Raw genomic sequence first — 53,031 nt, forward strand, 5'->3', positions numbered from 1 at the left:
GCCCAGGCGCGCCGCTATGTCGTGGTCGGCGGGCCGGCCGGCTTCAAGGCGTGGGCCGGGCACGGTGAAACGTCCATCACCATGTCGGCCACGCGCATGTACGCGCAGGTCCTGCACCAGGAAGCGCAGGCGCTGGGCGTGCGTGCGCAGATGCTCGAAGTGAGCAACCCGGTGTGCACCCCCAGCAATGCCGCCAATGCCTGCATCGAATGGCCGAGTGCGCTGCTGGTCGGCCGCCGCCTGGTCTCGCTGCTCGACACCTGCACCGACAACCGCGCCATCGTCCGTTGCGACACCCGCGATGCCGAACTGCCGCGCGGCCTGTTGAACCAGGAATGGCCGCCGCCGTTTTCGCGGAACACGGCCGGCACCGCTTGACCTCTACCAAGGTTGAGGTCCCACGCTACGCCACCGCTTCGCCTCGCTGCCCCCGATTTCGTCTTCCCCCCCTTCTGTACGGATGCATGCCATGACCACCCACACCTCTCCCTCTACCCGCATCACCCGACGGCTGGCCATGGCCGGCGTGTCCCTCCTCGCCGCTGCCGTGCTGGCCGCCTGCAGTGGCGGCCACGCCGAAGAAGCCGGGGCACCGCCGCCGCCGCAGGTCAGTGCCGCGCCAGTGCTGGTCAAGCCGGTCAGCCAGTGGGATGACTTCAGCGGCCGCGTCGAAGCGGTGCAGAACGTCGAACTGCGCCCGCGCGTCTCCGGCTACATCGACAAGGTCAACTATGTCGAAGGCGAGGAAGTGAACAAGGGCGACGTGCTGTTCACCATCGACGCCCGCAGCTACCAGGCAGAGTACGACCGCGCCCGTGCCGAACTGGCACGTGCACGCACCCAGGCGACGCTGGCACGCAGCGAGTCCGACCGCGCGAAGAAGCTGTCCGACCAGCAGGCCATCTCCACCGAGACCTGGGAACAGCGGCGTGCTGCCGCCGACCAGGCCGGTGCCAACGTGCAGGCGGCGCAGGCCGCGCTTGATGCGGCGGCACTGAACCTGGAGTTCACCAAGGTGCGTGCACCGATCAGCGGCCGTGCCGGCCGCGCGCTGGTCACCGCCGGCAATCTGGTCACCGCCGGCGACAGCGCCAGCGTGCTGACCACGCTGGTATCGCTGGACACCGTGTTCGTTTACTTCGACGCCGACGAGGGCACCTTCCTGCGTTACGCGCAGATGGCACGCAAGGGCGAACGCCCGAGCGAGCGCGACAGCGACCTGCCGGTCAAGGTCGGTCTGTCGGGCGAAGAGGGCTTCCCGCACCAAGGCAAGGTCGATTTCCTGGACAACCAGGTGACCCGCAGCACCGGCACCATCCGCGTGCGCGCGCTGCTGGACAATGCCGACCGCGCCTTCACCCCGGGCCTGTTCGCGCGCGTGCAGCTGCTCGGCAGCGGCCAGTTCCAGGCCATGCTGATCGACGACAAGGCCGTGCTCACCGACCAGGACCGCAAGTACGTGTACGTGGTCGACAAGGACGGCAAGGCACAGCGCCGTGACATCACGCTGGGGCGTACCGCCGAAGGCCTGCGCATCGTGCAGAAGGGCCTGAACGCCGGCGACCGCGTGATCATCGACGGTGTGCAGAAGGTCTTCATGCCCGGCATGCCGGTGCAGGCCAAGGCGGTGGCGATGCAGCCTGCCGCAGCGGCGTCCCAGGTTGCATTGAAGTAAAAAAGCAGCCGACCGACGGTCGGCTCTACATGGAAATGCCTCGTGCGCATCCCATCCGCTGTCGGCTTCGACAGCGGCCGGGGTGCTGCACGCCGGCGTTGCTGAAAACACCAGGAATCCACCCATGGACTTTTCCCGTTTCTTCATCGACAGGCCGATTTTCGCGGCGGTGCTGTCGATCGTGATCTTCGCCGCCGGCCTGATCTCCATCCCCATCCTGCCGATCGGCGAGTACCCCGAAGTGGTGCCGCCGTCGGTGGTGGTGCGCACCGTGTATCCGGGTGCGAACCCGAAGGTGATCGCGGAAACCGTGGCCACCCCGCTGGAAGAGGCGATCAACGGCGTCGAGGGCATGATGTACCTCAAGTCGGTGGCCGGCTCGGACGGCGTGCTGCAGATGACCGTCACCTTCCGCCCGGGCACCGACCCGGACGACGCGGCGGTGAAGGTGCAGAACCGCGTGGCCCAGGCGCAGGCGCGCCTGCCCGAAGACGTACGCCGCCAGGGCGTGACCACGCAGAAACAGTCGCCCACCTTCCTGATGGTGGTGCACCTGACCTCGCCCAACGGCAAGTACGACACCCTGTACCTGCGCAACTACGCCCGCCTGCACGTCAAGGACGCGCTGGCCCGCATTCCCGGCGTGGGCGACGCGCAGATCTTCGGTGGCGGTGACTACGCCATGCGTGCCTGGCTGGACCCGGACAAGGTCGCCGCGCGCGGCCTGACCGCCAGCGACGTGGTCCGCGCCATGCGCGAACAGAACGTGCAGGTCTCGGCTGGCCAGCTCGGCGCCGAACCCATGCCCGACAGCCAGTTCCTGACCCTGATCAATGCCCAGGGCCGCCTGCGCAGCGAGCAGGAATTCGGCGACATCGTGCTCAAGGCCGGTACCGACGGCGAAGTGGTGCGGCTGTCCGACGTGGCCCGGGTTGAACTGGGTGCGGGCGACTACACCCTGCGTTCGCAGCTGGACGGCAAGAACGCAGTGGGCATCGGTATCTTCCAAGCCCCCGGCGCCAACGCGCTGGAGATCCGTGATGCGGTGATCGGCACCATGGACGAGATGCAGAAGGGCTTCCCGGCCGACGTCAAGTACGAAGCGGTGTACGACACCACCATCTTCGTGCGCGACTCGATCAAGGCCGTGGTCTCCACCCTGCTCGAAGCCATCGCGCTGGTGGTGCTGGTGGTGATTCTGTTCCTGCAGACCTGGCGCGCCTCGATCATTCCGCTGATCGCCGTGCCGGTCTCCATCGTCGGTACCTTCGCCGCACTGTACGTGCTGGGCTTCTCGATCAACACGCTGAGCCTGTTCGGGCTGGTGCTGGCGATCGGCATCGTGGTCGACGACGCGATCGTGGTGGTGGAGAACGTCGAGCGCAACATCGAAGAAGGGCTGTCGCCGACCGCGGCGGCGCACCAGGCCATGAAGGAAGTGTCCGGCCCGATCGTCGCGATCGCGCTGGTGCTGTGCGCGGTGTTCGTGCCGATGGCCTTCCTGTCCGGCGTGACCGGCCAGTTCTACAAGCAGTTCGCGGTCACCATCGCAATCTCGACGGTGATCTCGGCGATCAATTCGCTGACCCTGTCGCCGGCCCTTGCCGCGCGCCTGCTCAAGCCGCATGACGCGGCCAAGGATGCGCCGACCCGGATCATCGACCGCCTGTTCGGCTGGATCTTCCGTCCGTTCAACCGTTTCTTCAAGTCCAGCTCGGAGAAGTACGAGCGTGGCGTGTCGAAGATCCTCGGTCGTCGCGGCGCGGTATTCGTGGTGTATGCGGTGCTGCTGGTGGGCACCGGCTTCATCTTCAAGCTGGTGCCGCCGGGCTTCATCCCGACCCAGGACAAGCTGTACCTGATCGCGGGCGTGAAGCTGCCGGAAGGCTCGTCGATCGCACGGACGGATGAAATGCTGCGCAAGGTCGCGAAGATCGCCCAGGAAACCGACGGCGTGGCGCACACCATTTCGTTCCCGGGCCTGAACGCGCTGCAGTTCACCAATACGCCCAACACCGGCGTGGCCTTCATTCCGCTCAAGCCGTTTAACGAGCGCAATGGCCGCACCGCCGCGGAGATCAACGCCGAGATCAACCAGAAGATCGCCGGTCTGCAGGAGGGCTTCGCGTTCGCCCTGATGCCGCCGCCGATCCTGGGCCTGGGCAACGGCAACGGCTACCAGATGTTCATCGAAGACCGAGGCAACCTGGGCTATGGCGCATTGCAGACGGCGGTCAGCCAGATGCAGGGCGCCGTGGCGCAGACCCCGGGCATGGCCTTCCCGATCACCAGCTACCAGGCCAACGTGCCGCAGCTGGACGCTGAAGTGGATCGGGTCAAGGCCAAGGCCCAGGGCGTGCAGCTGACCGAGCTGTTCGACACCCTGCAGACCTACCTGGGTTCCTCCTACGTCAATGACTTCAACGAGTTCGGGCGTACCTGGCAGGTGATCGCCCAGGCCGACGGCCAGTTCCGCAACAGCGTCGAAGACATCGGCAAGCTGCGGACCCGCAACGACCGTGGCGAGATGGTGCCGATCGGTTCGATGGTGACGGTGAAGGAAACCTACGGCCCGGACCCGGTGCTGCGCTTCAACGGTTACCCGGCCGCCGACCTGGCCGGTGAAGCCGACCCGCGCATGCTGTCCTCGGCGCAGGCCATGGACAACCTGACCCAGATCGCCGCCAAGGTGCTGCCGGTGGGCATGACCACCGAATGGACCGACCTGAGCTACCAGCAGGCCACCCAGGGCAAGGCCGCCTTCATCGTGTTCCCGGTGGCGATCCTGCTGGCGTTCCTGGTGCTGGCCGCCCTGTACGAAAGCTGGTCGCTGCCGCTGGCGGTGATCCTGATCGTGCCGATGACGCTGCTGTCGGCCCTGTTCGGCGTATGGTTGACCGGCGGTGACAACAACGTGTTCGTGCAGGTGGGCCTGGTGGTGCTGATGGGCCTGGCGTGCAAGAACGCGATCCTGATCGTCGAATTCGCCCGCGAGCTGGAAATGGGCGGCAAGGGGATCGTGGAAGCCGCGCTGGAAGCGTGCCGCCTGCGTCTGCGTCCGATCGTGATGACCTCCATCGCGTTCATCGCCGGCACCGTCCCGCTGGTGCTGTCGCACGGCGCGGGTGCGGAAGTGCGCTCGGTGACCGGCATCACCGTGTTTGCCGGCATGCTCGGCGTGACCCTGTTCGGCCTGTTCCTGACCCCGGTGTTCTACGTGGCGCTGCGCACGTTCGTCAGCCGCAACGGCGGCGGCAAGCTGGTCGCCCACGGCGAATCCACCCTGCATCACTGATCCCGACCCCTACGAGGAATCACCCATGAATACCGCTACTTCCAAGATCGCCCTGGTTACCGGTGCCACCCGTGGCATCGGCCTGGAAACCGTCCGCCAGCTGGCCCAGGCCGGCGTGCACACGCTGCTGGCCGGGCGCAAGCGCGACGCTGCCGTGGCCGAGGCGCTCAAGCTGCAGGCCGAAGGCCTGCCGGTGGAGGCGATCCAGCTGGACGTCGGTGATGCCGCCAGCATCGCCGCCGCCGTGCAGGAAATCACCGACCGCCATGGCCGGCTCGACATCCTGGTCAACAACGCCGGCATCCTGCTCGACGACCCCGCGCTGCTGCCGTCGGCACAGACCCTGCAGACCTGGCGCGACACCTTCGATACCAACGTGTTCGCGGTGATCGCAGTGACCCAGGCCTTCCTGCCGCTTATCAAGGCATCGCCGGCCGGGCGCATCGTCAACGTGTCCAGCATCCTCGGCTCGCTGACCCTGCACAGCCAGCCGGGTTCGCCGATCTACGGCTTCGCGGTGCCGGCTTACAACGCGTCGAAGAGCGCGGTGAATGCCTGGACCGTGCAGCTGGCTTACGAGCTGCGCGACAGCGCCACCAAGGTCAACACCGTGCACCCGGGCTACGTGAAGACCGACATGAACCGTGGCGAAGGCGAGATCGAAATCGCCGATGGCGCCCGCTCCAGCGTCGGCATGGCGCTGATCGGGGCCGATGGCCCCAACGGCAGCTTCACCTACCTGGGCGAGGTGCTGCCATGGTGATCCGTGTGTTGACCGCCGCCGTTGCCAGCGCGCTGCTGGCCGGCTGCGTCAGCGTCGGCCCCAACTACCAGGCACCGCCGGCGCAGCCGGTGGTCCTGCAGGGCGCGGCCGCGCCGGTGTTCAGCACCACCTCGCCGGTGGCCAGCTGGTGGGCGCAGTTCGATGATCCGGTGCTGGAACAACTGGTGCACGACGCGCTGGGCGAGAACCTGGACCTGCGCATCGCCATGGCGCGGGTACGCGAGGCCCGCGCGGTGTTCGTCGAACAGCGCCTGGACCAGCTGCCGCACGTCACCGCCGGGGGCGCCTACGACCGAAGCAAGCAGCCGGACCTGACCGCCGGCGGCGAGCGCATTTTCAGCGAAACCTACCAGCTCGGTTTCGACGCGGGCTGGGAACTGGACCTGTTCGGACGCCAGCGCCGCGCCGCCGAAGCGGCGCGTGCCGACCTCGGTGCCGAGCAGGACAACCTCGCCGATGCGCAGGTCACGGTGGCTGCCGAAGTGGCGCGCAACTACTTCGAGCTGCGCGGTACGCAGAAGCGGATCGTCGTGGCCGAACGCACCCTGGTCAACCTGCGCGACACCCAGAAGCTCACCGAAGCGCGCTGGAACCTGGGCGCGGGCAGCGAGCTGGACGTGCAGAGCAGCCGCGCACGGCTGAAGGCGATCGAAGCGGACATTCCGCTGCTGGAAGTGGCCGAAGTGCAGTCGCGGCATCGCCTGGCGGTGCTGCTGGGGCAGCGCCCGGATGCGCTGGACGCGCTGCTGGCACCGCGCGAGGTGGCGCCGTACGCCAAGGCGTTGCCCTTGGGCGACACCACCGACCTGCTGCGCCAGCGTGCCGACGTGCGCGTGGCCGAGCGTCGCCTGGCTGCCGCCACGGCGCGGGTGGGCGTGGCCACGGCCGACCTGTTCCCACGCATCAGCCTGAGCGGTTTCGTCGGGTTCCTGTCCGGCGATGCCAGCGGGTTGGTCAATGGCAACAACAAGGCGTGGTCGGTGACCCCCTCGATCAGCTGGGCCGCGTTCGACTTCGGTACGGTCAAGGCACGGCTGCGTGCCAGCAAGGCGCAGGCCGATGGCGCCGCCGCCGAGTATGAAAAGGCGGTGCTGCTGGCGCTGGAAGACACCGAGAACGCGTTGACCCGCTACGCCAAGCAGCAGGCGCGGCTGGCCATCGTCGCCGAGCAGGCGCAGGCCGCGCGGCGCGCCGAGCAGCTGGCGCAGATCCGCTATCGGGAGGGGTCGGAAGACTTCCTGACCCTGCTCGATGCGCAGCGCACCCAGCTGGCCGCCGACGATGCACTGGCCGCGGCCGAGTCCACGGTCAACGTCAGCGTGGTCGGCGTGTACAAGGCGTTGGGCGGGTGGGGGCAGCAGCAGGACACGACGCCGCCGGCCCTGGCCGGCACGATGCGGTAACCCCGGCAGGGGGCAGCACGGGTCGCCCCCTGCACGCTTTGTAGCGGTAGGCCGTGATGGCGTGCCGGGAAACCCCGCGCTGACGGCTTTGCCTCTGCCGGGTCGGGCCGGGGCGGTGCTAAAAACACCGCCTGTCCGGGAGATGAGCAATGCAACGGAAGTGCTGGAAGCCGCCGCGTGCGGCCAAGGAAGAGCGTGCCGCGACGAACGCGGGCCTGTCGGCCAGCGTGATCGTGCTGCTGGTGGTGGCCGCGTTGACGGTCAGCCTGGGCTTCGCCCGGCTGCCCGACGGGTTGCTCGGCATCGGCGTGGTCGCGGTGGGCGTGTTCCTGGCCATCAGCGCCCGGATCTGCCAGGCGCGCGAACAGCACCAGGCCCTGTGCCAGGCGCTGGATGGCCTGCGCCGGTCGCCGCGCGGTTGAATGCGGCGGGCCTGCGCAGGCAGGGCACGCCTGTCAGCGGGCCGGGAAGGTCAGTTCAGCCTGTACCGGGTAGTGGTCCGACGGCACCACGCCGCCCGGCTTCTGGTCCAGGGTCTGGAACCGGTCCACGCCGAAGCCGCGCACCAGGATCCAGTCGATCTCGGCAGTGGGCGTATCACTGAAGTTCTGGAAGGTCAGGCGCGGGCCGTCGACCTTCTTCGCCAGCTTGCGTGCATCGCCCAGCGCCTGGGTGAAGGCGGCATAGGTGCCGCTGCCCGGTTCGCTGTTGAAATCACCGGTGACCACCACCGGGATGTCCCTGGGAAGCGCGGCCAGCCGCTTGGCGATCAGCTTGGCGCCGAGGACGCGGCGCGGCTCGTCTTCATCGCGGTAGGGCAGGTGGGTGTTGTACAGGTAGAACTGCCTGCCGTCGGCCTGGCGCTGGAACAGCGCCCAGGTGACCATGCGCGGCATCAGGTTGCCCCAGGTGATGCTGCCGGCGACCTCGGGGGTGTCGGACAGCCAGAAGTTGCCGGATTCGACCACCTTCAACGCGGCGTTGTCGTAGAACACGCCCATGTGCTCCTCATTGTCGCCGGGGCCCCGCGGCTCACCGAACCAGCGGTAACCCGGCAGGTGCTCCACCAGGTAGTCGGCCTGGTTGGTCTTGAGTTCCTGGGTGCCGAACACCACCGGGTGCTGCTCGCGCAGCAGCGCCACCATCGCATCGCGACGGTCCTCCCAGCGCTTGTTGGGTTCGGTATCCACCGGGGTGCGGACGTTGAACGACATCACCCGCAACGGCTCAGGCGCCTTGGCCAGGGCCGGGCCGAGCGGCAGCGCCAGCGCGATCAGGGCCAGCAGGGCCGGACGACGGAAAGCAGACAGCATGGGAATCCCTCCATTCCATGAAAACGTTTGCAGAGGGTGCCATGGAATGCCCGGGCCCGACTATGCGGACGTTGGCGGCAGCGGCTCAGCTGCCCAGCAGCACGATCCCCACCGTCAGGTTGATCGCCGTCCCAAGCGCGAACACCCACAGCGCCGACAGCGCCGAGTTCAGCCAGGAGCGCTGCAGCGCGACCTTCAGCCAACCGGTCTGTACCACCAGGTACCATGCGGCCGACAGCAGGCCGGTCGCGATCCCGATAGTGGTGGACAGCTCCCCGGGCAGGCGCACGAACACCATGCTGGTGGACAGCGCCACCGCGAACGGGGCGGTGAGGTAGCACTGCATGAAGAACGGGCGGCGCAGCGATTCGCGGGTCATCGGCACCCGCTTGCGGCGCAGCAGGTGCACGGTGGCCACCAGCGGCCAGATCGCGAAGGTGATCGAGCGGTACAGCAGTAGGCTCTCCTCGTTGCCCATGACCGTGCGCGACAGCTCGTTGGTGCCGACCACGGTCTGGTGCATCAGCAGCTCCACCCCATGCGCCACCAGCACCGCCAGCATCAGGAACATCGGCGGGCTGATCGCATCGTCGAACTGGCGCTCCAGCTTCTGGGTCAGCTCCGTGTTCACGTACTGCGCCATGCGCCGGGGGTGGACGATCACCCGGTACAGCGTGCGCGGGAAGAACAGGAACCAGGTGCAGAGCTCGTAGAGGAACTCTTCGAGCGAACGCAGCAGCTTGAGGAAATCCATGCAGACCTCGGGGTGGGCACTGGCACGCAGGGCGCCGTGGCCCAAGCATGTCGCAACGCCGCCGTGCCGTACAGGGCGGCGTTGCCTTCACGACAGGCCGCGATCCTGCCGCCACTGTCGGAAGAAGTTAAGCAGTTGCGTGGACGGTACGGCGTGGACCGCCCCGGGAAGTGCGGGCTCGATGGATGCCGGGATGGACGTCCCGTATTCCTCCAGGTAGCGGACGGAGAAGGTCTGCGCGTCCGGGAACATCTCACGCATCTGCGGGATGACCACGCCACCGCAGGACGGGCAGGCGCCCAGCATCGTGCTTAGTCTGAAGCTGACCACGTTGCGGTGCGTGCCCATGCAGCTGGCAATCAATCGCTCGGAATCCACGCTGCGGTCGAACACCAGCGTACGGGTGTCATCGGCATGGCGCAGCACCGGCAGGCTTGTGATTCGGGGCAGTGGCGCCACGCCCTGCATTGCCGCGCGGGCATCGACGAAGCGGGTGCCGTCGGGCAGGCTCGGGTTTGCGCGCAGGTGGATGTTGCGTGCGCGTTTTCCGCCGGACAGGGCGTAATAGATCGTGCGGGTCCCGTCCGATTCCACTACCTCTGCAAACGCCAGGTTCGCGCCTTTGAGATGATCCAGGATCGGCCGCCCCGCCTCGGGCAGGGCCAGCGCCGCCGCATCGATGCCCGACCAGGCGCCTTTGCCCCCGGTGGCCGGCAGCAGTGCGTTGAGGATCTCGGCCACCGACGCCCGTTCCTCTTCGCTGGCGCTGCCCAACGCGTTCCAGTCGGGAATGCGTCGGCGGGCCAGGCGCAGGAATGTGCGCTGCTCGCTTTGACCGGTGAGCACCTTGTCCGCATAGCGGCCGAGCACATCGGGACGTCCGCGGGCGGCGAACCACGACACATACGCTTCGTAGGTCGGGAAACGTTCGGCGAGTTCGGGGCTCAACGTGGGCTGGATGTAGCCGAAGACCAGCCGCGCGATGTTCTCCCGGTCCTGCTCGAGATAGGGGCGCAGCAGCTGCACACGATAGGTTTCCGAAGCGCGCAGGTACTCGTTGATTTCGGTGTCGTCACGGCCCGGTTCGAGGCGGGTGAAGTGCAGGAGGGTCCCCGCGTCTTCGCTTGCCGGCAGCGCGGCGTGGTAGAACACGCCGTCGTCCGGTTCGATGCACAGGGCGCGCTGGAACGGCGACTCGATACGGATCGCGCGCAGCCGGCGCGCATCGTCGATTCCCTCCACCAGTGCGCCCACATCCACCACGGGCAGGCGCTGCTGCAGGCGGTCGATGTCCGCGTCCGCAAGTGATCCGGGCAGGCCGAACGTGCGCGCGTCCGCCAGCGTGCCCCGAAGGGTGGCGGGATACATCACGCTGGCGGGCAGGCCCAGCGCTTCGCGCTCCGCGGCCGGCACTGGAACCAGTTGAGGCGTTTTCGGACCCGGTGTATACGAACAGACCTCGCCCTTGTGCACCATCAGGCGCAGCGGACCTTCGCCTTCCGGTGCCGTATGGGCCAGGTCCAGGGTGAATTCCCGCGAGGCGGCGGCGATGCCCTGCAGGCGCCCAGGCCGCAGCGCGTCGGTCTGCAGGTCCTTGGCTGCATCCGGTACGAAGCGCAGCCGCGATTGCAGCACGCAGGGCACCGCCTCCAGCGATCGGCGCGGGCGGCAGCGTGCCGGCACCTCGCGCCATTGTCCTGTACGCCCGCGGTCCTCCGGCGTGGCGACTCGTGAGAATGCATCGCCGGTGGGATTGAGCCGGTAGTGCTGGCCGCGGATCACCACTTCCCAGTCGTCGTGGCCGTGATCGAGGAACTGCGCGGGGGTATCGCCGATGGCGATCTGCAGTCCGTTGTCGCCGCGCGTGACCGGAAGCGATGGCGGCAGGTCATGTTCCAGCGTGAACGCCTCCAGCGCGGGCCCGTAGGGCTGTCCGCTGTAAACGTCGTAACGGTGCCACGCGCTGCCACGGGCCATCGCCAGCACCGTGCTCCCATCGGACAGTCGTGCCTCGGCCAACGAGGGCGTCAGCACGCGTCGTTCCTGCAAGGCCGCCGCCGGCACGCCGCCGCTGGCCAGCGCGTGCTCCAGCGCCAACGCCGAGCGTTCCACCGCCGGACGGCTGCGCAGCACCTGTTTCAACCACCCTGCGCCCTGCAGCGCGCTGTTCCAGGCATGGCTGCCGGCCCACAGACCGCCCTTGGCCATGTCGCGCAGGGTGCCCGCACCGCCGGCCATCACCAGCGATGTGCCGAGTGCCTGCAGCGCGCCCCCGGCTTCGGCGGCAATCGACTGGATGCTGCGTTCGCCGGCAGTGGTTACGACATCCACGGTGCTGGCCAGGAAGCCGATGGGTGGCGCGCCGACGGACGCGGCATCCATCCCGCAGCGGAGGAAGGTGCCCAGCGACCGTTCACCCGCCTCAAGGTCCTCGATGCATTCGTACAGGGGGACCAGGAATTCGGCGACGGTGTTGAGCTGATGCAGTTCGCGCTGGTGCAGCTGTTCCAGCCCGGTCAGGTGGGCCAGCTCGTCAGCACGCGCCTGCTCGAACCGTGCCTGCCATAGATCCGCCGCCGCAGCCTTGGCAAGCCGCGCGACCGTCTGGTCGCCATGACCGGACACCGTCCCGCTGCAAGGCGTCACGATGAGCCCGGACAGTGGCGCGAGCTGATTGCCATCGCGGTGTCGCTGTACCGCACCGCTGACCAGGCCTTCGAAGTCGACAAGATCGCCCAGGGCGCGGTCCTTCCACACCCGCCGCGCCACCCCGGCCTGCGGAACGATCTCGAAGTACACGTCCTGCGCGCCGGCGGCTGTCGGCGTGCAGCGCAGCAGGAAGCCCTGAACGGCGGAGCGGTCATCGCACCGCACGCGCAGGGAGGTGCAGCCGGCGGTTTCGATCAGCCGCCGGTCGACAGCCGGCAGGCCATCGAGTGCCGTGCCGATCAGACCCGCCAGTCCGTCTTCCACCGTCTGCTTCCAGACCTCGTAGGCGCTCTCGAAACGACGCGCGGTGGTGGGCCCACGGGTCGACACCCAGGCGTCGGCCACCACCAGCGCCTGCAGGGTATCGTCGTTGGTGATCAAGGCGCGCTGGCGCGGGTCGTCGGCCTCGCCAGCGCCGACCGCATCTGGTTTGGCCAGGGCATACAGGTGCCGCTCGAAGGCGATCAGGCGCGAAGGCACGATGCCGTGGCGCGCCAGACAGGGCTCGCCGATGTCGGCCGGTCGCTGCGACCACAGCGCCACGTCCACGCCGGCCTCGCGCAGGGTCTGACCGGCGATGTTTATGCGCCGTGGCGACGGGCTGGCCAGTTGCCGCACGTGCTGCGCGTGCGCATCCTGGTCGGCCTTCACCAGGTCCAGCGCATCGGCCAGCTGCTGTCCGTTCGCCGCATCGAACCAGGTCAGGTTGCCCACGCCACCGTGCGCGGTGGCATACGCCAGCGCTGCCGGCACCAGCGCACGCGCCCACGCCGCATGCAGGTCGTCGTTGCCGCCGGGCGTGGGTGCGGGCTGCGCCAACTGCGCGGGCAGCGCACAGACCGCATCGAATCCCACGCGGCTGCAGGCACCGGGCTGCATGGCGTCCAGCAGGGTCGCGCCGTGTCGCAGCGCGACGCTCTGCAATGAGCGGCCATACGTGAGCCAGTCGGGCACGCCCTCCACCTGCAATGCCGGCTGGTCCAGCTCGCTGGTCAGCAGCCAGTACATCAGCTCGAGTGCTGCCGGCGAGGCGTCGCCGTTGGTGTCGAGGATGCTGGCGCGCAGTTCGTGCGCCAGCTGGATGATCGGCACGTCCACCGCCCCGGGCGAGGCGAAGCGTTCGCGCAGTGCGTCGATCCGCTCGATGCCGACGTAGCGCTCCAGCATCCGCTGCGCGAGCAGCGTCTGCGCGCCCCGAATCGAGACCTCCGGTTCACCGTTGCCGCCCAGCCAGCCCGCCTCGGCCAGCAGCGGCCGGCACACCTCCGCGAACTGGCGCGTGCGCGACATCAGCGCCCAGGCATCGGGGGCAGCCAGCGGCCCGGCATCGCTGCCGTCGTGCTTATCGGGGTGCAGCAGGGAGAGACCAAACTGCTCGAGCAGGTCATCCAGTGGCGGCAGTTCTACGACATGCGACCCGGCGGCCTGCGGGCGATCCGGAACCGCTCGCAGCGCGAATTCGGGCAGAGCCGCATCCTCAGGGTTGTGCGCCCCTGCATCTGATGCGATGCGCTGGGGTAGCACGGGGAACGTAAGCGGTGCACGCCACGCCGGCGCGGCGCGTAACGCAGGCGGCAGCAACGCTGCACCGAACGCCAGGGCTTCATCGACGGTCAGCGCGGGATGGCGCGCGCGCAGCTCGATCGCCAGCGACAACACGGGTGCACCGTCGACCGCCGGATCGCTCGGCACGTCCCAGCCTGCGCCGGGAACCGCCAGCTGCGCTTCGGCCGACGCGCCGAGCAGGGCGGCGCAGGTGCTGGCCGACAATGGCGCCTCGCGGTCCAGGCGTGATCCCGCGCTGCGCCCGGCCACCGAGCCGAGCAGGCGCTGCCAGACGAGCTGCTGCGCATCGTCACTGGCGCACCACAGGTCCAGCGCCTGCGGCGCGTCCATGATCCGGGTCCACAGCGTGGGCATCGGCACGGAGGGCCGCGCGTCCGCGGTGATGTCGATGGCATGCTTTACCGCGTGGACCACGCCCTCGCGATTGCTGCGCATGCCCGGCGCGCGCCACAGCGCCGCCAGCGCGCTGTCCGGCAGCAGGGTGAGCCATTCGTCCGGCGTCAGCTGCCAGATCGATCCGCGCTGGAAGCGGTCGCGCCAGGCGCCCAGCGCGTCCGCCCCTGGCGCCGCTGCCAGCTGCCGGAAGAAGCCGTGGACCAGCTCGGGGGTGACATCGTCCACCGCGATCTCCACGGCCTGCGCCACCAGCTGAAGGCTCTCGCGCCCGCGTTGCAGGCGCAGCAGGTCGCGCGCCTGCTGCTGCGGGTCGTCCGCGATCCGGTCGCGACCGAGCAGGTGCTGCAGCACGGCAGCCGGCAAGGGCAGGGTCACGGTCATCGGTCGCAGCAGGGGGCGGAGTCGTTCGGGTGTGTGTGCCAGGTCCAGCGCCTCCAGGCGCGCCAGGGCGCCGGACGCGCGGGCGCCGCCGGTCCAGGCGAAGAACCCGGAGAACGCCGGGTAGGCCCGTCGATACCAGGGATCGGCCTGTGCCATCGGCAGGTCAACGCCCGCATACAGATGCAGCACCGGTGCGATCAGTGCGCCGGTAAGCACGCGCAGGTCGTTGCGGCGGGGATCGATCAGCGACTGCGGCGCTGGCTCCAGGTCTTCATAACGGGCCAACGAGGCCGCGATGCGATGGAACAGCGCGCCCAGTTCCGTGACCCAGTGCGTGCCTGCCACGGCGGCCTTTCGTTCCAGGTGATCGCGCCAGTCGGCTGCGGTCGGTGCCTTCCCGCGCCAGTCCCAACCTGCGCCGAAACGCAGCGGATCCAGGTCCCGGCGCAGCGAAACCAACAGGTCGGCCAGCAGCGTGTCGGCGCTGTCGAGCCGGTCGAATCCACTGGCATCCAGCAGCGCGGGGTGCGCTTCCACCAGCCAGGCGCGCATCTCGCCGACGCTGGCGCCATGCGGCAGCGGCCTGCCGTAGGCCCGATGCATGTGCGCACGGTGGGCCTCCAGCTGCGCCTCGGTCATGGGCGTTGCCAGGCGGCCGCTGACGGTATCGGTGTCCCACGCCAACACGTCGAAATGCGCGTGCGCCGCGGCAGCGGCGGTGGCGTCCTGCGCCTGCACGTACGCCGTTGCCGCGCGGCCGATGCGGGCCAGGCCATGCATCGGGCGGCGCTCGCCCGTGGCATGCGGGACATGGGTCAACAACTCCAGCATGCGCGCGAACGCGTAAGCGCGTGCCGTATCGCCACCGTCGGCCAGGCTGCGCCGCGCACCTTCGGGCAGCATCGGCAGGCGCTGCAGCGTGGCGTACCACGCCTGCAGCGGTGCGGACTCGAAGAAGGCCGCCAACGCGTCGGGATCGGGCGCGCGGTGTTGCAGATCGAGTCCAGCCTGCGCGAAGGCGTCGGTGATCGCCGTGTACAGACCGGTGAGGGTGCGCGGCACCTGCCAGTCCAGCGTTTCCCACCAATCGCCGGGTGCCAGGCGATCCACAAGCGGTGCCAGTACTGCCAATGGCAGCCGACCCTGCACTGGGATCATGTCCTGCGCGGCGGCACCGGTGAACAGCGCAGGCGGGGTGGAGTCACTGCGGTCGCGCATGCCGAAGTCGGTAAGCGCGCCGGCGTCCGCGCGTGGCAGCGCCGGAGGGTGCGTCCACGTTGCGCCTGCGGGCAGCGGCGGGGTGTTGTCGGGCATGAACGTGCGGAGGGCATTATCCGTGGTGGCGCCGTCCGGCCCGGGAACCTGGCTCGCCAGGAATGCGCCCATCGCCGCCGCACGTTCGCGCAGCATGCCGGGCACCACGCGCCGCTCCTCCCAGCACTGACCCGGCACGGCCACCGCGTTGCCCGGGCGCTGGCGGCCAAGCAGGGCATCGTTGTTTGCCTCCAGCGGGGGCTCGCCGACGACCGGCGTACAGGCCAGTGCCTCGACAGCACCCATCCACGCATCGCCCATGGCATGGGGTTGCGCGACATTGGCCACCGCTTCGGGGCGCGGCAGGGCCTTGCTGCCCAGCAGCGCGGCGCCGTTTGCAGCGGCGAATCCGATATCGAAACCGGTCTTCACCAGCTGCGGCACCTGCCACGGAACGCTGAGCAGCGTGACCAGGGCGCGCGCGGCGCTGTCGTAACGGCCCAGTGGGTGCACCGTCGTCGAGGTGTCCACGCTGGCCTGGTGGGCGACCTCCAGCAGCGCGGTGGCCAGCGGGGAAGGTGCTGTGATGCGGTGAGGCGCGCATGCCGACACTTCGAGCTGCGGCTCGGCCACGCCACGCTGCAGTGCGGCGAGCTGCTGGTAGGCAGCGCGTATCGAGCCCGCATCCTGCGCCCCGGAAAACACGACCGGCAGGCCGGCGCGTACCTCCAGCAGGCCGGCATCGCGTTGCTCGTGCTGGCGGATGCATCGCTGCGCGCGTTGCAGGGTCTGCGCGGACGCACCGGGCGCCAACTGCGCCAGCTGCGAGGCGACCGACGCATGGCGCGCCTGCATGTCCTGGCCGGCGACGTGCGCGTCCTGATGCCGGCGCGCCAGTTGCCGCGCATCCACCCCGACCCGCTGCGCGCGCTCCATCTCCAGGCGCTGCTTCCACGCAGCAGAAGGGACATCGACCGGACGGTAAAGCGCGTCGCGCAGGCCGCGCAGCAGCGGATCGCGTTCGGTGGTCGCCGCGCGCAGGCGTGGGCGTTCGGCAAGGCACTCCACTTCCCACTGTGCCTGCGGCAGTCGCAACGCGTAGTGCAGCACGCTCCGCCACGCCGTGGCCTCGTCGTCGCTGCAGGCGGGCAGGGCACACTGCGCGGCAAGCCACTCCGACAGTGCGTCGCTCAATCCCGTTCCGGTCCACCCGCCGTCCAGCAGCGCCTGCAGCAGCGCGGTGTCGATCGGCCCGTTCATAAGGGCATCGGCCAGTTCCCGCAGCCGTGCGCGCGGCACGCCGATCAGCGGCACGTACAGCGTTGGGAGCGCCTGCGCGCGGTTGTGGACCTGGTCTGGCATCGATCCCGCGGGTGCGGTCAACGGGGCGGCGCCGGGCACAGGCAGCGGGGAGGTCGTGGCGGTGGGCAGGGCGTGGCAGCGGGACATCATCGGCACAGGCAAGGCATCACAGCAGGCGCAGGGGGCGCGGAAGGGCGCCGATCCTACGGATGGGCTCCGCTGCTGCAATCGACTACGCCAATGGAACCTGACTGAAACAGTGACTTTGCACATCAAAGTCGTTGCGGCATGGGCGCTTCGGACAGGCCATCGCCAGGCGTCGCCGCGCACCGCGGGCTGTCGGTATCGGAAGTGTTGTATTCCGGTGCCAACCCCGTGAAGCCGGGCTGGTAGGCCACGAACCGGGTACTCTGGTCGATTCCACGCGCAGCGCAGGCCCCCCATGGACTACCAGCTTGTCATCAAATTCTGGCGGAAGTCGCTCGACGACGAGGCCTTCCTGCCGACGCTGGAGGCCGAGCTCGCCGCGGCGCTGGGCACCGCTGCCCGGCTGGACGGCTATGACGTCAGTGCCAAGGAGATCAACCTGTTCATGGACACCGCCGACCCGCGCCCCACGTTCCGCAAGGCCAAGGACGTGCTGGAACGGCTGGGCGTGCTGCACAGCGTATCGGCCGCCTATCGGCTGGTCGGCGGGGCGCAGTTCACCTCGCTATGGCCGACGCGGATGGCGCGCAAGTTCACGTTGCCCTGAACCGGCGCGCGCCTTCTACGCAGCGGTCAATCCCAGGATGCAGGCCAGCAGCGCATCGGTCTGCTGCGGCGCGCGCTGCGCCTCGGGGTCGGTGAGCATCTGCAGCCAGAAGCCATCCGCGGCAAGTCGGGCGGCCCGAAGCCTGGGGTCGTCGCGTTCTGAAGGTACCTGCTGCAGCCGCTGCGCGAGCCAGGTGCGCCAGAGATGAGCGAATGCCGGCTCGACAAGGGCGGTCAGCGAGAACTTCGCCCATTGGCGCTCGTCTGCTTTCATCGAGTTGAAGGTAGCGGTGACATAGGCGCGCGTGAACCGTCCAGCTTCGACATCGTCGCGGGCGACGCAGGCGTCCAGATCGCGGTCGAAATGCAGCAGGCATTCCGCGTAGGCCGCTTCCAGCAGCGCCTGTCGGGTGGGGAAGTGATGGAACAGTGCGCCCTTGCTTACCCCGGCGCGTGCCGCCACGCCCAGCACGGTCACGCCGGCCAGGCCACCGGCGATCGCTTCCTGGACCACCGCGTCCAGCAAGGCGGCGCGCACCACGGCCGGCTGCCGGCGTCGCTTGAGGTCGGCGTTCAATGCGCGGCCGCCTTGGAGAACGCGTTGATCATGACCACGCCGCCGACGATCATCGCCACGCCCGTGACCGCCTGCCAGTCCAGGGACTGCTTGAATACCGTAACGCTGATGATGAGTGTCAGCACGATGCCCAAGCCGCCCCAGATCGCGTAGGCAATGCCCAGCGGCAGTGTTTTCAGCGCGTGGCTGAGCAGATAGAACGAGAGTCCGTACAGCAGCGCCATGCTGACGGTGGGGGCGAGCCGGGTGAACTGCTCGGTCTTCTGCAGCAGCATCGTGGCGGTTACTTCGGAGACGATGGCACCGGCAAGGAACAGATAGGCAGTCAACAATGGGGACATGGATCAAGCTCGCGTTAGATACCGACCGGACGGTATGTTACAGGCCTCCGCGGTGAACAGGCGCTGAAATTTATCATTGCGGCATGCCGTAACGACAGCACACCGAGCGCAATTGTAATGTTATGAAATAACGTTACACTCAGTCCCGTCGGTTCCGGCTTACGGGGGAGGGCACGTGCAGCGCCCGCCGACAGCACGCTGCACGCTCTGCCAAGTGACCGCACCATGATCAAACCGACCCTTATGACGGCCCGGGCCCTGCCGCGTGCCTGTCGTTTCCACTCGCTGCCCGCCCGCACCCTGCTCGCCAGTGCGCTGCTGGTCGCGACCCACGCCTCGGCTGCGGAACGCAGTCCTCCGTCGACGGCGCAGACCGTCGCCGAGCTCGACACCATCCGGGTCCAGGCGCAACGACTCGGGACCACGGAAGGCACCGGGTCGTACACCTCGCCGGTCGTGACCTGGGGCGGCAAGGCCCCGGTAAGGCTGCTGGAGGTTCCGAGCTCGGTCAGCGTGATCACCCGCCAGCGCATCGAGGATCAGAACCTGGTGACTGTCGAAAGCGCGCTGAAGGAAGTAACCGGCGTCACGGTTTCGCCGTGGGACGGGGCAACCAGCCAGATCCGTTCGCGCGGTTACACCCTGGAGTCTTCCTACGATGGCATTCCCGCCTATGGGGCGCTGTCGGCTTTCCAGCAGTTCGACCTGGCCATCTATGACCGCGTCGAAGTACTGCGTGGACCCGGTGGCATCTTCCAGGGCTCGAGCCAACCTGGCGGCGTCGCCAACTTCGTCCGCAAACGCGGCAGGGACGTGTTCGGGGGCGCGGTGGCGCTGTCGGCAGGGTCATGGTCGAACCACCGCGCGGAGCTCGATATGGGCGGCCCGCTCAATGCCGCCGCCACGCTGCGAAGCCGCGTAGTGGCCACCGCGCAGGACCGTGAATTCTTCTATGACGTGGCGGATTCCAGCCACCGTCTGGTACACGGCGTGCTGGACTGGGATGTGGCGCCGTCGACGACCCTTTCGCTGTCCGCCACGCGGCAGTCGGACGACGTCATGCCTTACCCGGGCCAGCCTGCGTATACGGACCAGCGCTTCCTCGACGCACCGCGATCCCTGTATCCGTATCCGGACTGGGTGATCCAGCGTTGGGACAAGGAAGCAGTGACGCTGGATCTGGAGCATGCCCTGGACAACGGCTGGCTCGTGAAGGCGAGGGCCAGCCGTCAGCGGCTGGACTGGTACTACAAAGACAGTTATCCCACCGGTGGCGTGAACCGGGCGACCGGGACGGTGGCCAGCTACGCGCGTCGCCGCAGCGACAGCGACGAGATCCGCGAAGGCGTCGATGTGTTTGCCGCGGGCGCGTTCGCGCTATGGGGGCGGCAGCATCACGCCACCATCGGTGCCAACATCGAGGAATACGAGAGCCTCACCCGCTTCGGCCAAGGTCCCGTCGTCCCGGGCGTGCCGGTCATGGAACCTGGCGTCGTGCCGGATGTGCCCATCGCCTACGCCTCGGGCTACCACGCAGTGACCCGACAGAGCGGCCTGTACGGTCAGCTGCGGCTGGCCCTGACCGACCGCCTGACCGGTGTCGCCGGCGGTCGCTGGAGCCGGTTCGACGTGCAGTCCCGCACCGTATCGCCGCAGCCGCTCAGCGCGTGGAAGGACGGTGCCCAGGCGAACGGGGAGTTCACCCCCTATGCCGGCATGGTGGTCCACATCACCGACGCGATGACCGCGTATGCCAGTTACGCCGATACCTTCATTCCGCAGACGCAGCGCATGGTGTCGGGTGAGACCATCGACCCACGCGTGGGCAGGCAGCTGGAAGTCGGTGCAAAGGCCAGCCTGCGCGGCGGGGCACTCAACCTCGCAGCGTCGGCGTTCCGCACGCGCGACGTCAATCGTTCCTACCCCGACCTGGACAACCCGGGATTCTTCCTGCAGGCCGGCGAAGTGGAGGTCAAAGGCTGGGAGCTGGAGGCAACTGGCAGTCCGCTGCCCAACCTCGACCTGACCGCCGGATACACCCGGCTGCTGACCCGCTATGTCAGCCACCAGACGCTGCCGACCGGGTCGCCGTTCACCCTGTTCGAGCCCGATCACACCGTGAAGCTGTTCGCCACCTACCGGCTGGAAAGCGGCGTGTTGCGCGGGTTCTCCCTCGGTGGTGGGTTGCATGTTTCCAGCGGACTGCTTGGCACGGGCGTGGCCGGCATCCGCGAGCAGGCCGGCTACGCCGTGGCCAGCGCACATCTTGGCTACCGCTTTACAGAGGGGCTGCGGATGAGCGTGGCGGTCAACAACCTGTTCGATCGCCACTACTACGAGCGCGTCGGCGGCCTCAACAGTTACAACACGCCGGGCGAACCGCGCAATGTGATGCTCACCGTTCGTTCGCAGTTCTGACCCTGCCCGATCCGGTGCCATGAAACTTTCCGCCAAGGATGCATGGCACCTGGTCCGGCCGTACTGGGTATCTGAAGACCGGTGGCGCGCCTTCGGCCTGCTTGCGACCATCATCGTGCTGGACGTTTTCCTCACCTACGTCGGCGTGCGCCAGACCCATTGGCAGAAGCATTTCTTCGATGCGCTGGTGGAGCGGGACCTCGCCGCATTCTGGCGACAGATGTGGGAACTGGGCTTGATCATCACCGGTATCGTGGTGGCCGGCACGGCGAGGGTGTGGTTCGAGCAGGCGCTCGCCATGCGCTGGCGCACCTGGCTGACCGGACGCCATCTCGACCGATGGCTGCGCGACGGTGCCTATTGGCGCGTTGCCGAGTCCGGCACGGTGGACAACCCCGACCAGCGGATTGCAGACGACCTGCGCTTGATGGCGACCGATACGCTCCGGCTGTCGGTCGGCGCGTTGAACTACCTGGTCGATTTCTTCACCTTCGCCACCATGCTTTGGGGGCTTTCCGGTGCGGTTTCCTTTGTGTTCGGCGGGGCAACGCGGGAGGTGCCGGGGTACATGCTGTGGGCGGCGGTCGCGTATGCGCTGGCAGGCTCGTTGCTGATCGAATGGATAGGGCGGGGATTGGTCGCGGTCGACTACCAGCAGCAACGGCGCGAAGCCGATTTCCGCTTCCTGCTGGTGCGCCTGCGAGAAAACGCCGCGGGGATAGCGCTGTGGCGCGGGGAAACGGCCGAGCGGGTCGGTCTGGCCGGTGCGTTCGACGCGATTCGTGACAACTGGCGCGAGGTCATGCATTACACCAAGCGGATCACGGCAATGAATGCACTGTATGTCCAGGGTTCGATGCTGTTGCCGTTCCTGTTTACCGGTCCGCGTTACTTCTCCGGCGCCATCACCGTAGGCACCGTGATGCAGCTCAACAGCCTGTTCAACAGGGTGCGTGGAGCGCTGTCGTGGTTCGTTTACCGCTACAAGGATCTCGCCCTGCTGCGCTCGGTGTTCCATCGCCTGCACGAGTTTGACGCAGCACTGCAGCGCCCCGCTGGGAATGGCATCCGCTTCAATCGGCAGGGCAGTGACCTTGTGCTCAGTGGGGTGCGTATCGCACGTCCGGATGGCCGCGCGCTCGGCGGGATTGACCATCTGCGGCTCGAGCCGGGGGAGCGCCTGTTGATCCAGGGCGCATCGGGTACGGGCAAATCGCTGCTGCTGACCGCCCTGGCCGGACTGTGGCCCGTGGCCGAAGGCGGGGTGACGGTGCCCGCGGGGAGGGTGCTGTTCGTCCCGCAGCGCAACTACCTTCCCCAGGGTTCCCTGCGTGCCTGCGTGGCGTATCCCTCTCCGACCCATGAACTGGACGAGGCCGCGCTTCGTGCCGCGCTTATCGATGTTGGCCTGCACCGGCTGGTAACGGAACTGGACGTGGAGCAGGACTGGATGCGACGGCTGTCTCCCGGGGAGCAACAGCGGCTGGCATTCGCGCGTGTGCTGTTACAGCATCCGGCCGTCGTGTTCCTGGACGAGTCCACGTCGGCGCTGGATGCCGATGCGGAGGCACTGGTTTACGCATTGGTGATGCAACGCCTTCCGCAATGCATCGTCGTCAGCGTGGGCCACCGGGAGAGCCTGGCTCAATGGCATGGGCGCAGCTTGCGCTGGGGGGACGCTGGAGGTTGATGTCGGCCCCGGACCCAATGCCGTAGGTGTACCCTTGGTGTGCGGGTCTCGGCCTATCAGGATGAAAACATGTCAAAAGGATTGATCTGGCTTTGTTTTGTTGCGGGTGGTCTGGTAGTCGCTGATCCAGCAGCCGCCAAGGTGGTTCGCTGCGATGTCTGTACGGCCGACGTCGATTTCAGACGGGAAGCAGAACTCGCCGGCGCAGGTACACACCTGGTCTACAACCTCCACGACAACGTTCTTCAGCAGTGGTACGTGCCTGTCGTTTCCGGCGTGGAGCCACCGCTCATCGTCGTGCCCGTTGCCCAGCTGGGACTGAACCCCAGCGTTGTCGACAAGACGGCATACGACTTCGTTCTCGACTACAACATGCGGGCGATGGTGGAATCAGCTGCGGGTTCCACGAACGTGATTTCGTCTGCCACGGGCACCGATGTCGTGTCGGAGATGGCAGACCCAACGTCAGTCGGCACGGGTCATCTTGGGCTCCAGGAGCAGGCGCGTCCGCCGTTCAAGGTCGTGTTCAAGGACGGATCAAGCGTGGTCATCCGTGTCGATAGGGATCATGCCAATGGCCGGTATGAGAGTGGCAGCGCCCGTACGGCGGCCGGTCAACTGATACCCGCTGACGTTCAACAGGCCGTGGGCGTGTGGACGGACTACGGTGGCGACGACCTGGATCGCATGGCTGCTCAGCTGCGTCGACTGGGAAAGGCCGTGAAGATGGCGGCTTCAGCGCACGGGGTCATCCGCATGATCAGCTGCACGTCGGATGGCTGTATTGCCAGCGACCGCAAATAAAAAGGCCGGGAGCCTTGTGTTGCAAGGTGGTCCCGGCCTTTCATGGTCCTTGCGGACCGTCTTATGGTGGAGGTGGGCTCTACTGGATGCCCCGAGACGACCCTTATGCAGCAAGGGGTAGCGGCGGGGACGCGCCCACGGTACCCCCAGCGATACCCCCGTTCCTGGCCTGCTGGTCACTGGCATCGACCTGCAACTGAATCCATTCCTCCACCTCCGATTCCAGCCATCGAACTGAGGCCCCGAGCGGGATCTGTCTCGGGAAGGTTCCGGCCGAAATGCGCGAATACAAGGCCGACTTCGGCAGGCCGGTCCGGTCTAGGACCTGCTTCAGGCGCAGGAGCCGGCGGGGTGCCGGGGTGATTCGGTGGTGCTGGTCATAGGATCTCCTTCGCCGCTTCACGCTGCTGATTGGGGTTCTGTTTTCGGGTGCGCGGGTAGCTGCCCCGGGCGGCTGCCATGACCTTCAACGCTTCATCCATGTCGCCGGCGGCGAGGTGATGGAGGGCTAGGCCCCGGGCCTGCCATAGCCGGACGGTGGCAGGCACTGCCTTGACCAGCTCTACGCCGGCCATGCTGGCCAGGTAGTGGGCGTACGCTCCACGGTGTCGGCGAAGCTGAGCTGCAGATGGTCAGCCGTGGGCTGCCCCCATGGCACAATGCCGCCGCACCCATATGGAGATGGTCAGATGATCGCGGCCGAAGTCATGATTCCTTGCGCGTCCCCGGTAGCCAGCTGCCGGCTCGACTGGGCGGCCATCGCTGCAATCGGCGGGTGGGTCGCTGCGATAGTGACGTTCTTGGCTGTGATTCTCCCGATGAAGAGGCGTAAGTCGGAGGACCGCGCGGTCGCCAAGGCGGCGATGGTGGATTTCGCCGAGGTTCTGATTGCCCTTCGTGACAGTATGGGAATTGCCGGTTTCTTGGTGAATTCTGTGAAGCCAGGCGGGGACGCCAGCAAGAAAAACTCGCTTGTGCGCGGATTGTCCAGGCAGGTGTCGGTACCCACCCTTGCGGCTACGCCTGAAATGCTCCCCCTTGTTCAGGCACTGAATCGCCTCAGACGCGCCGTAATTCGGTGGAATGAAACTGTTGCAACGTTCGACGTCAGCTACGATCCCGAACTCGGTGGCGCATTTGAGGACCACCTGATAGACGGGCTGAAGAGGGATCACGATAGGTTGATGGATGAGATTCGAGCTGTTGCAAGAATGATCAGACCCATGGTGAAGGGCTTCGAGCAGGACCTCGATTTGATCATCACGTCTGGCAATGGATTTCTCCCTATACCCCGCCCGCCTGACGAGCTGTAGGTGATTATTCACGGGCCACCTCCTGCGGCAGCAGCTTCTGCTGCTGGGCATACTCGATCACCGTCTGGCCGCTGGGCAGAAGGATGTGGGAAAGGAACGCTGCCTCGAAGGTCAGCATGCCGATCTCGATCGCGGTGACTTGGCCCTTCACCCAGTCACGCAGGATCGAGTAGACGGCCACGCCGCCAATTTTCAGTGCTTTGGCCTCATGGTCGGCGCGGGTAGCGCGGACGCGCGGGCCGTAGGGATGCTCCCGCAGCCAGGCGGCGGCGTAGCCACGTGCGCTGGCCTTGAGCTGGACCTGCCGGCCGCGGCGCTCGAACTGGATGAACAGCTCGCCGGTCTCGTAGTCCTCGCCCGTGGCGAAGCGCTGGCAGCCGAACGACCGCAGCATCTTCTGGATGTCGTTGATCGCGTTGTTGCCGCTGGTGGAGTTCTCGTAGGGCAGGCTCACGAGTGTTGCTCCGGATGTGCGCGGCGGTGGCCGTTGATCAGGTCCTGCACCTGAGCCTGCAGCCCGGCGGCCAGGTCGCGGAAGTTCAGGTACCACGGTGGTGGCCATGACGTGCAGCTGGTTGCGGATGTCCAGCAGGTCCACCACGGGGAATGGGGCTTGGCCGGCGCGGATGGCTTCCACCACCGCGACCTGCAGCTGCGCGCGACGCTGGGCGTCGTCGTCTTCGGTGAAGCGACGGGCTACGTCGAGGGCGATTTGTTCGATGTCAGACATTGCTACGCTCCGTGGCAGAATCCCAGTTCAGGGGAATGGGGAAACCAGGATGGCGATTCCAACAGGGGTGGTTGAGTGCGCGTTGAAGTCGGGAGTCGATAGCCCTAACTGGGATGCAATCAGTGCAGTCGGAACCGTCGCGGCCGTGATCGCGGCACTTTGGATCGCTGGCGCTGAAGGTCGGCGCGCAAGGCGGGATGGACGGGCAAGGGCGATTTGGGTCAAAGAGGAGTTCAGAAAGCCTATCGGCCAGTGGCTCACCAATGCCAAAGGCGCGCTCGGCCTTATCACTCTTAGCCAGGACCAAAATCTCTGGCGACTGCTTACCAAGCCGGGTGACCGTTGCTATCCATTTCGGATTCCATCTCAGGTATCTGATCTGCGGGGCTATCTTCAGGACTTGGGTGATGCCGGTCAGTTCGTGGCGACTGCGGTTGGTCTGGCGCGACGCCTCGAAAGCTGCGACATGGTGGCGGTCTTGAACAATCAGTACCGGGACCTGAATGAAGCGCTCGACATCCGAACAGAGTTCGAGCATGACCTCAAGCAGCTCATCAAGGCGTTGGAACTGGCGCAGAGACACCTGAAGATTGACGACTATGAAGGTCCTGAGAGACGGCATCCTCGCAGGCGGGTGAGAGAGGTCATTTAGCGTACGCAAGAGCGGCCGTTTCCAAACGGATTCGCACGCTTTGTCCATATCTGAGTAGCCGGTTCGCGGGATGGCAGGTTGGTTACCCGGGTCAGTTGATCGCATCACGCTGCCTCCTGCATCAGCGACTCGACCAGAGCTTTCGCGGTGCGGTTGGGGGCCGCGTTGCCGATCTGCTTCGTGATCTCGGTGGCGGTACCGGCGAAGTCGTAGATCTCTCCCTCGTCGTCGAAGGAGGTGGCGCGGGCCAGCTCGCGCCAGTGCAGCATCCGGTAGTTGATGTCGATCTCGATCTGGTCGGCCAGTTCCGCCCCTGGCTGCACCAGCTGCACGTGCCCGCTGGCGGTGCTGGTAGGCATCGGATCGTCGATGCAGTGCGTGCGCAGGGTCTGACCCGGGGACTCGCCGAAGTTCGGCACCAGGAACGGCTCGGCGAGAGCCAGCGTCTCGCTGCAGGCGACCGTCGGCATTGGCTCGCTGGCGGGGCGCATGTCGGAGGTGCGGCCGGTACCGACGTTCCCGCGCATGACGATGGGCTCGGCGAGCGCGACCTCATTGGACCCGGTCAGCGCCGGCATCGGCGTCCTGGTCCAGCACACGGCTGGCCGGGTCGCGCCCGTCGCTGTCGCCGCGCCCGGCGCGCATCAGCACCGGTTCGGCCATGCCAAAGCGGGCCATGGTGGTGACCGACGGTATTGGCTCCGACACGGATGCGGCGGTGAGGCCCGAGCCGCCGCCGTAGTAGGGGGCCACCAGACGCACAGCCATGGCCTGATCGCCGCCACGCGCGGTGGTGACGGTCCGGATCGGGTCGGCCACCGAGCGCGGCACGCCGGCGCTGCTGCTGTTCGACGTCGGGACGATGATCGGCTCGACGAGCTGCGGCCGCGCATTGCCGGGGCGCTAGCTACCGGCACCGCCGGTTGTGATCGTGGGCAAGGGCTGCTCGAGGTCGCGCGCTGCGCCGCCGCTGCCCGTGGTCAGCACCAGTCCCACATGGCCGCCGCCGGCGGTCAGGGCGGGCAGGAGAACGTCCACCGACTTTGCAGTCGCCTGCAGGTGCTGCTCGCTGGTGCCGCGCAGGTGGACCAGCATCGGGTCTACTTCGATCAGTCCCTGGGCCACAGCCTCCGGGCGGTCGAACACCAAGCGCGGCGTGGTGCCTTCCAGCAGCGCCTGCACAGCATCGACGTAGGGCTGCGGCCAGCGGTACTTCTGCGCACCGGCGAGGATGCGCCGCAGTGTGTTCGGCTTCAGGGGCTTCTTCCGGCGGAAGATGCTGTTGCCGGTCATCGACCAGTCGATCACCTCGCGCGCGCCGCGCCAACGCTGCCGGCTGCCCAGCAGGTCGGTACCGCCGACGCGGTCATGGCTCGGTTCTGGCCAGCGCAGGCGCTTGCCGTCGCTGCGGCCGATCAGGAAGAAGCGGCGCCGGGTGGTCGGATCGCCGTAGTCGGCGCAGGTCAGCACCTTCCAGTCGACCTTGAACCCCACGGCCTCCAGCGCCGCTACCCAGGCGCGGAAGTACCTGCCCCGGCGGGGCTTGATCGGGCGGCCGGTGACCAGGCTGCACGGGCCCCAGTCCATGAACTCCGGCACGTTCTCCACGAGGATCCGGGTGACGCCCAGTTCGGTGCACCAGCGCACAACGTGCCAAGGGTCCATCCGCTGCTGGTCGTGCACCGGCCGGCCGCATCGGGCGCGGCTGTGGAAGACGCACGACGGCGCGGCAATCAGCAGGTCCAGCCGGTCCTCGGGCACCAGTGTTAGCGGCCGGGCGGATTCCAGGTCGGCGCAGTGGATGCGGTCGGCGTGGTCGACGTGGTTGCGGCGGTTCGTCTCAATGGCGACCGGCCAGTGGTTCACAGCGATCAGCCGCACCGGCCGGCCCAGCTCCCGCATGGCGCGCGCCGCGCCGTCGGATAGCCCGCCGGCACCGCAAAACAGATCTCCTACCAGCGCGGTCCGGGTGCGGGACTTCGCTGTGATGCGGATGTCTGGCGAGCGAGAGCCGTCAGCCATGGTGTTCTTCGTTGAGGGCTGCGCGGAGGCGTTGGACTTCGGCGCGCCAAACTTCGATGGTGTCTTAGGGGCTGCTGCGAAGCGTTTCGTGGTGCCCGTGGCTGGCTGCCGCTTCGATCAACTCGGCCAGCAGTCGCTCGCGCTCGGTGCTGGTGGTGGCGCCGTCGGCGCGCAGCTCGGCGACCTCCTCCTTCAGCTGCTCGTTCGGCTCGGCGGTCAGCACCAGCCAGTGGCGCAGCGCGGCCTTGGTCGGCTGCTTCATCCGACCCGGGGTGGGGCCGGTGGCCGGCGCCAGCACCAGTCCGCTCATCAGCGGGCATCCCGCCGGGCTTCCGCGCGGACCTCGCGCAGGTCTTCCAGCACCTTGCGGTCCTCTCCCTGGGCGGTGGCTGCGGCCAGAGCACGCTAGGGCGTACGCGCGGTCGTTGGGGTGGATACAGTTCATGGCAGAATCGGCTCCAACAGGGAGGGGTTATGGCAATCGAGTTCTGTCCGCTCGCGGACGATATTGGGAACCTGGCTGACTGGTCGGCTGTCGTTGTGGGCTCACTCGCGGCAATCGCTACTACCTTCGTGGCGGTGCTCGCCTACAAGACGTCCAGCCGCGCAACAGCTATCGCTGGCGAAGCAAAGACGATTGCTGAGCAGCAACGCGGCGATCTTTTGGCTCAGAAGGACGGAACTGCTCGAATTTTGGGAAGCCTGCTGCAGATGGAAGTCGGTCTGTTGCCAGCAAAGCTTGCGCAGTTGTTCAGCGACTACGACGGCGCGCTGGCCGTCTTTCTGTCCGAGACGCCCGGCAGTGGAGACACCCTTGAAACAGTCATCCGCGATCTCCATGGCGATTACCTGCCCGCCGCCGAAGGGGTCCTTGATCAGCTCCACACGCTGCCGGATCAGCTGGGAGCTCTTGTCGCAACCGTGATCGGGATGTCTCGAGATATTGCCGATACCGGAAAGCGGGTGAATGACCGTTTCAAACGTATTGGGGATTGGGACGGCGGCATCGTAACGGGATACCGAGGCGACAAAGAGGACCTCAGGAACCTTCGAGAGCAGCTCCGCTCCATGCTGGTGATATCGATCAAACTGGCAGAGGCTTTCAATCAATTCACCAAGACCGATAGCCTTTCCTATGAGAATGAGCGAGCTGTCGCTGGCCTGAGCTAGTAGAACCGTCACGCCGCCGCCTCCAGCGAAGCGAGGTCAAGGTCATCCACCCGGCCGCGCAGGCGGTGACATGCGGCGCGCAGTGCGAGCGCGACATCGCGGCGGTTGTCCTGCGGGTAGAAGTGCAGCCCTTCGAAGTGAACCGCGCCGCTCAGGTCGCGGAGGAACAGCCGGTAGGCAATCACGCCGGTGTCGCCCATCGGTACCGGCCCCAGGAGAAGCCGCCATTGCGCTTCGGCGCGCGGCGGGGCATAGACCGGGTCATGCCGCCTGCTCCTTCCCGGCCGAAGCGGGCAGTCGTCCCTCGATAACCTGGCGCCGGGTTTTCGCCTTCTTCAGCGGCGTGTCTCCCAGTACCTGGACCTTGCCGCCAGCCTTCCGGAACTTGGCAAGGTCGGCCTCCAGCTGCCGCTGATCCAATTCCTTCTGGCGGCGGCTGGGCGCATCGAACAGCGGCCGTGCGTGGATGTCAGTCACGCTGCGATCCTCAGCGGCGCGCGGCTCACCGGCCCGTGCCACAGGTTGAAGGTGTTGTTGATACGGACCTGCACCGGATCGATCCGTGTCGGGGCCAGCGGGTTGCGCAGGCGGTGCTCGTCGGTGGCGCAAGGGACGCAGATGGATTTCGGCCCGCGCTTGCCATCGCTGGCCATCTGGCACAGCGGCAGGCGGCGCTGTCATCCGGTGCAGGTCCGGTGCTCCATCAGGCAGCCCTCTGGCCCCATGCGTTGCCGGCTCGCAGCGCGGCAGCCGACAGGGCATTGCAGATTTCGACGCACTGCGTCTGGTCGCAGGGCCGACGCTTCAACCGTAGGCCGACATCTGGCATCGCGCCCACGAGCGCACGATGCTGCTTCTACCGCTCCACCCCGGGGAACACCCGCTGCCCAAGGGTTTGGACGCGGCAGTTACAGTGATACGCAACGTGCGAAGAAGCAGGACGCATGAACCGCACCGCCGTTTCCGTCGTTGCTGGGGTGCTCGCCTTCATTGCCTGGTCGGCTCTCATGGGCTTTGCAGGGTGGAGCTGGCTAGGCTACCGCGCCGAGTTGCCGGATGCCAACAGCTAGGTTGCCGTCGCAAAGGTCCAAGCCGCCCAAGCCCATGAGCTGCGGCAGGTTGACCGCCAGCAGATCGTGGCAGCACAGGGTGCCGGTGACACCGCCGACGCTAGAGAGGAACAGATCAATGCAGATTGCGAAAAGCGCCTGTCGGCTGCTGTTGCTGGCCGAGATTCTGACCTTGGCGGGCTGCGCCACCTCTGGGCACGCAGCGACTGGCCGACGGTGCCGCCTCTTCCGCAGAAGCTGCGGAACAAGACCGACTACGCCGGGCAAGTGCGGCAAGAGTTCTAGGAGCCGTCGAGCTCGCTCAGTCGAAGCGAGACGAAGCCGTAGACCGCTACCGGGTGGTATAGGAAGCGATCAATCATGGCTCGGCCAAGTAGGGACGCACCGCCCGCGCCTAATCTAGGCCAGCTAGGGATATTCCTACTTCCAGAGCAGCAGCCTTCGCTTACGCTGGGCTACCAATGCCCCGAGGTAGTCGGCCCACGCCGGCCTGAGCGAAATCATGAGAAAACTCTGCGTCGCGGTCTATGTGCTGCTGGGTGCCGTTATTGGGCTATGGCTCACCTTCGCATTCGGCGGCTACGTTATCTACATGTTGGTGGGCCACGGATTCTTCTGGTGGACCGGGGGCGCCTTGAGCCTTCTGCCAGCCTGCATCGCGGGATACTTGGCAAATCTCCTTTGGGGGCGCGCATCTCACCGGCAGCGGTCATGGATGTTGTGGCTCGGAGCAGTCGCCCTGGCCGCACTTGGGCTGGGTCTCCCCGCGTGGGTCTATGCCGTGGCCTGACTTGGATTAGGCATCGGGCCAGATACAGGAACCAAGAAGTGGAACAGCCGACCGACAACAAGAACGGTCGGCCCGATATCGACTGGGAGCGCATCGAGCCCAGCTATCGCGCTGGGCTCCTGTCAGTCCGCGAAATTGCCGCACAGCATGGCATCACCCATGGGGCGATCAACAAGCGCGCCAAGCGTGATGGGTGGACTCGAGACCCTCAGGCCAAGATCGAGGCCAAGGCCGATGCGCTGGTATCCAAGCAGCAGGTATCCAGAGAAGTATCCAACGAGGCCAAGGTATCCGAGCGGGTACTGGTGGAGGCCTCGGCCCAGGTCATTGCCGATATCCGGTTGAACCACCGCAAGGACATTGCCCGGGCCCGCGCCATGACGATGTCGCTGCTGGAAGAGCTAGAGTCGCAGATCGGGAACATCGACCTGGTGGAGCATAGACTAGGGAGCTGCTGATGGCTTGCCTGGAGCCGCACTCCAAGCAAGTGATTACGAAGCCGCCCGGCAAGGTTTCCAAGCCTTTACCCGCCTCAACTGAAATGGTGCTCTTGCAGCTTAGGCATTCTGCTTTAACCGATGATACGCAGAACTCGTTTTCGACGTCCTTTGCCGTCACTTCTGCGCACTCGATGTCGAAGAGACCGGTACTGGGCATAAGTATGGGTTGTGGCTACGAAGTGCGTGCATTTAAGCGAGTCATACGCTCACGCCCGGTCGAATCCATGTGACGGGAGTGTGCCCGACCCTTCCTACGAGCTGCCCTTAGCAGAGAAGAGTGCCCTACGAACACTCGTAGGTCTTCGCTTCGGCTTCACCGTGGGGAGCTTACGTTCGAGCCCAACAACAGGGGAGAAACCACCTACGGGTGGACTCCAGCTGGACGCGGCGCGGATCCGCAGGGCAGGGCGACACCGCACTCACCCGATCACCCTGCGGATCAGCGAGGCGGACGTTCCCTGACCACTGTCGCAGGATTTGAGAGCCGGACCCGTAGGATTCCGCGCCATGCTTCCGCCCGACTTCCGCTGGCATTCCGTTGGCGCCGCGCCCTGCGATCAGCCCAACTCGCTGCTGCGGGACAGTACCGAGGTCCTGCGCCTGCACCGGCGCGTGGACGATGGCACCTGGTGGGTGAGCTTGAACAACCAGCGCGACGACTGGAACCTCCGGAAGCACGGCGAGTGCAGCAGCTACGAGCAGGGGAAGCTCGGGGCGGAGCTCTGGGCCGAGCGCCATCAATTGCGGCTACGCGCGGAGGTGGACCGGCGCATGAAGCAGCTGCGTAACGGAAAGCCCTTCCTGATGCGGTGACCCGGCGGCAGTCAGCCGCCGTTGCCTACGTATCGCCCCATGCGACGTCCCGCATTCACGATGGGCGAATGACGAAAGCAAACATCGGCAAGGCGCGCTGGGCGCGCGCACGGGCAGCTTCGCTATGGCAGCAGGCCGACAGCTTGGACATGGCTCGCAGCGGCGACTGGAGGGCGAGGGCGCAGCGGAGCAGAGGCGCCGCACGCCTTCGGGCGGACGCCGCTCGTTTCGACAGGATGGCAAGTCGGTTGGAGGCGTCCTTGGAGGACCAATCCGCCTGAAGTGACCCCATGAGCTGCAGGACGAGCGGGCTAGCTGAGGAAATCACTGCACTCTTTCCGAATTACAGCAGCACACAGCTCTTGCATGTAATAGAAGTGCCCCAAATCCGCGGACGAAAGCCTCGTCTTCCCAGTATGGACGATCGTAGAACGGATTCCATATCCAGCTTTGAACGCGTCGCATATCTTTTGGCGGGACGAATCATTCTTTCCGAGCATGTATGCGCATCGGTTTGCCATCAAGGTGCCAAGGCCGGTTTCTCGGCTTTGCTCCCGATCTCCTAAAAGTATTTCGAATGCGGTCGCAATTTGCACAAAACGCACCTGAAGATTGGAGCCGGAATGGCTGTCAAAGAACCACCTCGCTGCGTTAAGGACTCGCTGATTAGCGTTTAACAAGGCGCGTGAGACACCTGCCGCCGCGGCGCAAAACTCATCCGGCTTGTTTGATCCCCGCCACAAACGCGGTACTCCAAGATCGTGCATCACCTTGGCGTGAGAAGGATCAAAGTCGAGCTGGGCAACCTGCGATACTGAATCATCTAGGTCTCGGAATATCTTCAGCTTGTAAACTGCAGGTGGTCGAATATTGCACCATGCATTTCCAAATTCCATCAGCTTTAAAGCGATAGCCAGCCCATAAAAGGAGAAGAGATAGTCGTTAGCGTCTTGTATGGTTTCCGACTCAAGATCCTTGGCGACGAACCCGTTTAGCAGAAGCTCGACGTAAATCGAGTCCGATGTCCAGCCCGCATGGTTATTCGTACCTGGCGCGGCGCTCAGTTGGGTAAAAGCTCCCACGCCAGGGAGATCCTCGTTAAGTTTGGCGCCGGATACTAGTCGTAACTTAGGCGTGAGGCTTAGCTCCCCACCGGCGCCCAAATTGGCAACAAGAAATTCCCCGGCCATTTCAGAGTAGAACTTATAGCTCCACGGCAGTGACTCAAGTCCGGCTATCAATCGTTCTGATAGCGACTTGCAACCATCTTCTCCCAGAAGAAGCCCGAGCGTAGTGGTTTTAACTTTCATGTCCCACTTGCCGGGAGGGTTGCGTGAAATCTCGCTTCTTACAAAGTCTGCTATATGGCGATCACCGGCGATCAAACGCAGCGCCTGCTCAGGCCTGCATCCAAGCGGAATTGCCTCATGGAGAGTCCAGCACTTGGCATTAAGTGACACAAAAGAGCCTGAAAAAACCTCGCAATCCCGTAGAGCCTCCAGGAGCGCCTGGCCCAACTTGTCGCGAGTTTTGTGAGGAAATGAGATGGACACTTTGCTCCTCGTCCTTAGTCAGCCATCGGTGCGATACGAAGCTTATCTAAGTAATTGGCCCACTGCTGCATCATTTTTGTGCGCTCCGCGATGTGCGTGGTGCGGTTGTAGGCCCGGCCGTTAGGATCCCTGACGGCATGGCCGAGCTGGTGTTCAATGATATCGGGGCGGAAGTTCAAGGCCTCATCCAGCAGATTTCGAGCAGTAGCTCGGAAGCCATGTCCTGTGGCAGTGCTCTTGTCGAACCCCATCGACCGCAGCGCCGCCAGGACGGCTGCCTCGGACATGGGCCGTTTTACGCTTCGGCCCCCGGGGAACACGCACCTGCCGCGTCCAGTGAGCGGCTGCAGCTCGCGAAGCAAGTCGACGGCCTGGCGGGCTAGCGGCACCAAGTGAGCCTGCTTCATCTTCATTCTGCTTGCGGGAATGCTCCAGAGCGCCGCGTCGAGGTCAATCTCCTCCGACTCGGCCTGCCGGAGCTCGCCGGGCCTCACAAAAACCAGTGGTGCAAGCTTGAGTGCGGTCTGAACCACGATCGTGCCCCGGTAGGAGTGGATTGCGCGCAGCAGGCCACCCAGTTCAACCGGATCGACGATGGCCGCATGGTTTCGTTTCTGTGTCGGCGGCAGTGCCTCGCGCAGGTCGGCGACGGGGTTGCGTTCCGCGCGACCGGTCGCGATCGCGTATCGCATGATCTGGCCGCAGTTCTGCATGATCCGGTGCGCCGACTCAATGGCGCCCCTCTCCTCGATGCGCCTGGCCACACGGAGGAAGTCTGGCGCGGTGAGCTCCCCCACCAGCCGGGACCCGATCCTAGGGAATACGTCGTTCTCCATCTAGGCAACGACCTTCACCGCATATCTGGGAACCCAATCCCGCTTAGCCAGCCACTCGCGCGCTGTGACTTCGAACGTATTGGACCCCAGATCGGCTTTTGCTTAGGCGGCAGCCTTGCGATGCACTCCAAGGTCAATACCCCGGGCGAGCAACTGGCGGCTGTCCTCACGCTGCTGCCGGGCGAGGGCCAACGGAACGTCCGGATAGACGCCGAGCGCCAGTCGTTTCTCCTTCCCGTCGAATCGATATTTCAGCCGTCACCAGCGGCCGTCCTTGGGGGACATTTCCAAGTGGAGGCCGCCGCCGTCGAAGAGCTTTTGGGTCTTCACTATCGGCTTGGCGCGGCGCAGAGCGAGGTGAGCGGGGGCATCTGATCGGGGTAGGGGGCAGATGCCCCCAGAATATGCCCCCACGGTCTCATGGCCTGCAACGCACGGCGACAAAACTCGCCGGAAATAAAAAAGCCCGGGAACCCTTGTTGTATAAGGATTCCCGGGCTTCTTAGGATTCTTTCGAACCCTTCGTTGGTGGAGGTGGGCGGAATTGAACCGCCGTCCGAAGGCACTCCATCCCCAGTTCTACATGCTTAGCTCACCGTTTGTTGTCGTCCTGTGGCAGTACGGTGTGCGAAACGCACCCCAGGATCAGCCTGCTTTAGGTTAGGTCGCGACTGACAGGCAGCCATCACGACCGATTCCATGATAATGACCCTACACCGACGAGCATGGACACAAGTGGGTTCGGGGCTCCGCCTAAGTCGGCAGAAGGTAACTCAAACAGCTTTTAGGCTGCGAGAGCGACCGGAGCGTAGTTGTCGTCGTTGGCAACTAGAGTTTTGCGGCTGGATTTACGAGGAAAGCTGCCCCCTCGGCATGCACCAAGTGACTTCACAACCCCCGTCGAAACCAATGCACCCCCGGTTTCTTCAAGAACTGCAAGGCGTCTGGCGACCCAGACGTTACTTGATAGGGCCGATCCTACTCCGATTCAGCTGAACAGTCACCTGAAAACGTCACGGCCCTGTCGGTCTTACCTTCCTTCACGCTGGCGCTTGCTGTCGGCCTGGTGCTTGGCCCGCACCTTGCGCTCGTGGTTCTGCGCGTTGCGCTGGGTCATGGCCTGCTTGCGGGCTTCGGGTTCGGCGCGGGCCATCAGGGCTTCGATCCGTGCCACCAGGCGGCGGTGCTCCAGGGAATCGTAGGTCTGGGTCTCGGAGGCGTCGCGCTTGGCGTTGCGCTGCAGGTAGGTCAGCACCTTGAGCAGGGCGGCCGGGTCCATGGCCCGGGTGAGCTCGGCGAAGATGGTTTCGTAGGCGGCGATGTCCGCCTGGAGCAGGGCAGCAGGATCCGCGCTGGGGGCGGTGTCCTGGGATTCTTCTTCGGTCACGGAGGGCTCCGGGGGTGTGGGGTGAAACGCGGCCGGGCAGGGCCCGGCGCTGCGTGAATACAGGGCGGTCAGGCGTCGCGGTTGTGGCGGCGCATGGTGCGCTGCTTTTCGCGGGCCCAGTCCCGGTCCTTTTCGGCGTCGCGCTTGTCGTGGGTCTGCTTGCCCTTGGCCAGCGCCACTTCCAGCTTGATCTTGTTCTTGCTCCAGTACATCGCGGTGGGCACGATGGTGTAGCCGTCGCGTTCGACCTTGCCGACCAGCTTGTCGATCTCGCTGCGGTGGAGCAGCAGCTTGCGCTCGCGGCGGTCGTTGGCGACCACGTGGGTGGAGGCCTGGATCAGGGGGGTGATCTGGGCCCCGATCAGGAAGATCTCGCCGTCCTTGATGTAGGCGTAGGCGTCGACGATGTTGCCGCGGCCGGCACGGATCGACTTCACCTCCCAGCCCTGCAGGGCCAGGCCGGCCTCGAAGCGGTCTTCCAGGCTGTACTCGTGGCGGGCACGCTTGTTGAGCGCGATGGTTTTGTTGGCCGTCGCGTTCTTTGCTTTATCCTTGGCGCTGTTCTTGCTCATTCACCTATTGTCTCCGATTCGGGCCCCCCGTGGTCGATTCGCCAGCCAAGCCTTCGCATGCCAACTATTCGACGTAGTGCCCTGGTGGAACATTCGGCAGCCCGCATGTTCGACCTGGTCAATGATATTGATGCCTACCCGCACCGCTTCCGCTGGTGCTCGGCTGCGCAGATCCTGGAAACCGGCCCCGACCGGGTGGTGGCGCGGCTGGACCTGGGCCTGGGGTCGTTTTCGACCTGGTTCATGACCGAAAACACCCTGCAGCGCCCCCATCACATCGATATGCAGCTGCGCGATGGTCCGTTCAAGCGCCTGCACGGCCGCTGGGAATTCCATGCGCTGGCCGAAGACGCCTGCAAGGTGACCCTGACCCTGGAGTTCGAGCCCAACTCGCGCCTGCTCGGGCCGGCACTGGCGCTGGGCTTCCAGGGGCTCGCCGACCGCATGGTCAACGATTTCGTCCGCGTCGCCGACGAGCAGGACTGAGCCATGATCCGGGTCGAAGTGGTGCTGGCCTGGCCGGAGCGGGTGGCGTCACGCCTGCTGGAGCTGGCCGAGGGCGCCACGGTGGCCGATGCGATCGCGGCGGCGGCGATCGAGGGCAGTGACGCCTGTCCGGCGGTGGCCGTGCATGGAGTGGTCGCCAGGGGCGACCAGCCGCTGCACGACGGGGACCGGGTGGAGCTGCTGCGCCCGCTGCTGGCCGACCCGAAGGACAACCGGCGGCGGCGCGCAAAGGCGAGGTAGCGCCGCTGCACAGCGCACGGCGCTGCCCGGCGGCCACCCGCGCGCGGGATCAGCGGCCGCGCTTCTTCTTGTCCTTGGCCAGGTTGCGGCCGAACTGGCGCACCTGGTCCCGGGCCAGCTGGGCGTCATCGTTCGGGAAGAAATCGCCTTCCCAGCGGGTGACCTGGTCGTTCTCGAAGAACACGGTGAAGTTCTTCACTTCGGTACGGCCCAGGCGATCTACCCGCTGGCTGGCGGTGTAGTCCCAGCGCTGCGCATGGAACGGGTCGTCGATCGACGGGGTGCCCAGCAGGGCGTTGACCTGCTGCTTGCTCTGACCGACCTGCAGCTGACCGACGGACTGCTCCCGGATCAGGTTGCCCTGGTAGATGGGTTGCTTGTAGATGATGCCGCAGCCCGTGGTGGACAGGGCAACGGCGGCGACCAGCAGGAGATTGCGCATCGGGAATGGCGGTTGGGGAAATCGAGTCGATGATACACTCCGAACGTGTCGCCGCGACCCGATCCGAGGCAGCTGGCGCTAAATCGCCAATGAACGGAGACCTATGGAAACCCACGACCTGCGCAAAGTTGGCCTGAAGGTGACCCATCCGCGTATGCGGATCCTTGCCCTGCTCGAGCAGCGCGACGCCCAGAAGCACCAGCACCACATGACCGCCGAAGACATCTACCGCCAGCTCCTGGAGCACGGCGACGAGATCGGCCTGGCCACGGTGTACCGGGTGCTGACCCAGTTCGAGGCCGCTGGCCTGGTACTGAAGCACAACTTCGAGGGCGGCCAGGCCGTTTACGAGCTGGACCGCGGTGGCCACCACGACCATATGGTCGATGTCGACTCGGGCAAGATCATCGAATTCGAAAGCCACGAGATCGAGGAACTCCAGCGCAAGATCGCCGCCGACCACGGCTACGAGCTGGAAGAGCACTCGCTGGTGCTCTACGTCCGTAAAAAGCGCCGGTAACCGAAGGTTACCCGCCCGGTAGCTACCGACCGTTGGCCGGTAGACCTTTTATAGACCCCGGGTCACCCCCGGGGTTTTTCATTTCACCGAACCGCATCCGCCTGCACCGGCGGCAGCAGGGCCGCAAGGTCCACCGCCTCGGCCATGGCGCGGTTGCCGGCATCGCCGGGGTGCAGGTGGTCGCCGGAGTCGTAAGCAGCGGCCAGCCGTGAAGGGTCGGCCGGATCGCGCAGCGCTGCGTCCAGGTCGATCACTTGGTCGAACGGGCTGGCATCGCTGCGCAGCCAGGCGTTGAGCTGGGCGCGCAGCGCGTCCTTGGGCGGCTGGTAATAGTCGTCCAGCGGGGTGCCGGGCAGGGCGCCGGCAAACGGCGTCAGGGTCGCTCCCAGCACCCGTAGTCCCCGTGCATGCGCGCGCTGCGCCAGGCGGCGGTAGCCCTCCTGCAGCTCGGCCAGGGTCGGCGGCGGCTGGTCGCGGGCAAACGCGGTGCCCGGCCAGCTGATGTCGTTGATGCCGATCAGCACGATCACGCTGGCCACCCCCGCTTGGTCGAACACGTCGCGCTGCAGGCGCGCCAGCGCCGATTGGCCCATGCCGTCGCGCAGCAGCCGGCCGCCGGAAATGCCCGCATTCACTACCGCCACGCGCTGCACTACCAGCCGCATGGCGAGGTGATCGGTCCAGCGCTGGTCGCGGTCCAGGCTGGCGCTGGCGCCGTCGGTGATCGAGTCGCCGATCACCACCACGCTCCGCGCCGGCGTCGGCGTGTCCACCTCGATGCCGGTCAGGAACAGGCGTGCGGTGGTGCTGCTGCCATCGTGGAGGGTGGCGCGGGCAGTCTGGTTGCCGGGCGCCAGCGTGCTGGTCTGGCGCCCGTCCCAATGAAAGGTCTGCAGGGGCGTAGGCCCGGGTACGTAGACACTTACCTGGACCGATTGCCCGTCAGTGGTGGGCACGGCGAGCGGATCGCTCATGACGTCCTGCCCGGGTGCGATCTCGGTGCCGGCCTGCCCGGCGAAGGACAGTGCGACCGGCGTGGCACCGGGAACCGTGCCGACGCTCACGGCGCCGATCCTCAGCGGGGTGCTGCCGTAGGCGTTGCTGAGCCGCACCCGCAGGCGCGCGCCGCCCAGACTGATCCGCGCGGTCTGCCGGAACGTCTGCTGGTCCAGTGCGGTGGGGATGCCGGTCGGAAACAGGAAGGCAGCGTCCCATACCGGTTGCGGGCTCGCCTGCCAGCTGGCGACCCATTGCGTGGGTGCGGAAGGCGGCGGCGGGGCGGTTCCAGCTGTGGCGGAGGTGGCACCCAGTGCAAGCAGGGCGCCGGTGGCGAAGCGGGTCAGGGGGTTCATCGCAGCGCATCCAGGGAAGGTGTGGCCATGGTGCGCGGGCGTCCATCTGTGAAATAGACTGCCGCTGGAAAATCATCTGTGAATTGGATTCACCCTATGGCCGCGCCCGACATCAATCGATCAGGACAGCTGGAAATCTTCGTGCGGGTGATCGAGGCCGGCAGTTTCTCGGCCGCCGCCCGCGCGCTCGACATGAGCCCCTCGGCCGTCAGCAAGCTGGTCGCGCGGCTCGAACAGCGGCTGGGCACGCGCCTGCTGCAGCGTTCGACCCGGCAACTGCAGCTGACCCCGGAAGGGTGTGCGTTCTACGAGCGCGGCCTGCGGGTGCTGGCCGACCTGGATGAAGCCGAACGCTGTGCCAGCGCCCATGCCGAGCCGCGCGGGCGGCTGCGGGTGAATGCGAATGTGCCGTTCGGGCACCACTTCCTGCTGCCGCTGCTGCCCGCCTTCCTGGCCCGGCACCCGCAGGTGGCGGTGGACCTGGTGTTGACCGACGAAGTGATCGACCTGCTGGAGCAGCGCACCGACGTAGCGGTGCGCGCCGGGCCGTTGAAAAGCTCCAGCCTGGTGGCGCGGCGCCTGGGCGCGACGCGGATGATGATCGTGGCCGCGCCGGCCTATGCGGCACGCCACGGCCTGCCGGACGACGCCACGGCGCTGCTGGGGCACAACCGGCTGGATATCGGGCACGCCCGTGCGCAGTCGGGCTGGCCGGTGCTGCAGCAGGGGCAGGTCGAGGTGGTGCCGCCGGGTGGCAATGCGCGCGCCAGCGATGGCGAAGCGGTGCGGCGCCTGGCGGTGGCCGGGTTGGGGCTGGCCCGGTTGGCCCCGTTCCAGGTGCAGGCCGACCTCGCCGCCGGGCGGCTGCTGCCAGTCCTGGAGCATGCCAACCCCGGCGACCTGGAGGACGTGCATGCGGTGTTCGTGGGGCAGGGCGGTTACCTGCCGCTGCGGGTGCGGGCGTTGCTGGATTTCCTGGTGGAAAACGTGGACCTGGGCAGGCCGGTGGCCTGACCGGTACATGTCATCGGCAGGTGCCTGCGCCCCCAGCCACGCAGGGCGTGGCTCTACGTTTCCTGCAGCAGTTTGCGTGCGGCTGCGCGGGCTTCCTTGCTGACCTCCACGCCGCCGAGCATACGCGCCAGTTCTTCCTCGCGGGCACGCGTGTCCAGCTTTTCCACCGCGCTCTGGGTCATGCCGTCCACCGGTGCCTTGCTGACCCGGTAATGCGCGTGGCCCTTGGAGGCGACCTGCGGCAGGTGGGTGACACACAGCACCTGGCGCTTTTCGCCAAGCGCACGCAGCTTCTGGCCGACGATGTCGGCCACCGCGCCGCCGATGCCGGAGTCGACTTCGTCGAACACCATGGTCGGTACCGCATCCAGGCCCAGCGCCGCGACTTCGATGGCCAGCGAAATGCGCGACAGCTCGCCGCCGGAGGCGACCTTGCGCAGGGCGCGCGGCGGTTGCCCGGCATTGGCGGCGACCAGGAATTCGACCCGCTCGGCGCCGTTCGGGTCCGGCCGGCCGGCCGCGTGCGGTTCCAGTTCGATCAGGAACTGGCCGCCACCCATGCCCAGCTCGCCGATCAGCGTCGTCGTGGTGTCGGACAGGGCCTTGGCCGCCTGGGTACGGCTGGCGCTCAACGTTGCCGCCACCGCCTGCCACTGGGCGGCGGCGCGGTCGATCTCGCCGGCCAGCGCCTGCAGGCGCACGTCGGCGCCCCGCAGCTGCTCCACTTCGGCTTCCATCGCGTCGCGCTGCTCGGCCAGCGCTTCCATCGGCACCCGATGCTTGCGCGCCAGGTCATGCAGGCGGCCCAGCCGGCGTTCGATGTCCTCGAACTGCTCCGGGTCGGCGTCCAGGTCGTCGTGCACGCGGTCCAGCAGGGCCAGGGCCTCGTGCAGCTGGATGACCGCGCTGTCCAGCAGCGCGTCCACCTCGCCGAGGCGGGCGTCGTGTTCGGCCACGCGCGACAGGTCGTGGCGGGTCTGCTGCAGCAGCTGCAGCACCGACACCTCGTCGTCGCCATTGAGCCGGGCGGCGGCCACGTCGCAGGCGCTGACCAGCGCCCCGGCGTGGGCCTGGCGGCGGTGGCTGCTGCCCAGTGCGACGATCGAGGCCGGCTCGAGGTCTTCGCGCTGCAGCTCGCCCAGCTGGTGTTCCAGGAAGCCGATGCGGTCGCTGACATCGCCCTGGCGCGACAGCGCCTCGGCTTCGTCCACCAGCGCCTGCCAGCGCGTGGCGGCCTGGCGCACCTGGGCGCGCTCGGCGTCGTTGCGCGCAAAGGCGTCCAGCAGGGCCAGCTGCGACGGCCGCGCCAGCAGCGCCTGCTGCTCGTGCTGGCCGTGGATTTCGACCAGCATGCCGGCCAGTTCGGTCAGCTGCGAGAGGGTGACCGGGCGCCCGTTGATCCAGGCCCGCGAACCGCCGTCGGCACGGATGATCCGGCGCAGCTGGCACTGTTCGTCATCGTCCAGTTCGTTCTCGCGCAGCCAGCGCCGCGCCGGGGCATCGTCGGCGGGCGCGAACTCGGCCGACAGTTCGGCGCGTGCCGCACCGTGGCGGACCACGCCGCTGTCGGCGCGCAGCCCGGACAGGAAGCCCAGCGCGTCGACCATCAGCGACTTGCCTGCGCCGGTCTCGCCGGAAACCACGGTCATGCCCGCGCCGAACTCCAGTTCGGTGGCGCGGACCACGGCAAAATCCTTGATCGATAGATGTCTGAGCATGGTGTTGGGTTCTCGAGCCGCGCAACGCTAGCATGGGCGGGGGGCAGCTCCAATCGGCAATTCCCGATCCCTTGCCGGGCGGTGGCCTGCCATTATCCAATGTCGCGTCTCACAGGTTGATTCCATGCACCCCTCCGCGCCCCATCTCGCCCCGCGCGCCCGCCACCTGCTGCGGACGCTGATCGCGCGCCATATCCAGGACGGCGAACCGGTCGGGTCGCAGACCCTGGCCCGGCTGGCCGGGCTGGACGTGAGCCCGGCCACCATCCGCAACATCCTCGGCGACCTGGAGGATCTGGGCCTGCTCAGCTCGGCGCACGTCTCGGCCGGGCGCGTGCCCACCGCGCACGGCTACCGGGTGTTCGTGGACAGCCTGGTCAAGATGCAGCCCCCGGGCGAGGGCGAGCTGACCCGCCTGCGCAGCGAGCTGTCCACCGGGGCGGGCACCCAGGCCCTGCTCGGCAGCGCGTCGGAACTGCTGTCGGCGATGAGTCATTTCGTCGGCGTGGTCGGCGCGCCGCGGCGTGAACAGTTCGCCTTCCGGCACATCGATTTCGTGGCGCTGGATGCGCGCCGGGTATTGGCCATCCTGGTGTTCGCCGACAACGAGGTGCAGAACCGGGTGATCGAACCGCGGCGCAGCTGGGAGCCGGCCGAGCTGGAGCAGGTCGCCAACTATCTCAACGCGCACTGTGCCGGCCGCCCGCTGGCCGAGATCCGCTCGCGGCTGCTGGTGGAGCTGCGCGAGGCGCGTTCGGAAATGGAACAGCTGCTGGCGCACAGCGTGGAACTGGCCGAGCAGGCCATGGCGCCGCCGGCCGACGACATGGTGCTGGCCGGGCAGACCCGGCTGATGGGGGTGCAGGACCTGTCCGACCTGGACCGGCTGCGTGAGCTGTTCGACCTGTTCGCCAGCAAGCGCGAGATCCTGCAGCTGCTGGAGCGCACCATCCAGGCCCCGGGCGTGCGCATCTTCATCGGCGAGGAGACCGGGGTGATGCCGCTGGAGAACATCTCGCTGGTCACCGCGCCGTACTCCGCCGGCGGCCAGGTGCTGGGCGTGCTGGGGGTGATCGGGCCGAAGCGGATGGCCTATGACCGCATGATCCCGCTGGTGGAGGCTACCGCGCAGGTGCTGGGCGCGGCGCTGGATGTGCCGGCCGGGGGCGGATTGTCCCGGGATCGCACATAACGCGCGCCCTGGCTCTTGAATCGGGTCCGGCCGCCCACATAGGGGTGGGTGGAGGCGGAGAGTCACCGCCAAGGATCCGGAAATGAACCAAGATCAGCCTGATATCGCATCCCAGACCCCGGCCGGCGACGCCGCCGCGGGTGACACCCTGCAGCAGCAGCTCGACGCCCTGCACAACGAAGTGGCGCTGCTCCGGTCCGAGTCGCTGCGTGAGCGCGCCGACCTGGACAACCAGCGCAAGCGCGTGGCCCGCGACGTCGAACAGGCGCGCCGCTTCGCCAATGAAAAGCTGCTGGGCGAACTGCTGCCGGTGTTCGACAGCCTGGACGCCGGCCTGAATGCCGCCGGCGCCGAGCCGAGCCCGCTGCGCGAAGGCCTGGAGCTGACCTACAAGCAACTGCTCAAAGTCGCCGCCGACAACGGCCTGACCCTGCTCGACCCGACCGGCCAGACCTTCAACCCGGAGCACCACCAGGCGATCAGCCAGGTCGACGCCCCCGGCGCCGCCCCCGGCAGCGTGGTGCAGGTGTTCCAGAAGGGCTACCTGCTCAACGACCGCCTGCTGCGCCCGGCCCTGGTCGTGGTCGCGCGGGACTGACCTGAACGCGTTTCGCCACGATCGGACACTGTGTTCGACAGGTGGCTTGAAAGTGACAGCAGCGTCCCACACATCCCATTCATAACCCGGCAGCAGCCGGATGTTTCCCACATTTCAGGAGTCTCCCCCATGGGCAAGATCATTGGTATCGACCTCGGCACCACCAACTCGTGCGTGGCGATCATGGACGGCGGCAAGGCCCGCGTCATCGAAAATGCGGAGGGCGACCGCACCACGCCTTCCATCGTCGCCTACACCAAGGACGGCGAAGTGCTGGTCGGTGCCTCGGCCAAGCGCCAGGCCGTGACCAACCCGAAGAACACCTTCTACGCCGTCAAGCGCCTGATCGGCCGCAAGTTCACCGACGCTGAAGTCCAGAAGGACATCGCGCACGTGCCTTACGGCATCCTGGCCCACGACAATGGCGACGCCTGGGTGCAGACCAGCGACGGCAAGAAGATGGCGCCGCAGGAAATCTCCGCCCGCGTGCTGGAGAAGATGAAGAAGACCGCCGAAGCGTTCCTGGGTGAGACCGTCACCGAGGCCGTGATCACCGTGCCGGCCTACTTCAACGACAGCCAGCGCCAGGCGACCAAGGACGCCGGCCGCATCGCGGGCCTGGAAGTCAAGCGCATCATCAACGAGCCGACCGCTGCTGCCCTGGCCTATGGCCTGGACAAGGGCGACGGCAAGGACCGCAAGATCGTCGTGTACGACCTGGGCGGCGGCACCTTCGACGTGTCGATCATTGAAATCGCCAACGTCGACGGTGAGAAGCAGTTCGAAGTGCTGGCCACCAACGGCGACACCTTCCTGGGCGGCGAAGACTTCGACAACCGCGTCATCGAATACCTGGTGGACGAGTTCAACAAGGACCAGGGCATCGACCTGCGCAAGGATCCGCTGGCCCTGCAGCGCCTGAAGGACGCCGCCGAGCGCGCCAAGATCGAGCTGTCGACCAGCCAGCAGACCGAAGTGAACCTGCCGTACGTCACCGCCGATGCCTCCGGTCCGAAGCACCTGAACATCAAGCTCACCCGCGCCAAGCTGGAAGCGCTGGTCGAAGACCTGATCAAGAAGTCGATCGAACCGTGCCGCATCGCGCTGAACGATGCCGGCCTGCGCTCGAGCGACATCAGCGAAGTGATCCTGGTCGGCGGCCAGACCCGCATGCCGAAGGTGCAGCAGGCCGTGACCGAGTTCTTCGGCAAGGAACCGCGCAAGGACGTCAACCCGGACGAAGCCGTGGCGCTGGGTGCGGCGATCCAGGGCGGCGTGCTCGGCGGCGACGTCAAGGACGTGCTGCTGCTGGACGTGACCCCGCTGTCGCTGGGCATCGAAACCATGGGTGGCGTGTTCACCAAGATCATCGAAAAGAACACCACCATCCCGACCAAGGCCTCGCAGGTGTTCTCCACCGCCGAGGACAACCAGTCGGCGGTGACCGTGCACGTGCTGCAGGGTGAGCGCGAACAGGCCCGCTATAACAAGTCGCTGGCCAAGTTCGACCTGTCCGGCATCGAGCCGGCCCCGCGCGGCCTGCCGCAGGTGGAAGTGTCCTTCGACATCGACGCCAACGGCATCCTGCACGTGTCGGCCAAGGACAAGAAGACCAACAAGGAACAGAAGGTCGAGATCAAGGCCGGTTCGGGCCTGTCCGAGGACGAGATCGCGCGCATGGTCGCCGACGCCGAAGCCAACCGCGAAGAAGACAAGAAGTTCCATGAGCTGGTCCAGGCCCGCAACCAGGCCGACGCGCTGATCCACGGTACCCGTACCGCGATCACCGAACACGGCAGCAAGGTCGGTGGCGACGTCATCGGCAAGGTCGAGGCGGCCCTGGCCGACCTGGAAACGGCGATGAAGGGCGACGACAAGGCACAGATCGAAGCCAAGTCGAAGACGCTGGAAGAAGCCGGCCAGGCGCTGTTCGCGGCCGCTGCCGCGGGCGAGCAGGGTGGTGGCGCTCCGGGTGCCGACGCCGGTGCCGCAGGCAACGGTGGCGCGCACGACGACGTGGTCGACGCCGAGTTCACCGAAGTCAAGGACGACAAGAAGTCCTGATCCGGACAGCCGACGGGACGTTGCGCAGGCAACGTCCCGTTGTCGCATCCCTGAACGCCTGACTGCCGGAACCCGATCCAAGCCATGAGCAAGCGCGATTATTACGAGGTGCTGGGCGTTTCCCGCACCGCGACCGAAGAAGAACTGAAAAAGTCCTATCGCCGCTGTGCGATGAAGTACCACCCGGACCGCAACCCGGGCGACAGTGCCGCCGAAGCCTCCTTCAAGGAGTGCAAGGAAGCCTACGAAACCCTGTCCGATGCCAACAAGCGCCGCATGTACGACGCGCACGGCCATGCCGCGTTCGAGCACGGCATGGGCGGTGGCGGCGGCCCGGGCGGCCCGGACATGGGCGACATCTTCGGCGACATCTTCGGCAACATCTTCGGTGGCGCCGGTGGTGGTCCGCGCCAGGCCCGTCGCGGTGCCGATGTCGGCTACGTGATGGAACTGGACCTGGAAGAAGCGGTGCGCGGCATCGAGCGCCGTATCGAAATCCCCACCCTGGCCGAGTGCGACGACTGCAACGGCAGTGGCTCGGAAGACGGCAAGGTCGAAACCTGCAGCGTCTGCCGTGGCCAGGGCCAGGTGCGCATCCAGCGTGGCATCTTCGCCATGCAGCAGGCCTGCCACAACTGCAACGGCCGTGGCCAGATCATCCAGACCCCCTGCAAGACCTGCCACGGCAACGGTCGCGTGGAGGAAGACAAGGTGTTGTCGGTGAAGGTGCCTGCCGGCGTCGATACCGGCGACCGCATCCGCCTGGCCGGCGAAGGCGAGGCCGGTCCGGCCGGCACGCCGCCGGGCGACCTGTACGTGGAAGTGCGGGTGCGCGAGCACGCGATCTTCCAGCGCGATGGCGACGACCTGCATTGCGAAGTGCCGATCCGGATCTCGCAGGCCGCGCTGGGCGACACCGTGCGCGTGGCCACCCTGGGCGGCTATGCGGAAATCCGCATTCCGGCCGAAACCCAGACCGGCAAGCTGTTCCGCCTGCGCGGCAAGGGCGTGCGGTCGGTACGCAGCCGCAGCGAAGGCGACCTGTACTGCCGCGTGGTGGTGGAAACCCCGGTCAACCTGACCAGCGAACAGCGCAAGCTGCTGGAGCAGTTCGAAACCACCTTCACCGGCGAGGAAGCGCGAAAGCATTCGCCCAAGTCGGCCACGTTCATCGATGGCGTGAAGGGTTTCTGGGACCGCATGACCTCGTAAGCGGGGATGGTTCCATCGGTAACGAAAAACGCCGGGCACGTCCCGGCGTTTTTTGTGCGCGTCGCAATCGGCGGAACGGTGTGGCTTGATTCACGCGGTAGGTACCGACCGTTGGTCGGTACGCTCTAAAATGGGCCATGAACGATTCCCTGGAAAGCCATCTGGTCCATGGGCGCCGCCAGCGCCCGGACGGTCCGTCGCCGGTCGACGTCATCTCGGTGCAGTCGCAGCTGGTCTACGGCCATGCCGGCAACAGCGCGGCGGTGCCCCCGCTGCGCGCGCTCGGCGTGCGCGTGGCCGAAGTGCCGACCACGCTGCTGAGCAACGCGCCGTTCTACCCGACCACGCGCGGGCGGGTGTTGCCCGCCGACTGGTTCGCGGACCTGCTGCTCGGCGCTGAAGAACGGGGCCTGCCGGCGCGCGCGAAGCTGCTGGTGTCCGGCTACTTCGGCAGCGTTGGCAACGGCGCCGCCTTCGCCGACTGGCTCGAGCGCGTGCTGCCGGCATCGCCGCAGCTGCGCTATTGCCTGGATCCGGTGATCGGCGACACCCACACCGGCCCCTACGTGGAGCCGGGGTTGGAAACCATCTTCGCCGAACGCCTGCTGCCGCACGCCTGGCTGGTAACGCCGAACGCGTTCGAGCTGGGTCGCCTGACCGGCATGCCGAGCCTGGCCGAAGCCGATGCCATCGCCGCGTCGAAGGCGCTGCTGGCGCGGGGGCCCGAATGGGTGCTGGCCCACAGCGTCGGCGGTGACCCGGGTGAGCTGGTGACGCTGGCGATCAGCCGCGACGCGATCTGGCGCTGGACCTCGCCGCACCTGCCGGTGGACGTGGCCGGTACCGGCGATGTGCTCATGTCGCTGCTGGTGGCGTTCCTGTTGCGCGGTGAGCGCTTCGAGCAGGCGCTGTCGCGTTCCATCTCCGGCGTGCATGCCGCGCTGGAAGCCACCCTGGCCAACGAGCATGAAGAGTTCGACGTGCTTGCCGCTGCGCCGGCAGCGCTGGCGCAACCGCATCGGTTCCGCGCCGAGCGCCTGGCGTGAGCCTGCGCCCGGTCGTCGGCATCGTCGGCAGCGCAGGCGCCTACGGGCGGTGGCTGCGTATCTTCCTGGAGCAACGGATGGGGCTGGAAGTGATCGGGCATGACCCGGCCGATCCGCAGTCGCACGATCCGGAAACCCTGCTGGCGCGGGCCGAGGTGCTGGTGTTCTCAGCTCCCATCCGGCACACGCCGGCGCTGATCGCAGAGTACGTTGCCCGTTCGGCCGGTCGCGAAGCCGGTCGGCTGTGGCTGGACGTGACCTCGGTCAAGAGCGAACCGGTGGCGGCCATGCTGCGCTCTCAGGCCGAGGTGGTGGGCCTGCATCCGATGACGGCACCGCCCAAGGCGCCCACCCTGAAGGGCAGGGTGATGGTGGTATGCGAAGCGCGCCTGTCGCAGTGGCAGCCGTGGGTAACCGCGCTGTGTGCCGCGCTGGAGGCCGAATGCGTGCAGGCCAGCCCCGAGCACCACGACCAGGTGATGGCACTGGTGCAGGCGATGGTGCACGCCACGCACCTGGCCCAGGCGGGGGTGTTGCGCGGGTATGCCGCGCAGCTGGGTCCGCTGCAGGACCTGATGCCATACCGGTCGGCCTCGTTTGAACTGGATACCGCGATCATCGCGCGGATCCTGTCGATGAACCCGGCGATCTACGAGGACATCCAGTTCGGCAACCCGCACGTGGCGCCGATGCTGGACCGCCTGCTGGAGCAGCTGCAGCGCCTTCGCGACCAGGTCGCACAGGGCGATGATGCGGCGCGCGCCGCGTTCCGCCAGCAGCTGCTCGCCGACAACCGCGCGCATCAGGGTGACGCACTGCTGGCCGACGGCAACTACACCTTTGAACGGGTCGGCTACCTGCTGGCGGACCTGACCGAGCGCAATGCGATCAGCGTGCACCTGCCGGAAGACCGTCCGGGCTCGCTGCGCGAGCTGCTGCATGTGTTCGAACGGCACGGCGTCAGCCTGGCCTCGATCCATTCATCGCGCACGCCCGGCGGCGAAGTGCACTTCCGGATGGGATTCGTGGCCGGTAGCAGCCTGCAGGCCCTGCAGCGCGCCGCGGTGGAGATCGACGCCACCGGCATCGGGCGGGTGCTGCCACGCTGACGCAGTGCCGCATTCATCCACAGGGGGTGTGGATGACATGCGGACAAGCGTGTGGATAACCGTGCGCAGGGCCGGTGGCACAAGGCTGTCAAGATGGCTGGCGATTAATTGACCAGCGCCGCACGACCAACGGTCGTGCGCTACCGGCGGCACGGCATCGTGTCCGCACCAACCCGTCGGCCACGGTTCCCGCCCGGTAGGTACCGACCGTTGGTCGGTACGCCTCAAATCGTCAGCGTCAACCCGCCACCTTCAAGACGGAACACGCGTCCATCACGCACCAGGCGCTGGCCATCGTCCAGCTCATAGCGCACCTGCGGTTCGGCCGCGTCAGCCTGTGCACCCGACGGCTCGCTCTTGAACTCGATGATCACGTAATCCTTGCCATCGGCGTCGATGGCGGGGAACTGTCGAAACGACATGCAACACCTCCTGCGGAACCATGGACCGTGGCCACGATGCGATCCCCCGCGTTAGCGGTGTGTCATCAATCGATGAACTGCAGCTTCGCCAGTTCAGCGTACAGCCCGCCTTCGGCCAGCAGTTCAGCGTGCGTGCCCTGCGCCACGATGCGGCCGTGGTCCATCACCACGATCCGGTCGGCCTTGAGCACGGTCGCCAGGCGGTGCGCGATCACCAGCGTGGTGCGACCGGCCATCAGTCGTTCCAGCGCCTGCTGCACCGCGCGTTCACTCTGCGCGTCCAGCGCACTGGTGGCTTCGTCCAGCAGCAGGATCGGTGCGTCCTTGAGCAGGGCGCGTGCGATCGCGATGCGTTGCTGCTGGCCACCGGACAGGCGCGCTCCGCGTTCGCCCAGTTCGCTCAGGTAACCCTCCGGCAGCGCCTGCAGGAAGTCGTCGGCCTCGGCCGCGGCTGCCGCGCGCTGCACCTCGTCGTTGCTGGCTTCCAGCCGGCCGTAACGGATGTTGTCCAGCGCGCTGCTGGCGAACAGGGTGGGCTGCTGCGGTACCAGCGCCATCTGCGCGCGCAGCTCCGCCGGATCGACCCGGCGCACGTCCACGCCGTCCACCTGCACGCTGCCGGCCGCCGGATCGTGGAACCGCAGCAGCATCGACAGCACGGTGCTCTTGCCGGCACCGGAAGGTCCCACCAGCGCCACGGTTTCGCCGGGACGGACATGCAGGTCGAAATGTTCCAGCGCGGCGGTATCCGGACGCTGCGGGTAGTGGAAGACCACGTCCTGGAAGCGGATCTCGCCGCGCAGCGGCTGCGGCAGCGGCAGCGGGTCGGCGGGACGGGTGATTTCGACCTCTTCCTGCAGCAGCTCGGCGATCCGGCCCATGCCACCGGAGGCGCGCTGCAGTTCGTTCCAGACTTCGGCCAGCGCCCCGACCGAGCCGCCACCGATCAGCGCGTACAGCACGAACTGGCCCAGCGTGCCGGCGCTCATGCGGCCGTCGATCACATCATGCGCGCCCAGCCACAGCACGCCCACGATCGCGCCGAACACCAGCACGATCGCGGTGGCGGTGACCAGCGACTGCGCGGCGATGCGGCGCCGCGCGGCGCGGATCGATTCGCCCAGTGCGGCGTTGAAGCGGCCGCGCTCGTACGGCTCGCGCGCATGCGCCTGCACCGTGCGCACCGCGCCCAGGGTTTCCGCAGCGAGGCTGTTGGCGTCGGCGATGCGATCCTGGCTGGCGCGCGAAATGCCGCGCAGGCGGCGCGCGCCGATGATGATCGGCAGCACGGCCAGTGGAATGCCCACCAGCGACCAGGCGGCCAGGCGCGGACTGGTCACGAACAGCATCACCAGGCTGCCCACCACCGTGACGCTGCTGCGCAGGGCCACGGACATGGTGGAGCCGATCACGCTGCGCAGCAGTTCGCTGTCGGCGGTCAGGCGCGACACCAGCTCGCCGCTGCGGCTGCGGTCGTGGAATCCGGCGCCCAGTGCGATCAGGTGCGCGTACAGGCGGCTGCGCAGGTCGGCCACGACCTTTTCGCCGAGCAGCGACACGAAGAAGAAGCGCGCGGCGGTGGCCAGCGCCAGCACCACCGCGACCAGGAACAGCAGCGCGAAGGCGCGGTTGATCTGCCCGTCGCTGTTGAAGCCATGGTCGATCATCTGCTTCACCGCCGGCGGCAGGCTCAGCGTGGCTGCCGAAGACACTGCCAGCGCCACCAGCCAAGCGGCGAACAACCCGCCGTGGCGGCGCACGAACGGCCACAGCGTGCCCAGGCTGCCGAGGCGGCGCAGGGCGGGGGCCGGCGAAGGCACGGGCGGGGTCTGTGGATCAGTCATGGGCAAAGCCTGGTTCGGTGCGTGCATGCACCCGGATACGATCACGGGTGGCGTCGCGAAGGCGGATTTTCAACGGGTCGACCTGGTCGGCCGGCAGCCGCACCTGCAGTTCCACCCCGGACGCGGTGAAGGTTTCATCCAGCTTGTCGGCCAGGTGCAGCGCCAGCGCCGCATGCAGCGCGCCCAGGTCCTCGAAGCCGGCCTGCAGGGTCAGCTCGGCCAGTGCCACCAGCGGCAGCCGGGGTGCGGTGCGCAGGCATTCGGCGGCGGTCCCGCCATAGGCCCGCACCAACCCCCCAGCGCCAAGCTTGATGCCGCCGTACCAGCGGATCACCACCACCATCACCCGGTCGAAGCCCTGGCCATCGATCGCCGCCAGGATCGGGCGACCAGCGGTGCCCGCTGGTTCGCCATCGTCGCTGGAGCGGTACTCGTTGCCATGCCGGTAGGCCCAGCAGTTGTGCGTGGCGTCGGCCACCGCCACCTGCTGCAGGAACGCCAGCGCGTCGCCGGGCGCGTCGATCGGTGACGCGTGCGCGATGAAGCGACTGTGTTTGATGTCCAGGCTGTGGCTGACGGTGGTGGCGAGCGTATCGGGCATCGGCGTCATTGTAGCGCCGGCCACCCTCTGCGCCGGGTACGGCCCGGCTCAGGGATCGAGCAGGGCGCGCAGGTCGCCCGGTATGCGTGCTTCCGGGTAATGCTGCAGATAGCGTTCCAGGCTGGCGCGCGCGGTCTCCAGGTCACCGGCATCGCGACGCTCGCGGATGCGCTTGATCCACTGCCGACGCGGCAACGTTGCGTCGGCATCGACCGCCTGGGTGAGGGCATCCGGCGACGCCATCGCGCCCTGCGTTGCAGCGGCTGCAGGCGTCGGCGGCGCAGCGCGGCGCATGACGCCCGGGGCGCCCTGTGCGCTGGGTGCGGC

At 66.9% G+C, this 53,031-nt stretch carries 51 protein-coding genes, 1 other RNA gene and 2 pseudogenes; 26 read left to right on the forward strand and 28 right to left on the reverse strand.

Annotated elements, in window-relative coordinates; translation table 11 throughout:
• From RWO33_RS04925 to RWO33_RS04950, 6 genes and pseudogenes are all read left to right on the forward strand, one after another.
• Nucleotides 1-378: pseudogene (locus tag RWO33_RS04925) on the forward strand (SDR family NAD(P)-dependent oxidoreductase); the annotation flags it as partial.
• Between the two features lie 91 nt (nt 379-469).
• Nucleotides 470-1,675, forward strand: coding sequence for an efflux RND transporter periplasmic adaptor subunit (locus tag RWO33_RS04930; protein WP_314102681.1), 1,206 nt, complete (start codon nt 470-472; stop codon nt 1,673-1,675).
• A 124-nt stretch (nt 1,676-1,799) separates the two neighbouring features.
• Nucleotides 1,800-4,970 (forward strand): multidrug efflux RND transporter permease subunit, encoded by a 3,171-nt coding sequence (locus RWO33_RS04935; RefSeq protein ID WP_314102683.1) that lies wholly within the window; start codon nt 1,800-1,802, stop codon nt 4,968-4,970.
• 25 nt (nt 4,971-4,995) lie between these two features.
• Nucleotides 4,996-5,733 carry an SDR family oxidoreductase gene (locus RWO33_RS04940; protein WP_314102685.1) on the forward strand — a complete coding sequence of 246 codons (738 nt, stop codon included), beginning with the start codon at nt 4,996-4,998 and terminating at the stop codon, nt 5,731-5,733.
• The gene (locus tag RWO33_RS04945) at nt 5,727-7,157 is read left to right on the forward strand and encodes an efflux transporter outer membrane subunit (protein ID WP_314102687.1); all 1,431 of its coding nucleotides are present in this window, start codon (nt 5,727-5,729) and stop codon (nt 7,155-7,157) included. Before RWO33_RS04940 ends, RWO33_RS04945 begins: the two co-directional genes overlap by 7 nt.
• A 149-nt stretch (nt 7,158-7,306) precedes the next feature.
• Nucleotides 7,307-7,579 carry a hypothetical protein gene (locus RWO33_RS04950; RefSeq protein ID WP_314102689.1) on the forward strand — a complete coding sequence of 91 codons (273 nt, stop codon included), beginning with the start codon at nt 7,307-7,309 and terminating at the stop codon, nt 7,577-7,579.
• 33 nt (nt 7,580-7,612) lie between these two features.
• Here the strand turns inward: RWO33_RS04950 and RWO33_RS04955 are convergent, their stop codons facing one another.
• The 3 genes from RWO33_RS04955 to RWO33_RS04965 all read right to left on the reverse strand — a co-directional run bounded on the left by RWO33_RS04955 (nt 7,613) and on the right by RWO33_RS04965 (nt 16,892).
• Nucleotides 7,613-8,470 (reverse strand): endonuclease/exonuclease/phosphatase family protein, encoded by an 858-nt coding sequence (locus RWO33_RS04955; RefSeq protein WP_314102691.1) that lies wholly within the window; start codon nt 8,468-8,470, stop codon nt 7,613-7,615.
• 85 nt (nt 8,471-8,555) lie between these two features.
• Nucleotides 8,556-9,224 (reverse strand): hypothetical protein, encoded by a 669-nt coding sequence (locus RWO33_RS04960; RefSeq protein WP_314102693.1) that lies wholly within the window; start codon nt 9,222-9,224, stop codon nt 8,556-8,558.
• Nucleotides 9,225-9,311: 87 nt separating this feature from the next.
• Nucleotides 9,312-16,892, reverse strand: a complete 7,581-nt coding sequence (locus RWO33_RS04965) for a deaminase domain-containing protein (protein ID WP_314102695.1) — start codon at nt 16,890-16,892, stop codon at nt 9,312-9,314.
• 382 nt (nt 16,893-17,274) lie between these two features.
• On the opposite strand from RWO33_RS04965, the gene RWO33_RS04970 reads away from it, so the two are divergent.
• Nucleotides 17,275-17,586: a hypothetical protein gene (locus RWO33_RS04970; RefSeq protein WP_145477923.1), complete on the forward strand. Its 312-nt coding sequence runs from the start codon at nt 17,275-17,277 to the stop codon at nt 17,584-17,586.
• A gap of 15 nt (nt 17,587-17,601) precedes the next feature.
• Here RWO33_RS04970 and RWO33_RS04975 read toward each other — a convergent pair whose 3' ends face one another.
• Both RWO33_RS04975 and RWO33_RS04980 read right to left on the reverse strand, forming a co-directional pair.
• Entirely contained in the window at nt 17,602-18,162 is a 561-nt protein-coding gene (locus tag RWO33_RS04975; RefSeq protein ID WP_314102697.1) for a TetR/AcrR family transcriptional regulator, read from the reverse strand.
• Nucleotides 18,159-18,503: a multidrug efflux SMR transporter gene (locus RWO33_RS04980; RefSeq protein WP_343229904.1), complete on the reverse strand. Its 345-nt coding sequence runs from the start codon at nt 18,501-18,503 to the stop codon at nt 18,159-18,161. Before RWO33_RS04980 ends, RWO33_RS04975 begins: the two co-directional genes overlap by 4 nt.
• A gap of 225 nt (nt 18,504-18,728) precedes the next feature.
• Between RWO33_RS04980 and RWO33_RS04985 the strand changes: the two genes are divergently transcribed.
• The 3 genes from RWO33_RS04985 to RWO33_RS04995 all read left to right on the forward strand — a co-directional run bounded on the left by RWO33_RS04985 (nt 18,729) and on the right by RWO33_RS04995 (nt 23,415).
• Nucleotides 18,729-20,921, forward strand: coding sequence for a TonB-dependent siderophore receptor (locus RWO33_RS04985; RefSeq protein WP_314102699.1), 2,193 nt, complete (start codon nt 18,729-18,731; stop codon nt 20,919-20,921).
• A gap of 19 nt (nt 20,922-20,940) precedes the next feature.
• Nucleotides 20,941-22,611 (forward strand): ABC transporter ATP-binding protein/permease, encoded by a 1,671-nt coding sequence (locus RWO33_RS04990; RefSeq protein WP_314102700.1) that lies wholly within the window; start codon nt 20,941-20,943, stop codon nt 22,609-22,611.
• A gap of 69 nt (nt 22,612-22,680) precedes the next feature.
• Entirely contained in the window at nt 22,681-23,415 is a 735-nt protein-coding gene (locus RWO33_RS04995; RefSeq protein ID WP_314102701.1) for a hypothetical protein, read from the forward strand.
• Between the two features lie 103 nt (nt 23,416-23,518).
• Here RWO33_RS04995 and RWO33_RS05000 read toward each other — a convergent pair whose 3' ends face one another.
• Nucleotides 23,519-23,818 (reverse strand): AlpA family phage regulatory protein, encoded by a 300-nt coding sequence (locus tag RWO33_RS05000; RefSeq protein WP_314102703.1) that lies wholly within the window; start codon nt 23,816-23,818, stop codon nt 23,519-23,521.
• Nucleotides 23,793-23,990 (reverse strand): hypothetical protein, encoded by a 198-nt coding sequence (locus RWO33_RS05005; protein ID WP_314102704.1) that lies wholly within the window; start codon nt 23,988-23,990, stop codon nt 23,793-23,795. Before RWO33_RS05005 ends, RWO33_RS05000 begins: the two co-directional genes overlap by 26 nt.
• A 114-nt stretch (nt 23,991-24,104) precedes the next feature.
• On the opposite strand from RWO33_RS05005, the gene RWO33_RS05010 reads away from it, so the two are divergent.
• Entirely contained in the window at nt 24,105-24,728 is a 624-nt protein-coding gene (locus tag RWO33_RS05010) for a hypothetical protein (protein ID WP_314102706.1), read from the forward strand.
• A gap of 4 nt (nt 24,729-24,732) precedes the next feature.
• On the opposite strand, the gene RWO33_RS05015 is transcribed toward RWO33_RS05010, so the two are convergent.
• On the reverse strand, nt 24,733-25,458 hold the full coding sequence (locus RWO33_RS05015; protein WP_314102708.1) for a hypothetical protein: 726 nt from the start codon (nt 25,456-25,458) through the stop codon (nt 24,733-24,735).
• 49 nt (nt 25,459-25,507) lie between these two features.
• Between RWO33_RS05015 and RWO33_RS05020 the strand changes: the two genes are divergently transcribed.
• The gene (locus RWO33_RS05020) at nt 25,508-26,110 is read left to right on the forward strand and encodes a hypothetical protein (RefSeq protein ID WP_314102710.1); all 603 of its coding nucleotides are present in this window, start codon (nt 25,508-25,510) and stop codon (nt 26,108-26,110) included.
• Nucleotides 26,111-26,214: 104 nt separating this feature from the next.
• Here RWO33_RS05020 and RWO33_RS05025 read toward each other — a convergent pair whose 3' ends face one another.
• From RWO33_RS05025 to RWO33_RS05040, 4 genes are all read right to left on the reverse strand, one after another.
• Complete coding sequence (locus RWO33_RS05025) at nt 26,215-26,688, reverse strand: DNA cytosine methyltransferase (RefSeq protein ID WP_314102712.1); 474 nt, start codon at nt 26,686-26,688, stop codon at nt 26,215-26,217.
• Entirely contained in the window at nt 26,663-26,878 is a 216-nt protein-coding gene (locus RWO33_RS05030) for a hypothetical protein (RefSeq protein WP_314102715.1), read from the reverse strand. Before RWO33_RS05030 ends, RWO33_RS05025 begins: the two co-directional genes overlap by 26 nt.
• A 135-nt stretch (nt 26,879-27,013) precedes the next feature.
• Nucleotides 27,014-28,132, reverse strand: a complete 1,119-nt coding sequence (locus tag RWO33_RS05035; protein WP_314102718.1) for a DNA cytosine methyltransferase — start codon at nt 28,130-28,132, stop codon at nt 27,014-27,016.
• A gap of 64 nt (nt 28,133-28,196) precedes the next feature.
• A complete protein-coding gene (locus RWO33_RS05040; RefSeq protein ID WP_314102719.1) occupies nt 28,197-28,442 on the reverse strand; it encodes a hypothetical protein in 246 nt (81 codons plus the stop codon).
• A gap of 164 nt (nt 28,443-28,606) precedes the next feature.
• On the opposite strand from RWO33_RS05040, the gene RWO33_RS05045 reads away from it, so the two are divergent.
• Nucleotides 28,607-29,302 carry a hypothetical protein gene (locus RWO33_RS05045; protein WP_314102723.1) on the forward strand — a complete coding sequence of 232 codons (696 nt, stop codon included), beginning with the start codon at nt 28,607-28,609 and terminating at the stop codon, nt 29,300-29,302.
• A gap of 8 nt (nt 29,303-29,310) precedes the next feature.
• Here the strand turns inward: RWO33_RS05045 and RWO33_RS05050 are convergent, their stop codons facing one another.
• The 3 genes from RWO33_RS05050 to RWO33_RS05060 form a co-directional block, all read right to left on the reverse strand.
• Nucleotides 29,311-29,502 (reverse strand): hypothetical protein, encoded by a 192-nt coding sequence (locus tag RWO33_RS05050; RefSeq protein WP_314102725.1) that lies wholly within the window; start codon nt 29,500-29,502, stop codon nt 29,311-29,313.
• A gap of 61 nt (nt 29,503-29,563) precedes the next feature.
• Entirely contained in the window at nt 29,564-29,779 is a 216-nt protein-coding gene (locus RWO33_RS05055; protein WP_314102727.1) for a hypothetical protein, read from the reverse strand.
• Nucleotides 29,776-29,955: a hypothetical protein gene (locus RWO33_RS05060; protein ID WP_314102728.1), complete on the reverse strand. Its 180-nt coding sequence runs from the start codon at nt 29,953-29,955 to the stop codon at nt 29,776-29,778. The genes RWO33_RS05055 and RWO33_RS05060 overlap by 4 nt, the downstream gene beginning before the upstream one ends.
• Nucleotides 29,956-30,246: 291 nt before the next feature.
• Here RWO33_RS05060 and RWO33_RS05065 point away from each other — a divergent pair, with 291 nt between their 5' ends.
• The 3 genes from RWO33_RS05065 to RWO33_RS05075 all read left to right on the forward strand — a co-directional run bounded on the left by RWO33_RS05065 (nt 30,247) and on the right by RWO33_RS05075 (nt 32,475).
• Nucleotides 30,247-30,372 carry a hypothetical protein gene (locus RWO33_RS05065; protein ID WP_314102729.1) on the forward strand — a complete coding sequence of 42 codons (126 nt, stop codon included), beginning with the start codon at nt 30,247-30,249 and terminating at the stop codon, nt 30,370-30,372.
• 828 nt (nt 30,373-31,200) lie between these two features.
• A complete protein-coding gene (locus tag RWO33_RS05070; RefSeq protein WP_314102731.1) occupies nt 31,201-31,620 on the forward strand; it encodes a hypothetical protein in 420 nt (139 codons plus the stop codon).
• Nucleotides 31,621-32,169: 549 nt separating this feature from the next.
• The gene (locus tag RWO33_RS05075) at nt 32,170-32,475 is read left to right on the forward strand and encodes a hypothetical protein (RefSeq protein WP_314102733.1); all 306 of its coding nucleotides are present in this window, start codon (nt 32,170-32,172) and stop codon (nt 32,473-32,475) included.
• Nucleotides 32,476-32,786: 311 nt separating this feature from the next.
• Here RWO33_RS05075 and RWO33_RS05080 read toward each other — a convergent pair whose 3' ends face one another.
• From RWO33_RS05080 to smpB, 6 genes are all read right to left on the reverse strand, one after another.
• Nucleotides 32,787-34,028, reverse strand: coding sequence for a HEPN domain-containing protein (locus RWO33_RS05080; protein WP_314102735.1), 1,242 nt, complete (start codon nt 34,026-34,028; stop codon nt 32,787-32,789).
• Nucleotides 34,029-34,042: 14 nt separating this feature from the next.
• Nucleotides 34,043-34,864, reverse strand: a complete 822-nt coding sequence (locus tag RWO33_RS05085; RefSeq protein ID WP_314102737.1) for a site-specific integrase — start codon at nt 34,862-34,864, stop codon at nt 34,043-34,045.
• A 102-nt stretch (nt 34,865-34,966) separates the two neighbouring features.
• Nucleotides 34,967-35,119: an Arm DNA-binding domain-containing protein gene (locus RWO33_RS05090; RefSeq protein ID WP_314102765.1), complete on the reverse strand. Its 153-nt coding sequence runs from the start codon at nt 35,117-35,119 to the stop codon at nt 34,967-34,969.
• Between the two features lie 271 nt (nt 35,120-35,390).
• Nucleotides 35,391-35,783: a transfer-messenger RNA gene (gene ssrA / locus RWO33_RS05095) on the reverse strand.
• A gap of 111 nt (nt 35,784-35,894) precedes the next feature.
• Nucleotides 35,895-36,251 carry a hypothetical protein gene (locus RWO33_RS05100; protein ID WP_314102739.1) on the reverse strand — a complete coding sequence of 119 codons (357 nt, stop codon included), beginning with the start codon at nt 36,249-36,251 and terminating at the stop codon, nt 35,895-35,897.
• Between the two features lie 68 nt (nt 36,252-36,319).
• Nucleotides 36,320-36,823, reverse strand: coding sequence for an SsrA-binding protein SmpB (smpB, locus tag RWO33_RS05105; RefSeq protein WP_145477914.1), 504 nt, complete (start codon nt 36,821-36,823; stop codon nt 36,320-36,322).
• Nucleotides 36,824-36,880: 57 nt separating this feature from the next.
• Here smpB and RWO33_RS05110 point away from each other — a divergent pair, with 57 nt between their 5' ends.
• On the forward strand, nt 36,881-37,309 hold the full coding sequence (locus tag RWO33_RS05110) for a type II toxin-antitoxin system RatA family toxin (protein WP_145477913.1): 429 nt from the start codon (nt 36,881-36,883) through the stop codon (nt 37,307-37,309).
• 3 nt (nt 37,310-37,312) lie between these two features.
• On the forward strand, nt 37,313-37,570 hold the full coding sequence (locus RWO33_RS05115) for an RnfH family protein (RefSeq protein ID WP_314102742.1): 258 nt from the start codon (nt 37,313-37,315) through the stop codon (nt 37,568-37,570).
• A 49-nt stretch (nt 37,571-37,619) separates the two neighbouring features.
• Here RWO33_RS05115 and bamE read toward each other — a convergent pair whose 3' ends face one another.
• The gene (gene bamE, locus RWO33_RS05120; protein ID WP_145477911.1) at nt 37,620-38,012 is read right to left on the reverse strand and encodes an outer membrane protein assembly factor BamE; all 393 of its coding nucleotides are present in this window, start codon (nt 38,010-38,012) and stop codon (nt 37,620-37,622) included.
• 103 nt (nt 38,013-38,115) lie between these two features.
• Between bamE and fur the strand changes: the two genes are divergently transcribed.
• The gene (gene fur / locus RWO33_RS05125) at nt 38,116-38,532 is read left to right on the forward strand and encodes a ferric iron uptake transcriptional regulator (protein WP_145477910.1); all 417 of its coding nucleotides are present in this window, start codon (nt 38,116-38,118) and stop codon (nt 38,530-38,532) included.
• An 83-nt stretch (nt 38,533-38,615) separates the two neighbouring features.
• On the opposite strand, the gene RWO33_RS05130 is transcribed toward fur, so the two are convergent.
• On the reverse strand, nt 38,616-39,884 hold the full coding sequence (locus tag RWO33_RS05130; RefSeq protein WP_314102745.1) for an SGNH/GDSL hydrolase family protein: 1,269 nt from the start codon (nt 39,882-39,884) through the stop codon (nt 38,616-38,618).
• Nucleotides 39,885-39,980: 96 nt separating this feature from the next.
• Between RWO33_RS05130 and RWO33_RS05135 the strand changes: the two genes are divergently transcribed.
• A complete protein-coding gene (locus RWO33_RS05135; RefSeq protein WP_314102747.1) occupies nt 39,981-40,898 on the forward strand; it encodes a LysR family transcriptional regulator in 918 nt (305 codons plus the stop codon).
• A 53-nt stretch (nt 40,899-40,951) separates the two neighbouring features.
• Here the strand turns inward: RWO33_RS05135 and recN are convergent, their stop codons facing one another.
• Nucleotides 40,952-42,616: a DNA repair protein RecN gene (gene recN, locus RWO33_RS05140; protein WP_314102749.1), complete on the reverse strand. Its 1,665-nt coding sequence runs from the start codon at nt 42,614-42,616 to the stop codon at nt 40,952-40,954.
• Between the two features lie 124 nt (nt 42,617-42,740).
• On the opposite strand from recN, the gene hrcA reads away from it, so the two are divergent.
• From hrcA to RWO33_RS05170, 6 genes are all read left to right on the forward strand, one after another.
• Nucleotides 42,741-43,808 (forward strand): heat-inducible transcriptional repressor HrcA, encoded by a 1,068-nt coding sequence (hrcA, locus tag RWO33_RS05145; protein ID WP_145477906.1) that lies wholly within the window; start codon nt 42,741-42,743, stop codon nt 43,806-43,808.
• Between the two features lie 82 nt (nt 43,809-43,890).
• Entirely contained in the window at nt 43,891-44,406 is a 516-nt protein-coding gene (grpE, locus tag RWO33_RS05150; protein ID WP_145477905.1) for a nucleotide exchange factor GrpE, read from the forward strand.
• Nucleotides 44,407-44,535: 129 nt separating this feature from the next.
• A complete protein-coding gene (dnaK, locus tag RWO33_RS05155) occupies nt 44,536-46,470 on the forward strand; it encodes a molecular chaperone DnaK (RefSeq protein WP_145477904.1) in 1,935 nt (644 codons plus the stop codon).
• Nucleotides 46,471-46,554: 84 nt separating this feature from the next.
• On the forward strand, nt 46,555-47,682 hold the full coding sequence (gene dnaJ, locus RWO33_RS05160; RefSeq protein WP_145477903.1) for a molecular chaperone DnaJ: 1,128 nt from the start codon (nt 46,555-46,557) through the stop codon (nt 47,680-47,682).
• Nucleotides 47,683-47,819: 137 nt separating this feature from the next.
• A complete protein-coding gene (pdxY, locus tag RWO33_RS05165; RefSeq protein ID WP_314102756.1) occupies nt 47,820-48,728 on the forward strand; it encodes a pyridoxal kinase in 909 nt (302 codons plus the stop codon).
• Entirely contained in the window at nt 48,725-49,837 is a 1,113-nt protein-coding gene (locus RWO33_RS05170) for a prephenate dehydrogenase (protein ID WP_314102759.1), read from the forward strand. The genes pdxY and RWO33_RS05170 overlap by 4 nt, the downstream gene beginning before the upstream one ends.
• A gap of 224 nt (nt 49,838-50,061) precedes the next feature.
• Here RWO33_RS05170 and RWO33_RS05175 read toward each other — a convergent pair whose 3' ends face one another.
• The 4 genes and pseudogenes from RWO33_RS05175 to RWO33_RS05190 all read right to left on the reverse strand — a co-directional run.
• Nucleotides 50,062-50,259 carry a hypothetical protein gene (locus RWO33_RS05175; protein WP_314102761.1) on the reverse strand — a complete coding sequence of 66 codons (198 nt, stop codon included), beginning with the start codon at nt 50,257-50,259 and terminating at the stop codon, nt 50,062-50,064.
• A gap of 65 nt (nt 50,260-50,324) precedes the next feature.
• Nucleotides 50,325-52,103 carry an ABC transporter transmembrane domain-containing protein gene (locus RWO33_RS05180; RefSeq protein ID WP_145477899.1) on the reverse strand — a complete coding sequence of 593 codons (1,779 nt, stop codon included), beginning with the start codon at nt 52,101-52,103 and terminating at the stop codon, nt 50,325-50,327.
• The gene (locus RWO33_RS05185; protein WP_145478523.1) at nt 52,096-52,704 is read right to left on the reverse strand and encodes a YigZ family protein; all 609 of its coding nucleotides are present in this window, start codon (nt 52,702-52,704) and stop codon (nt 52,096-52,098) included. The genes RWO33_RS05180 and RWO33_RS05185 overlap by 8 nt, the downstream gene beginning before the upstream one ends.
• Nucleotides 52,705-52,752: 48 nt before the next feature.
• Nucleotides 52,753-53,031: pseudogene (locus RWO33_RS05190) on the reverse strand (hypothetical protein); the annotation flags it as partial.

It is taken from the genome of uncultured Stenotrophomonas sp., from assembly GCF_963519925.1.
Taxonomy (GTDB): Bacteria; Pseudomonadota; Gammaproteobacteria; order Xanthomonadales; family Xanthomonadaceae; genus Stenotrophomonas; species Stenotrophomonas maltophilia_AE.

Excerpts from the sequence above, each read along its gene's own strand:
- RWO33_RS04955 (WP_314102691.1), bottom strand. The coding sequence starts at position 8,470 with ATGCTGTCTGCTTTCCGTCGTCCGGCCCTGCTGGCCCTGATCGCGCTG.
- RWO33_RS05060 (WP_314102728.1), bottom strand. The coding sequence starts at position 29,955 with ATGGCCAGCGATGGCAAGCGCGGGCCGAAATCCATCTGCGTCCCTTGC.
- RWO33_RS05015 (WP_314102708.1), bottom strand. The coding sequence starts at position 25,458 with ATGTCTGACATCGAACAAATCGCCCTCGACGTAGCCCGTCGCTTCACC.
- RWO33_RS05130 (WP_314102745.1), bottom strand. The coding sequence starts at position 39,884 with ATGAACCCCCTGACCCGCTTCGCCACCGGCGCCCTGCTTGCACTGGGT.
- RWO33_RS05110 (WP_145477913.1), top strand. The coding sequence starts at position 36,881 with ATGCCAACTATTCGACGTAGTGCCCTGGTGGAACATTCGGCAGCCCGC.
- RWO33_RS05045 (WP_314102723.1), top strand. The coding sequence starts at position 28,607 with ATGGCAATCGAGTTCTGTCCGCTCGCGGACGATATTGGGAACCTGGCT.
- hrcA (WP_145477906.1), top strand. The coding sequence starts at position 42,741 with ATGCACCCCTCCGCGCCCCATCTCGCCCCGCGCGCCCGCCACCTGCTG.
- grpE (WP_145477905.1), top strand. The coding sequence starts at position 43,891 with ATGAACCAAGATCAGCCTGATATCGCATCCCAGACCCCGGCCGGCGAC.
- fur (WP_145477910.1), top strand. The coding sequence starts at position 38,116 with ATGGAAACCCACGACCTGCGCAAAGTTGGCCTGAAGGTGACCCATCCG.
- RWO33_RS05050 (WP_314102725.1), bottom strand. The coding sequence starts at position 29,502 with ATGGGCGACACCGGCGTGATTGCCTACCGGCTGTTCCTCCGCGACCTG.
- pdxY (WP_314102756.1), top strand. The coding sequence starts at position 47,820 with ATGAACGATTCCCTGGAAAGCCATCTGGTCCATGGGCGCCGCCAGCGC.
- RWO33_RS05175 (WP_314102761.1), bottom strand. The coding sequence starts at position 50,259 with ATGTCGTTTCGACAGTTCCCCGCCATCGACGCCGATGGCAAGGATTAC.
- recN (WP_314102749.1), bottom strand. The coding sequence starts at position 42,616 with ATGCTCAGACATCTATCGATCAAGGATTTTGCCGTGGTCCGCGCCACC.
- RWO33_RS04990 (WP_314102700.1), top strand. The coding sequence starts at position 20,941 with ATGAAACTTTCCGCCAAGGATGCATGGCACCTGGTCCGGCCGTACTGG.
- RWO33_RS04980 (WP_343229904.1), bottom strand. The coding sequence starts at position 18,503 with ATGTCCCCATTGTTGACTGCCTATCTGTTCCTTGCCGGTGCCATCGTC.
- dnaJ (WP_145477903.1), top strand. The coding sequence starts at position 46,555 with ATGAGCAAGCGCGATTATTACGAGGTGCTGGGCGTTTCCCGCACCGCG.
- RWO33_RS05030 (WP_314102715.1), bottom strand. The coding sequence starts at position 26,878 with ATGGCTGTGCGTCTGGTGGCCCCCTACTACGGCGGCGGCTCGGGCCTC.
- RWO33_RS04995 (WP_314102701.1), top strand. The coding sequence starts at position 22,681 with ATGTCAAAAGGATTGATCTGGCTTTGTTTTGTTGCGGGTGGTCTGGTA.
- bamE (WP_145477911.1), bottom strand. The coding sequence starts at position 38,012 with ATGCGCAATCTCCTGCTGGTCGCCGCCGTTGCCCTGTCCACCACGGGC.
- RWO33_RS04950 (WP_314102689.1), top strand. The coding sequence starts at position 7,307 with ATGCAACGGAAGTGCTGGAAGCCGCCGCGTGCGGCCAAGGAAGAGCGT.
- RWO33_RS05025 (WP_314102712.1), bottom strand. The coding sequence starts at position 26,688 with ATGCCGGCGCTGACCGGGTCCAATGAGGTCGCGCTCGCCGAGCCCATC.
- RWO33_RS05075 (WP_314102733.1), top strand. The coding sequence starts at position 32,170 with ATGCTTCCGCCCGACTTCCGCTGGCATTCCGTTGGCGCCGCGCCCTGC.
- RWO33_RS05085 (WP_314102737.1), bottom strand. The coding sequence starts at position 34,864 with ATGGAGAACGACGTATTCCCTAGGATCGGGTCCCGGCTGGTGGGGGAG.
- RWO33_RS05040 (WP_314102719.1), bottom strand. The coding sequence starts at position 28,442 with ATGAGCGGACTGGTGCTGGCGCCGGCCACCGGCCCCACCCCGGGTCGG.
- RWO33_RS04940 (WP_314102685.1), top strand. The coding sequence starts at position 4,996 with ATGAATACCGCTACTTCCAAGATCGCCCTGGTTACCGGTGCCACCCGT.
- RWO33_RS05180 (WP_145477899.1), bottom strand. The coding sequence starts at position 52,103 with ATGACTGATCCACAGACCCCGCCCGTGCCTTCGCCGGCCCCCGCCCTG.
- RWO33_RS05135 (WP_314102747.1), top strand. The coding sequence starts at position 39,981 with ATGGCCGCGCCCGACATCAATCGATCAGGACAGCTGGAAATCTTCGTG.
- RWO33_RS05005 (WP_314102704.1), bottom strand. The coding sequence starts at position 23,990 with ATGGCCGGCGTAGAGCTGGTCAAGGCAGTGCCTGCCACCGTCCGGCTA.
- RWO33_RS05185 (WP_145478523.1), bottom strand. The coding sequence starts at position 52,704 with ATGCCCGATACGCTCGCCACCACCGTCAGCCACAGCCTGGACATCAAA.
- RWO33_RS05020 (WP_314102710.1), top strand. The coding sequence starts at position 25,508 with ATGGCGATTCCAACAGGGGTGGTTGAGTGCGCGTTGAAGTCGGGAGTC.
- RWO33_RS04970 (WP_145477923.1), top strand. The coding sequence starts at position 17,275 with ATGGACTACCAGCTTGTCATCAAATTCTGGCGGAAGTCGCTCGACGAC.
- RWO33_RS04930 (WP_314102681.1), top strand. The coding sequence starts at position 470 with ATGACCACCCACACCTCTCCCTCTACCCGCATCACCCGACGGCTGGCC.
- RWO33_RS05035 (WP_314102718.1), bottom strand. The coding sequence starts at position 28,132 with ATGGCTGACGGCTCTCGCTCGCCAGACATCCGCATCACAGCGAAGTCC.
- smpB (WP_145477914.1), bottom strand. The coding sequence starts at position 36,823 with ATGAGCAAGAACAGCGCCAAGGATAAAGCAAAGAACGCGACGGCCAAC.
- RWO33_RS05115 (WP_314102742.1), top strand. The coding sequence starts at position 37,313 with ATGATCCGGGTCGAAGTGGTGCTGGCCTGGCCGGAGCGGGTGGCGTCA.
- RWO33_RS04935 (WP_314102683.1), top strand. The coding sequence starts at position 1,800 with ATGGACTTTTCCCGTTTCTTCATCGACAGGCCGATTTTCGCGGCGGTG.
- RWO33_RS05010 (WP_314102706.1), top strand. The coding sequence starts at position 24,105 with ATGATCGCGGCCGAAGTCATGATTCCTTGCGCGTCCCCGGTAGCCAGC.
- RWO33_RS04960 (WP_314102693.1), bottom strand. The coding sequence starts at position 9,224 with ATGGATTTCCTCAAGCTGCTGCGTTCGCTCGAAGAGTTCCTCTACGAG.
- RWO33_RS05065 (WP_314102729.1), top strand. The coding sequence starts at position 30,247 with ATGAACCGCACCGCCGTTTCCGTCGTTGCTGGGGTGCTCGCCTTCATT.
- RWO33_RS04945 (WP_314102687.1), top strand. The coding sequence starts at position 5,727 with ATGGTGATCCGTGTGTTGACCGCCGCCGTTGCCAGCGCGCTGCTGGCC.
- dnaK (WP_145477904.1), top strand. The coding sequence starts at position 44,536 with ATGGGCAAGATCATTGGTATCGACCTCGGCACCACCAACTCGTGCGTG.
- RWO33_RS04965 (WP_314102695.1), bottom strand. The coding sequence starts at position 16,892 with ATGCCAGACCAGGTCCACAACCGCGCGCAGGCGCTCCCAACGCTGTAC.
- RWO33_RS04985 (WP_314102699.1), top strand. The coding sequence starts at position 18,729 with ATGATCAAACCGACCCTTATGACGGCCCGGGCCCTGCCGCGTGCCTGT.